Source organism: Lacticaseibacillus camelliae DSM 22697 = JCM 13995, assembly GCF_001436615.1.
Classification (GTDB): Bacteria; Bacillota; Bacilli; order Lactobacillales; family Lactobacillaceae; genus Lacticaseibacillus; species Lacticaseibacillus camelliae.
Genome location: NZ_AYZJ01000029.1, coordinates 1 through 55565 on the forward strand (window position 1 = coordinate 1; position 55565 = coordinate 55565).

Annotated in this window: 59 protein-coding genes and 1 pseudogene (1 of these 60 running past the window's edge); 40 read left to right on the plus strand and 20 right to left on the minus strand. The window is 56.4% G+C overall.

Going from position 1 to position 55565, the window contains the following annotated elements:
• Positions 1-275 (minus strand): hypothetical protein (locus tag FC75_RS06010; protein ID WP_235808708.1); only part of this gene is annotated, 275 nt, incomplete at its 3' end.
• 214 nt (positions 276-489) lie between these two features.
• Between FC75_RS06010 and rpsI the strand changes: the two are divergent.
• A pseudogene (rpsI, locus tag FC75_RS12650) lies at positions 490-573 on the plus strand (30S ribosomal protein S9); the annotation flags it as partial.
• A 125-nt stretch (positions 574-698) separates the two neighbouring features.
• On the opposite strand, the gene FC75_RS06015 reads toward rpsI, so the two are convergent.
• A complete protein-coding gene (locus FC75_RS06015; RefSeq protein WP_056989398.1) occupies positions 699-1421 on the minus strand; it encodes a GntR family transcriptional regulator in 723 nt (240 codons plus the stop codon).
• 130 nt (positions 1422-1551) lie between these two features.
• On the opposite strand from FC75_RS06015, the gene FC75_RS06020 reads away from it, so the two are divergent.
• The 3 genes from FC75_RS06020 (at position 1552) to FC75_RS06030 (ending at position 5437) form a co-directional block, all read left to right on the plus strand.
• Positions 1552-2928 (plus strand): glycoside hydrolase family 1 protein, encoded by a 1377-nt coding sequence (locus tag FC75_RS06020; RefSeq protein ID WP_054664672.1) that lies wholly within the window; start codon positions 1552-1554, stop codon positions 2926-2928.
• A gap of 29 nt (positions 2929-2957) precedes the next feature.
• Positions 2958-4289 carry a PTS sugar transporter subunit IIC gene (locus tag FC75_RS06025; protein WP_054664675.1) on the plus strand — a complete coding sequence of 444 codons (1332 nt, stop codon included), beginning with the start codon at positions 2958-2960 and terminating at the stop codon, positions 4287-4289.
• A gap of 98 nt (positions 4290-4387) precedes the next feature.
• Complete coding sequence (locus FC75_RS06030) at positions 4388-5437, plus strand: glycosyltransferase family 2 protein (RefSeq protein ID WP_056989399.1); 1050 nt, start codon at positions 4388-4390, stop codon at positions 5435-5437.
• Between the two features lie 63 nt (positions 5438-5500).
• Here the strand turns inward: FC75_RS06030 and FC75_RS06035 are convergent, their stop codons facing one another.
• Both FC75_RS06035 and FC75_RS06040 read right to left on the minus strand, forming a co-directional pair.
• Positions 5501-6229 (minus strand): M57 family metalloprotease, encoded by a 729-nt coding sequence (locus FC75_RS06035; protein ID WP_054664679.1) that lies wholly within the window; start codon positions 6227-6229, stop codon positions 5501-5503.
• Positions 6230-6382: 153 nt separating this feature from the next.
• Positions 6383-6994 carry a sugar O-acetyltransferase gene (locus FC75_RS06040; protein ID WP_054664682.1) on the minus strand — a complete coding sequence of 204 codons (612 nt, stop codon included), beginning with the start codon at positions 6992-6994 and terminating at the stop codon, positions 6383-6385.
• Between the two features lie 307 nt (positions 6995-7301).
• On the opposite strand from FC75_RS06040, the gene spxB reads away from it, so the two are divergent.
• Complete coding sequence (gene spxB, locus FC75_RS06045; RefSeq protein WP_082623117.1) at positions 7302-9101, plus strand: pyruvate oxidase; 1800 nt, start codon at positions 7302-7304, stop codon at positions 9099-9101.
• 144 nt (positions 9102-9245) lie between these two features.
• Here the strand turns inward: spxB and FC75_RS06050 are convergent, their stop codons facing one another.
• Positions 9246-10091, minus strand: coding sequence for a helix-turn-helix transcriptional regulator (locus FC75_RS06050; protein ID WP_056989400.1), 846 nt, complete (start codon positions 10089-10091; stop codon positions 9246-9248).
• Between the two features lie 64 nt (positions 10092-10155).
• Between FC75_RS06050 and FC75_RS06055 the strand changes: the two genes are divergently transcribed.
• Both FC75_RS06055 and FC75_RS06060 read left to right on the plus strand, forming a co-directional pair.
• Positions 10156-10875 (plus strand): PAS domain-containing protein, encoded by a 720-nt coding sequence (locus FC75_RS06055; RefSeq protein ID WP_056989401.1) that lies wholly within the window; start codon positions 10156-10158, stop codon positions 10873-10875.
• A 1-nt stretch (position 10876) separates the two neighbouring features.
• Entirely contained in the window at positions 10877-11791 is a 915-nt protein-coding gene (locus FC75_RS06060) for an FAD:protein FMN transferase (protein ID WP_056989402.1), read from the plus strand.
• A gap of 37 nt (positions 11792-11828) precedes the next feature.
• Here FC75_RS06060 and FC75_RS06065 read toward each other — a convergent pair whose 3' ends face one another.
• Positions 11829-12287, minus strand: coding sequence for a GNAT family N-acetyltransferase (locus FC75_RS06065; RefSeq protein WP_054664701.1), 459 nt, complete (start codon positions 12285-12287; stop codon positions 11829-11831).
• A 200-nt stretch (positions 12288-12487) separates the two neighbouring features.
• On the opposite strand from FC75_RS06065, the gene FC75_RS06070 reads away from it, so the two are divergent.
• The 3 genes from FC75_RS06070 to FC75_RS06080 all read left to right on the plus strand — a co-directional run bounded on the left by FC75_RS06070 (position 12488) and on the right by FC75_RS06080 (position 15557).
• Positions 12488-13240 carry a hypothetical protein gene (locus FC75_RS06070; protein ID WP_156314392.1) on the plus strand — a complete coding sequence of 251 codons (753 nt, stop codon included), beginning with the start codon at positions 12488-12490 and terminating at the stop codon, positions 13238-13240.
• Positions 13241-13429: 189 nt separating this feature from the next.
• The gene (locus tag FC75_RS06075) at positions 13430-14329 is read left to right on the plus strand and encodes an ABC transporter ATP-binding protein (RefSeq protein WP_054664707.1); all 900 of its coding nucleotides are present in this window, start codon (positions 13430-13432) and stop codon (positions 14327-14329) included.
• Entirely contained in the window at positions 14322-15557 is a 1236-nt protein-coding gene (locus FC75_RS06080) for an ABC transporter permease (RefSeq protein ID WP_156314393.1), read from the plus strand. The genes FC75_RS06075 and FC75_RS06080 overlap by 8 nt, the downstream gene beginning before the upstream one ends.
• Before the next feature lie 18 nt (positions 15558-15575).
• Here FC75_RS06080 and FC75_RS12925 read toward each other — a convergent pair whose 3' ends face one another.
• Positions 15576-15809, minus strand: coding sequence for a hypothetical protein (locus tag FC75_RS12925; protein WP_156314394.1), 234 nt, complete (start codon positions 15807-15809; stop codon positions 15576-15578).
• Positions 15810-15892: 83 nt separating this feature from the next.
• On the opposite strand from FC75_RS12925, the gene FC75_RS06085 reads away from it, so the two are divergent.
• On the plus strand, positions 15893-16417 hold the full coding sequence (locus tag FC75_RS06085; RefSeq protein ID WP_156314395.1) for a GNAT family N-acetyltransferase: 525 nt from the start codon (positions 15893-15895) through the stop codon (positions 16415-16417).
• 38 nt (positions 16418-16455) lie between these two features.
• On the opposite strand, the gene FC75_RS06090 is transcribed toward FC75_RS06085, so the two are convergent.
• Positions 16456-17547 carry a glycosyltransferase gene (locus FC75_RS06090; RefSeq protein ID WP_054664720.1) on the minus strand — a complete coding sequence of 364 codons (1092 nt, stop codon included), beginning with the start codon at positions 17545-17547 and terminating at the stop codon, positions 16456-16458.
• A 436-nt stretch (positions 17548-17983) separates the two neighbouring features.
• On the opposite strand from FC75_RS06090, the gene proB reads away from it, so the two are divergent.
• The 6 genes from proB (at position 17984) to FC75_RS06120 (ending at position 22401) form a co-directional block, all read left to right on the plus strand.
• Positions 17984-18796 (plus strand): glutamate 5-kinase, encoded by an 813-nt coding sequence (proB, locus tag FC75_RS06095; protein WP_056989405.1) that lies wholly within the window; start codon positions 17984-17986, stop codon positions 18794-18796.
• Positions 18793-20034: a glutamate-5-semialdehyde dehydrogenase gene (locus FC75_RS06100; RefSeq protein ID WP_056989406.1), complete on the plus strand. Its 1242-nt coding sequence runs from the start codon at positions 18793-18795 to the stop codon at positions 20032-20034. The genes proB and FC75_RS06100 overlap by 4 nt, the downstream gene beginning before the upstream one ends.
• Positions 20035-20315: 281 nt before the next feature.
• Positions 20316-21278 (plus strand): serine hydrolase, encoded by a 963-nt coding sequence (locus FC75_RS06105; RefSeq protein WP_156314503.1) that lies wholly within the window; start codon positions 20316-20318, stop codon positions 21276-21278.
• A 187-nt stretch (positions 21279-21465) separates the two neighbouring features.
• A complete protein-coding gene (locus FC75_RS06110) occupies positions 21466-21717 on the plus strand; it encodes a hypothetical protein (protein ID WP_056989407.1) in 252 nt (83 codons plus the stop codon).
• 74 nt (positions 21718-21791) lie between these two features.
• Positions 21792-22070 carry a hypothetical protein gene (locus tag FC75_RS06115; RefSeq protein ID WP_054666403.1) on the plus strand — a complete coding sequence of 93 codons (279 nt, stop codon included), beginning with the start codon at positions 21792-21794 and terminating at the stop codon, positions 22068-22070.
• A 94-nt stretch (positions 22071-22164) separates the two neighbouring features.
• A complete protein-coding gene (locus FC75_RS06120) occupies positions 22165-22401 on the plus strand; it encodes a CsbD family protein (protein WP_054666408.1) in 237 nt (78 codons plus the stop codon).
• Positions 22402-22438: 37 nt separating this feature from the next.
• Here the strand turns inward: FC75_RS06120 and FC75_RS06125 are convergent, their stop codons facing one another.
• Complete coding sequence (locus FC75_RS06125) at positions 22439-23242, minus strand: homoserine kinase (RefSeq protein ID WP_056989408.1); 804 nt, start codon at positions 23240-23242, stop codon at positions 22439-22441.
• 113 nt (positions 23243-23355) lie between these two features.
• Between FC75_RS06125 and FC75_RS06130 the strand changes: the two genes are divergently transcribed.
• Entirely contained in the window at positions 23356-24036 is a 681-nt protein-coding gene (locus FC75_RS06130) for a 2,3-bisphosphoglycerate-dependent phosphoglycerate mutase (RefSeq protein ID WP_056989409.1), read from the plus strand.
• Positions 24037-24097: 61 nt separating this feature from the next.
• Here the strand turns inward: FC75_RS06130 and FC75_RS06135 are convergent, their stop codons facing one another.
• Both FC75_RS06135 and FC75_RS06140 read right to left on the minus strand, forming a co-directional pair.
• Positions 24098-25444, minus strand: coding sequence for a C1 family peptidase (locus FC75_RS06135; protein WP_056989410.1), 1347 nt, complete (start codon positions 25442-25444; stop codon positions 24098-24100).
• 128 nt (positions 25445-25572) lie between these two features.
• Positions 25573-25863, minus strand: coding sequence for a GNAT family N-acetyltransferase (locus FC75_RS06140; protein WP_054662431.1), 291 nt, complete (start codon positions 25861-25863; stop codon positions 25573-25575).
• Between the two features lie 130 nt (positions 25864-25993).
• Between FC75_RS06140 and FC75_RS06145 the strand changes: the two genes are divergently transcribed.
• The 9 genes from FC75_RS06145 (at position 25994) to FC75_RS06185 (ending at position 35881) form a co-directional block, all read left to right on the plus strand.
• Positions 25994-26533, plus strand: a complete 540-nt coding sequence (locus tag FC75_RS06145; protein WP_054662428.1) for a dCTP deaminase/dUTPase family protein — start codon at positions 25994-25996, stop codon at positions 26531-26533.
• 32 nt (positions 26534-26565) lie between these two features.
• Positions 26566-27945 (plus strand): DNA repair protein RadA, encoded by a 1380-nt coding sequence (gene radA / locus FC75_RS06150; protein ID WP_056989411.1) that lies wholly within the window; start codon positions 26566-26568, stop codon positions 27943-27945.
• 18 nt (positions 27946-27963) lie between these two features.
• On the plus strand, positions 27964-29127 hold the full coding sequence (locus FC75_RS06155) for a PIN/TRAM domain-containing protein (protein WP_056989412.1): 1164 nt from the start codon (positions 27964-27966) through the stop codon (positions 29125-29127).
• 137 nt (positions 29128-29264) lie between these two features.
• On the plus strand, positions 29265-30755 hold the full coding sequence (gene gltX, locus FC75_RS06160) for a glutamate--tRNA ligase (RefSeq protein WP_056989413.1): 1491 nt from the start codon (positions 29265-29267) through the stop codon (positions 30753-30755).
• Positions 30756-30875: 120 nt separating this feature from the next.
• Positions 30876-32639 carry a DNA helicase RecQ gene (gene recQ, locus FC75_RS06165; protein ID WP_056989414.1) on the plus strand — a complete coding sequence of 588 codons (1764 nt, stop codon included), beginning with the start codon at positions 30876-30878 and terminating at the stop codon, positions 32637-32639.
• An 89-nt stretch (positions 32640-32728) separates the two neighbouring features.
• Positions 32729-34132: a cysteine--tRNA ligase gene (cysS, locus tag FC75_RS06170; protein ID WP_056989415.1), complete on the plus strand. Its 1404-nt coding sequence runs from the start codon at positions 32729-32731 to the stop codon at positions 34130-34132.
• A complete protein-coding gene (locus FC75_RS06175) occupies positions 34129-34557 on the plus strand; it encodes a Mini-ribonuclease 3 (protein ID WP_054662422.1) in 429 nt (142 codons plus the stop codon). The genes cysS and FC75_RS06175 overlap by 4 nt, the downstream gene beginning before the upstream one ends.
• Positions 34529-35326 carry a 23S rRNA (guanosine(2251)-2'-O)-methyltransferase RlmB gene (gene rlmB, locus FC75_RS06180; RefSeq protein ID WP_082623118.1) on the plus strand — a complete coding sequence of 266 codons (798 nt, stop codon included), beginning with the start codon at positions 34529-34531 and terminating at the stop codon, positions 35324-35326. Before FC75_RS06175 ends, rlmB begins: the two co-directional genes overlap by 29 nt.
• Positions 35327-35881, plus strand: a complete 555-nt coding sequence (locus tag FC75_RS06185; RefSeq protein ID WP_056989416.1) for an NYN domain-containing protein — start codon at positions 35327-35329, stop codon at positions 35879-35881.
• 57 nt (positions 35882-35938) lie between these two features.
• Here the strand turns inward: FC75_RS06185 and FC75_RS06190 are convergent, their stop codons facing one another.
• From FC75_RS06190 to FC75_RS06210, 5 genes are read right to left on the minus strand one after another with little or no spacing between them, the layout of a single operon-like run.
• A complete protein-coding gene (locus FC75_RS06190) occupies positions 35939-36907 on the minus strand; it encodes an aliphatic sulfonate ABC transporter substrate-binding protein (protein WP_054662416.1) in 969 nt (322 codons plus the stop codon).
• Positions 36897-38426: an AMP-binding protein gene (locus tag FC75_RS06195; RefSeq protein WP_056989417.1), complete on the minus strand. Its 1530-nt coding sequence runs from the start codon at positions 38424-38426 to the stop codon at positions 36897-36899. The genes FC75_RS06190 and FC75_RS06195 overlap by 11 nt, the downstream gene beginning before the upstream one ends.
• A complete protein-coding gene (locus tag FC75_RS06200; RefSeq protein ID WP_225350687.1) occupies positions 38423-39607 on the minus strand; it encodes an acyltransferase in 1185 nt (394 codons plus the stop codon). The genes FC75_RS06195 and FC75_RS06200 overlap by 4 nt, the downstream gene beginning before the upstream one ends.
• Positions 39600-40325 carry an ABC transporter ATP-binding protein gene (locus tag FC75_RS06205; protein ID WP_054662410.1) on the minus strand — a complete coding sequence of 242 codons (726 nt, stop codon included), beginning with the start codon at positions 40323-40325 and terminating at the stop codon, positions 39600-39602. Before FC75_RS06205 ends, FC75_RS06200 begins: the two co-directional genes overlap by 8 nt.
• Positions 40318-41133, minus strand: coding sequence for an ABC transporter permease subunit (locus FC75_RS06210; RefSeq protein WP_056989418.1), 816 nt, complete (start codon positions 41131-41133; stop codon positions 40318-40320). Before FC75_RS06210 ends, FC75_RS06205 begins: the two co-directional genes overlap by 8 nt.
• A 493-nt stretch (positions 41134-41626) precedes the next feature.
• On the opposite strand from FC75_RS06210, the gene FC75_RS06215 reads away from it, so the two are divergent.
• The gene (locus FC75_RS06215) at positions 41627-42169 is read left to right on the plus strand and encodes a sigma-70 family RNA polymerase sigma factor (protein WP_082397691.1); all 543 of its coding nucleotides are present in this window, start codon (positions 41627-41629) and stop codon (positions 42167-42169) included.
• Positions 42170-42218: 49 nt separating this feature from the next.
• Here the strand turns inward: FC75_RS06215 and FC75_RS06220 are convergent, their stop codons facing one another.
• The 4 genes from FC75_RS06220 to FC75_RS06235 all read right to left on the minus strand — a co-directional run bounded on the left by FC75_RS06220 (position 42219) and on the right by FC75_RS06235 (position 46204).
• The gene (locus FC75_RS06220) at positions 42219-43196 is read right to left on the minus strand and encodes a polyprenyl synthetase family protein (protein ID WP_054662401.1); all 978 of its coding nucleotides are present in this window, start codon (positions 43194-43196) and stop codon (positions 42219-42221) included.
• Positions 43193-43756: a Gx transporter family protein gene (locus FC75_RS06225; protein WP_054662397.1), complete on the minus strand. Its 564-nt coding sequence runs from the start codon at positions 43754-43756 to the stop codon at positions 43193-43195. Before FC75_RS06225 ends, FC75_RS06220 begins: the two co-directional genes overlap by 4 nt.
• On the minus strand, positions 43753-44163 hold the full coding sequence (locus FC75_RS06230) for a NusG domain II-containing protein (protein ID WP_056989476.1): 411 nt from the start codon (positions 44161-44163) through the stop codon (positions 43753-43755). The genes FC75_RS06225 and FC75_RS06230 overlap by 4 nt, the downstream gene beginning before the upstream one ends.
• 142 nt (positions 44164-44305) lie before the next feature.
• Positions 44306-46204, minus strand: coding sequence for an NAD(P)/FAD-dependent oxidoreductase (locus tag FC75_RS06235; RefSeq protein WP_056989419.1), 1899 nt, complete (start codon positions 46202-46204; stop codon positions 44306-44308).
• Positions 46205-46522: 318 nt separating this feature from the next.
• On the opposite strand from FC75_RS06235, the gene pplA reads away from it, so the two are divergent.
• From pplA to FC75_RS06295, 12 genes are all read left to right on the plus strand, one after another.
• Positions 46523-47446 (plus strand): extracellular electron transfer flavoprotein PplA, encoded by a 924-nt coding sequence (gene pplA, locus FC75_RS06240; RefSeq protein ID WP_054662394.1) that lies wholly within the window; start codon positions 46523-46525, stop codon positions 47444-47446.
• Between the two features lie 105 nt (positions 47447-47551).
• On the plus strand, positions 47552-48625 hold the full coding sequence (locus FC75_RS06245; RefSeq protein WP_056989420.1) for an FAD:protein FMN transferase: 1074 nt from the start codon (positions 47552-47554) through the stop codon (positions 48623-48625).
• Between the two features lie 15 nt (positions 48626-48640).
• Positions 48641-49585 carry a 1,4-dihydroxy-2-naphthoate polyprenyltransferase gene (locus tag FC75_RS06250; RefSeq protein WP_056989421.1) on the plus strand — a complete coding sequence of 315 codons (945 nt, stop codon included), beginning with the start codon at positions 48641-48643 and terminating at the stop codon, positions 49583-49585.
• Complete coding sequence (locus FC75_RS06255; protein ID WP_056989422.1) at positions 49582-50574, plus strand: UbiA family prenyltransferase; 993 nt, start codon at positions 49582-49584, stop codon at positions 50572-50574. The genes FC75_RS06250 and FC75_RS06255 overlap by 4 nt, the downstream gene beginning before the upstream one ends.
• Positions 50575-50605: 31 nt before the next feature.
• On the plus strand, positions 50606-50755 hold the full coding sequence (gene rpmG / locus FC75_RS06260) for a 50S ribosomal protein L33 (RefSeq protein WP_056989423.1): 150 nt from the start codon (positions 50606-50608) through the stop codon (positions 50753-50755).
• Between the two features lie 12 nt (positions 50756-50767).
• Positions 50768-50938: a preprotein translocase subunit SecE gene (gene secE / locus FC75_RS06265; protein ID WP_056989424.1), complete on the plus strand. Its 171-nt coding sequence runs from the start codon at positions 50768-50770 to the stop codon at positions 50936-50938.
• Between the two features lie 100 nt (positions 50939-51038).
• Entirely contained in the window at positions 51039-51584 is a 546-nt protein-coding gene (gene nusG, locus FC75_RS06270; RefSeq protein ID WP_056989425.1) for a transcription termination/antitermination protein NusG, read from the plus strand.
• A gap of 1 nt (position 51585) precedes the next feature.
• Positions 51586-52410 (plus strand): alpha/beta hydrolase, encoded by an 825-nt coding sequence (locus FC75_RS06275; protein ID WP_054662388.1) that lies wholly within the window; start codon positions 51586-51588, stop codon positions 52408-52410.
• 128 nt (positions 52411-52538) lie between these two features.
• On the plus strand, positions 52539-52964 hold the full coding sequence (gene rplK / locus FC75_RS06280; RefSeq protein WP_054662385.1) for a 50S ribosomal protein L11: 426 nt from the start codon (positions 52539-52541) through the stop codon (positions 52962-52964).
• 89 nt (positions 52965-53053) lie between these two features.
• Positions 53054-53743, plus strand: a complete 690-nt coding sequence (gene rplA, locus FC75_RS06285; protein ID WP_056989426.1) for a 50S ribosomal protein L1 — start codon at positions 53054-53056, stop codon at positions 53741-53743.
• 179 nt (positions 53744-53922) lie between these two features.
• Entirely contained in the window at positions 53923-55131 is a 1209-nt protein-coding gene (locus tag FC75_RS06290; RefSeq protein WP_056989427.1) for a betaine/proline/choline family ABC transporter ATP-binding protein, read from the plus strand.
• Positions 55124-55565, plus strand: partial view of an ABC transporter permease gene (locus FC75_RS06295; RefSeq protein ID WP_056989428.1) — the 5' portion only. Its footprint extends 200 nt past the window's final position; the window shows 442 of its 642 coding nt (coding positions 1-442); it begins with the start codon at positions 55124-55126; its stop codon lies off the right edge, out of view. Before FC75_RS06290 ends, FC75_RS06295 begins: the two co-directional genes overlap by 8 nt.

Sequence of the window (55565 nt, forward strand, 5' to 3'; positions counted from 1 at the left end):
TTGTAGCCGGAGCCACTCATATCGAGATCGACCCCGTGCTCCACACAGAAGGCAACCTTGCCGTCCACTTTCTTCATATGCATACCGTTATCTGTCCAATGTAGACCGTTCAACAAATGTAGATGCCAAGTGTTATGCCAGTCAGCAACCTTGATGTTGGTCATACTGGCGGCGAAGGCGATTGAGGCGGGGACAAAGAGTTGGGCGAATAGCATAATCAATGCGGCGAAAATGGGGGTTCGCCGGGCTGCTTTCATCAATGTAATTTCCTCCATATTTATTGATTTGTTCTTGAATAAAGCGAACTTTGAGGGACGAAAAAAGCAGGTCTGGGAGCAACCTGCTTTACGTTCATTTGTACGTTTGCTTTGCGTTAATCGTAGCTTTACGAAATGCCCATTTTGTACCAAATTAGGGCGTCACGCTCAAAACTCGTTGAAATTCCATAAAAGTGAGTGAATAGAAACGTTGATATAAAGGGATTTTGAAACTCGGTTAAACCGTATAAAACCGAGGAACGTAAAGTACGGTTTGAAGAAAGCCCGCAAGGCGAGCCAGTTCTCAAAGCGTTAATCTTTCGTTCAATTTACGCGAATACAACGAAGCGACTCTCATCCGAGAGCCGCTTTTTTGTATTTATCTGCTAGAAATGGTGGGCCAGGACAGCAGTCCAAGTCTCTGAACTGGTAGGTTGATTGTCACAGCATTGGCCGCTCGGGGTGGTAGACCACGATTGATCCCTTGTCGTACCGGTTGCGGGTGAACGAATACTCAAACGGGGTCCCGTCCGCGAGCGAGACGATCTGTTCCACTTCAAGCATTGGGGTGTCCGATACTGCGTCGAGGTAGCGGCGGTCGTAAGCATTGGGTTGCGCCGCGCGAATGATACGGTACGCGGCGCCAATGGTCTCGCCGAGTTCCTCGTGCATGTAGTGATAAATTGAGTGGTGCAGCACGCCCTTGTTGAGGCCTGGGACGACCTTGACCGGCATGATGGAGTGTTCAATTTTCCATGGCGTGCCGTCCACGATGCGCAGCCGGACGAAGTCATACACGGCATCTGCAATGGCCAGGTTCAGATTTTCCTGCTCCTTGGCCTCAGGTAGGCGTACATCATAGTCAATGACCTCGCTGGTCACCGTGTGACCGCGCATCAACTCGGTCGTGCCAACATATTGGTCCACTGTTGCATCGAATTTCGACAACAGGTTAATATTTTGCTTCACGTACGTCCCCGAACCCTGCTTGCTGTAGATCAAGCCCTCGTTGATCAAAAGATCCAAGGCTTTTTGAATGGTCACGCGACTGGTTTTGAACATCTTCGCCAGGGACACCTGATCCGGCAAGGGAACGTCGCTGGTGTATTCGCCACGCATGATTTGAGCCTTGATTTGTTTTCCAATCTCAATATATTTTGCCATTTGTCTACCCTCCAAAAAAGCGCTGTCATCGAGACTATAACACCTTTCTGAAAATTTGGATAGTCAAGTGTACTAATTCGTCTTTGCTAAAAGTCCCCACGGCGCTTATATTGCACGGTGGAGGTAGGACATGACAACACTAAGTAAAGATTTCCTGTGGGGCAATTCGACCTCAAGCATGCAAACTGAAGGCGCTTGGAATCTCGATGGCAAAGGACCGTCTGTTTATGACATCAAGAAAGCTGGTCCCGATAGCTCCGACTGGAAAGATGCCATTGACGAGTACCACCGCTACCCGGAAGACGTTGACTGGATGGCGAAGATGAACATGAACTGCTACCGGTTCCAGATCTCCTGGAGCCGGGTCTGCCCGGAAGGCGACGGGCCGTTCAACGAGGCCGGCATCGCGTTTTACGACCGGCTGATCGACGAGCTGCTGGCCCACCACATCCAGCCGATGATCTGCCTGTACCACTTCGACATGCCGCTGAGCCTGGCGAAGCGGTACAACGGGTTTGTTTCCCGCGAGGTCACCGATGCCTTTGTCCGCTACGGCGAGGAAATGGTCAAACGCTTTGCCGGCAAGGTCAAGTACTGGATCACGTTCAACGAGCACAACTGCTTCACCTATGACCCGGGCCTGGACAGCGGCGGCAATCTCACCGCGCCGCGCGACATTCGCACGCTGTACGCGATGAGCCACCACACCCTGCTGGCGCACGCGAAGATCACGGCCTTCATCCGGCAGAACTACCCGGACCTGAAGATCGGCGGCATGCTGGCGTACGCAGAGGTGTACCCGAGCACTTCTGATCCCGAGGATGTCGAGGCCACGCGGCGGATCGATGAGTTCGTGAACAACAATTATCTGGATGTGTTCACGAGCGGTCACTACTCGCCTGAGGTCCTGCACTTCATGAAGGGAAACGGGCTGATGGATTTGATCCAGCCCGGCGACCTTGAGACGCTGGCGCAAACGACCAGCGACTTCATCGCGTTCAGTTATTATGCGTCCTCCGCCATCGACCACACGAAGATCGACATTGATTCGCCGGTCAACTGGTGGTTCACGCAAGGCACCGTCCCGAACCCGCACCTTGAGGCCAGCGAGTGGGGCTGGCAGATCGATCCGACCGGGTTCAAGAACGTTCTCGCTAAGATCTGGACCCGCACCGGGTTGCCGGTGTTCCCCATTGAAAACGGTCTTGGCGTTCGTGAGCACTGGGACGGTGAGCACCCGATCGATGACGACTATCGCATCCAGTATCACCGCGCGCACATTCAGGCGCTCAAGGATGCGGTGAGCGATTACGGCGTGAAAGTTTTAGGCTACTTAGGCTGGGGCCTCATCGATATCCCCAGCTCGAAAGGAGATGTCGCCAAGCGGTACGGTGCGGTTTACGTGAACCGCACGAATCACGAGCTCTTAGATCTGCGCCGCGTACCGAAGCGCAGTTTTGCCTGGTTCCAAAAAGCTTATGGTTCCAACGGTGAGGATTTGGATTAAGCAATTTATTGAGAATTGGAGGAAAGAACATGGAAGCATCTAAGAGTCACAAGTTCTTAGATAAATTCTCCGAGGTCGCCGGGCGCATTGGCAACCAGGTCCACCTCAGATCATTACGTGATGCCTTTGCCACAATCATGCCCTTATTCATCTTGGCAGGCCTTGGCACCTTGATCAACAACGTCGTCTTTCCCTGGATCGCGACAGGGAAGACCCTGGCGAACCTGCAAACATGGGGTACGCTCATCGCCAACGGGACGTTGAACATTGCCGGGTTGATGCTGGCGCCGGTCGTCGGCTACATCCTGGCGAAGAATAAGGGGTACCGCAGTCCGTTGACGGCGGCGGTCATTTCACTGGCCAGTCTGGTCATCATGATGCCGATTACCACGCAGATGACGCCGGTTGGCAAGACCACCGCGGTTAACGTGACCGGCGGGTTGAGTTTTGCCAACCTGGGGACCACCGGCATGTTCGCCGGCATCATCATTGGGCTGGTCGCAACGGAGATTTTCATTCGGTTCAGCAACATCAAGCGCCTGCAGATCCACCTGGGTGATCAGATCCCGCCGGCCGTTGGGGATTCGTTCAACTCCCTGATTCCGGCGCTGATCACGCTGAGTATCTTCGCTTTGATCGGGGCGCTGCTCATTGTGCTTTGGAACAGTAACCTGATTGCCTTGATTGCGATGATCATCCAAGAGCCGCTGCGCCGGCTAAACACCAGCCTGCCTGGCATGCTGGTCATCTACTCTTGCGGTAACTTCCTGTACACCTTGGGGATTCACCAGGCGGTCATCAATGGGACTTTGCTTGATCCCGTGCTGCTGGTCAACATGGCGAAAAACACCGCGGCTTACGCGGCGCACAAGCCGATTCCTTACATCATGACGAACACGTTCCGGGATACCTTCGGTATGATGGGCGGCACTGGTTCGACCATTGCGTTGTTGATCGCGGTCTTCATGTTCTCGAAGATCAAGGCCAACCGTGATGTTGCGGCGCTGTCGTTTGTTCCTGGGCTGTTCAACATCAACGAGCCCGTCATCTTCGGCTTCCCGATCGTCTTTAACATTCCGATGATGATTCCGTTTGTGCTGAACCCGGTCATCGGCATTCTGATTGCGTACGCGGCCACTGCCATGGGCTTCATGAGCCGCGTCGTGGTGATGGTGCCATGGACGACACCGCCACTGATTTCAGGATTTCTCGCCACTGCGGGGGATTGGCGAGCCGTGGTCGTTCAGATCCTCATCTTGGTCGTCAACATCGTCGTTTACATTCCGTTCCTGAAGGTCAGTGAGAAAGTCACGGCCACGCAGGCGGCGCAAGCCAAAGCGGCAGAAACTGCGAAAGCGTAGAATTGGTATTATCGAAGGGTCCGTTTGCCCAATCGGTGGTTGACCACCGGGGCAGGCGCCCTTTTTTGATTATGGTAAAATACAGCCGGAGGTAGTTTATGGCCCAACCCTTAATTTCGGTGATCATGCCGGTTTACAATGCAGAAAAATACTTAGCCGCCGCGCTGGATAGCTTGTTGGCGCAGGACTATCACAACTTCGAGGCGCTGCTCATCGATGACGGTGCGGTGGATACCAGTCCGGTCATTTTGGCCGATTACGCCAGGCGGGATCCGCGTATTCACGTTACTCGCGTTAAAAATGGTGGGCAGGCACAGGCGCGCGCCGTGGGCCTGAAGCAGGCCCGAGGCCAGTACATCACCTTTATGGACAGTGATGATATGGCGCTGCCCGCCTGGCTGAGCACGATGGTCAAGACAATCGGGGATGCCGATTTAGCGGTGGTCAATTTTTACACCTACCTGGGCCCGACCAAGTCGCGCTTCTGTAAGCCCTTTGCGGCCAAGACCTTTTCGGCGCGCGGTGATGAGTGCTACCGGCTGTGGCTAGAGGACAAGGACATGCGCGGTTATCTGTGGAACAAGCTGTTTCGGGCGACGCTGTTCACACCAGCGCTGCCGGTGGCCGATTTTAACTTGATGGAGGACGCCTATCTCATCGGTCAGCTGCTCCCACGCATCACGCAAATCAATTTTGCGGATAAGCCGCTGTATTGCTACCGCCTCAATCCGGCCAGCACGGTCCACGATAAATTTCATCAAACCGACTTGATCGCGATCCATCAGCTCGGGGCGCTTTACCTGCAGGTGGCAGAGGAAAAGCCTTCGCTGACGCCGGTCGCCGTGCGCAAGTACGCCTCGCTCAGCTTGTTTGTGCTCAGTAAAATGAATCCCGCCGAACTCATTCAAAACTGGGGCTATGTTCAGCAGCTGGGCAGCGTGCTGAGCGATTACTCGCGCGTCTTTGCCAAGGAAGTCGATGCCAAGGAGGCCGCTCGCCTGACCGATGCTAAGCCCGTCAAACTGGGCGGCAGTCTCCACGGCCGGCTGGCGGCGTGGTCTGAGTTGATCGGTTTGCCCAGCACGCGCGAGGCGGATAGTTCTGCGCTGGCCGAGCTCGCCCAGGATGATTCCCCTCGGGACGACTGAGCCTCCGGCACGGATACAAACAGAATAAAGGAAAAAAAGCGGCTGCCGTGTGGCAGTCGCTTTTTAGGCGTGCGCGTAAATCTGTTTCAACGTCTGAATGTCGGCGGGGGACAGCGCGATGCGCCCTTGGTCCATTGGGTACATGACTGAGGCGCGGTCGCTGCTGTGGGCCAGCCCCAAGGCGTGGCCAATTTCGTGTAAGGCGACGGATTCCTTGACCGCTAGCTGATAGGCGGTGTTGAACTCTGCCTTAGCGTGATTCACCCCGTGGTGGGTCAGACGACTGTACACGACTGACGGACCGCCTTCGCCCAGCTCAATCGTGCTGCTGGTATCAGGCGTCGGTTTGGCGTAGGTGCCAAAGGTGATGTGATTGGAAAAAACGTTGCTGGTGCCTGGCTTCAAGCTCACGACGCCGGTCTGGTTGTAAACGGCAACGGCTTTCGCAAACGCTGCCCGGACACTCGCCGGGGTCCCAGTTTCGAAACTGTACGTGTAATGTGGTGATAGCGTGACGTGCTTCACGGCGGTTTCAATTGGCGTTGTCGCCGTAGGTTTAGTCGTTGACGATGCGACGACGGACTTTTCAGTGGCTTGTTGCGTGCATAGGCCCAGTTTGGTAGCGGCGGAGTTGGCCGTGTGTAAGGCGGCGCTGACAGTCCAGACGGTCGCATCGTGCAGTGTGGCTTGTGCAGCAGCCTGAGTCGTGGCAGGAAGCGGACTGCGCTGACTGTAAATGCCAAAGCCTGCCAAGGCAATCACGACTAAGCTGATGAGACGTTTATGACGCATGTCGCTTCCCTCCTTCGATAGACCCTTATCATATCAGAAAATGGAAGCGACAAATGTCAGCTGGATGGAAATTTAAGATTGAAGGCGCTGTCAATTTAAGCTTGGTGGTTTTGAAAAAAGGCGTCTCTTTGGCGGCAGGGCGCGAGGCAATGTTTAAAGGAGCCGCGGATCGATTTTCCGCTGGTTAAAATAGTACTCGCGGTCACGCTCGCCAATCGGCCGCGCGACCTTGCAGGGATCGCCGTACGCGACGACGTTTGCCGGTAGGTCGCGGGTAACCAGGCTGCCGGCACCGATGACGGTGTTATCGCCAACGGTGACGCCAGGCAGGATAGTCACGCCGGCGCCAACCCAGCAGTTCTCGCCGATGTGCACTGGGGCGCTGAACTGGTAGCCCTGCGCGCGCAACTTCGGTAGCACAGGGTGGCCGGTCGTGGCGATTGTCACGTTGGGCCCGAACATTGTGTGTGAACCGACGTAAATATGGGTATCATCGACCAGGGTCAAATTGAAGTTGGCGTATACCGCATCGCCGAAATGAACGAAGCGGCCGCCCCAGTTGGCGTGCAAGGGGGGCTCGACATAGCAGTCCGCGCCCAGCGCCGCGAACATATGCGCCAGCAGCTGCTGCCGCTTAGCTTTTTCCGCCGGTCTTGTCTGGTTGAAGTCGTATAACCACTCAAGGCACTGCTGTTGCTGGTACACTAGGTCTGGGTCGACTGGTAGGTACAGCGACTCATCATGCAATTCTGGATGTTCTTTCATTGTGCAAGGCTCCTTGTCCTAGGTGTTTCCGGTGACGACTGGTTTCATTGTACGCCTCTCGAACCTTACGCAGCAGGCCAGATCCGCACGAGTATTTTTTGGCTTATAATACAGTCCGTTATTTTGAAATGTTACAGAAAGGGCGAGAAAAACAAACAATCAGGATAGAAATGGGTATGTTCAAACCCAACGTAAGTGGTTACAATAAGTATGTACAGCGCTTACACGGGCGTTGCAAAGAAAGCTGCTTTTTTCCGTCAGTACAGATTATTGACGTAAGGAATACAGACAAAGTGGAGGGATACAAATGGTTCAAACCATAAGCGGTTCAGATGCTGTCCTCAAGGTCATTGAGTCTTGGGGTGTTGATCACATTTACGGTTATCCTGGTGGTTCCTACGATTCAGGGATGAATGCGCTGTATAACCAGAAGGACAAGATTAAGTTCATCCAAGTGCGTCACGAGGAAGCCGGTGCCCTGGCGGCTTCGGCTGACGCCAAGCACTCTGGCAAGATTGGTGTGTGCTTCGGTTCCGCCGGCCCTGGTGCGATTCACCTGCTGAACGGACTTTACGATGCCAAAATCGACCGGGTCCCAGTACTGGCCATGGTTGCCCAGGTCCCGTCAACCAACATGAACATTGATTTCTTCCAAGCGATGAACGAGGAACCTGCCTTTAACGACGTTGCGATATTCAATCGCACGGTCATGACCGCTAAGAGCCTGCCAAAGGTCATCGACGAGGCCATTCAGCAAGCTTACGAGAAGCGCGGCGTGGCTGTGGTCACGATTCCTAAGGACTTTGGCTGGGCGCAGATCCCTGATACCTACGTCTCAAACGCGAACACGCAGATCGAGCCTTACGCGATCGAACCAGATCCGGTCAAGATCGACCAGGCCGTCAAGATGATTCAGGCCGCCAAAGGGCCAGTGGTTTACTTTGGCCTCGGCGCAAAGCATGCTCGCAAGCAGTTGATGAAGGTCTCCGAGAAGTTCAAGATGCCTTTGATTTCGTCTGTGCTGGCCAAAGGGGTGCTGGATGAAGACTATCCGGCTTACATGGGCTCCACTGGCCGGGTCGCGCCCAAGCCCGGCGTTGAGGCCGCAATGGCCGCTGACTTGATCCTTTGGGTCGGCAATGATGTGCCATTTGCCAGCATGCTGTTTAACCCTAAGGCAAAAGTCATTCAAATCGACATTGAAAGCACCAAGCTGGGCAAGCGTCACCACGATGACATTGCCATTCTTGCCGACGCGAAGGAAGCCCTTAAGGCGCTTTACAAGGCCGGCAAGGAGCGTGCGAACACCCCGCTGTACGATGCCTGCTTAGCCAACAAGAAGAACTGGACGGATTGGCAGGATTCCTTCAAGGATTCAACCGAAAGTCCGGTTCGCCCGGAGCCGATTTTTGACGTGTTGAACAAAGAGGCGTCAGACAAAGCGGTCTTTGCGGTCGATGTCGGCAACACGAACATCAACTTTGAGCGGCTGATCAACATCAAGCACACCCAAAAGTGGACGACTTCCGGGAAGTACGCCACGATGGGTTGGAGCTTGCCGGCGGCCATTTCAGCCAAGGTGCTTTATCCTGACCGCGATGTCTACAGCCTGTCCGGCGATGGTGCGTTTGCGATGCTGAGTGAGGAAATTCTGACCCAGTACAAGTACAAGTTGCACATCGTCAACATTGTTTTCTCCAACGAAACACTGGGCTTCATTGAGGCCGAGCAGACTGATGACAGTCATCAGCCGCTGTCCGGGGTCGATCTGCCCGCCACAGATTGGGCCAAGGTCGCCGAAGGCATGGGCGCTAAGGGCTTCACCGTGCGCACTAAGGCAGAGTTCCAGGCGGCCATTGAAGCCGCTAAGGACACGGACCTGCCGGTTGTGATCGACGTTAAACTCACACACAAGATGCCGTTCACGACGCAGCACATGACCCTAGATCCGGCGTATCAAGATCAGAAGCAAATCGATGCCTTCGTCAAGAAGTACGATGCTCAGGCCCTGCGGCCGCTGCGTGACTTTTTGAAGGAAGCCAAGGCTGCCCAAACGGCTAAAAAACAGGCTGCCAAGGATGTAAAAGCCGGCAAAAGCGGTAAGTAGCCGTTCGCCGATTACCACCAATGGGCTGTCGGCCCGGCATGCGCTGCGCGCGTTCTTGCAACGCGAGTGGCGCGCGCTGCTGCGCCGGCCGCACCCAAAGTCAGACGGCTGATCGTCAAAAAAGCCTCGCAGTTGCGAGACTTTTCATGGCTTGAAGGCGTGACGGTAGGCAGTCGGTGACTGGCCGAAAAAGGCTTTGAAGTGCCGGTCGAAATTGGCCGGGTTCTTGTAACCGACGGCCAGGGCGATGTCTGCAATGCTTTGGGTCGTCAGCTCCAGCAGCTTTTTGGCCTGATTCATCCGGATGAAGCGCAGCTCCTCGGTGAACGACTTGTGGTAAAGCTGCCGCGCCAGGCGCGAAAAGTAGTTGGGTTCGTAGCCGAAATGCGCGGCGGTCTTTGCCAGCGTGACTTTCGCTAGGTTCGTGGTCATGTAGTTTAGAATGACCGCCGCCTGGCGCGTCTTTGGCGCGTGCCGTAGGGCCTCTTCGGGAAAGTCGGACTCGATGATCATCATCGCGTTGAAATCGGCCCGTGACAATTCCGTGAGCAGCAGGTGGCAAAGTGTGCTTTTCTCATAGGCCAGGACCGCATCCTGTGGTGTCGTTTTTTCAAGGTTGACCAGCTGAGCACAGTAACCATCGCACAGTTCATGGTTGATGCGGCGAAAGACGATGTGCGCGTCCTCTGAAGTGGCCAGCATCGAGGCAATCAGCTCGTTGGGTCCAAAGTCGGAATCCTTGGCCAGTGCCAGCTGAAAGACTCGCACGGCCAAGGATTGGCCTGCAATCGGCAGCAACTCAGCGCCTTGGCTGGCCCGCAGCAGGACGATGTCACCTTGCCTCAGATCCAGTGTGCGCGCCGGCAATTTCAGCGCGCAGGCGCTTTGGCACTGCAGGATCGCAAAGGGGATCCGAGTGGTCGCACTGACCGGCGTGGATCTGATCAGCGTCAAATGTTGGGGCTCATACCCCTGAAAAGTTTCTAACATGGCGTCCCTCCAATCTTCAGAATAATGGAGTGGTGAAGAAGACGCAACTAAGGAGAAGATATCAATGGCAAAACCAGAATATGACGGTGCCTACATTAACATGGCAACAGGGCGGCTGTCCCTGCTTGAGGTGCAGCAGATCTTCAGCACGATTCCGTTTGAAATTGACTTGATCGATCACGACGATAAGTTCAGCTGGTATTCCAACAAACCTAACCGCGAACATGTCCGCCACACGACTGAACTTGGTGAAAACGTGCAAGACTGCCATCCTGCAAAAGTTTGGCCCATCGTCAAGGGCATCATTGACAGCTTTAAGGACGGGTCTCGCGACTCGGTTGCGCGGCCACTGGTCATGCATGGCCACCGCGTGTTGATCCGCTACTACGCACTGCGCGATGAGGACGGCAACTACCTGGGGACCATCGAGTTCACCGGCAGCGTCGAGTCGATCCTGCAGGCCTACGAAAACGGCGGCTGGGCTGATGCGTCCACTGGTGCCTCCAAGGCCGATGGCAAGACAGGGCAAGATGCGGATGCCTCAACCGGTGCTTCAGAGGAGACGCCTGCGCAGTCAGACGCCTCAACGGGTGCTTCAGAGGAGACAGCCACAGCGGACGCGTCCACCGGCGCTTCCGAGGAAACGAGTGCCCCAAAGGCGGACGCCTCGACCGGGGCCTCCGAGGAAACGAGCACCCCAAAGGCCGACGCTTCGACCGGCGCTTCCGAAAGCGGCCCTGTCGGCACGGATCCTAAGGCTGGCCCGTTCAGTTACGATCTGTAACATGACAAAGCGAGTAAAAACGCTGCATGCGCTGGGGACCCGGATCAACCTCACCGTTTTTGGTGAGGCGGACGACGCCCCACTGGATGCGGCAGCCGCGCTGATTCAACAAGAGGAAGACCGGCTGACGGTCAACCGCGCAGTGTCTGAAGTCATGGCCGTGAACCATGCTGCCGGCCAATCGGCGGTGCCCGTGTCATCGGGAACCTTTAGCTTGATTGCCCAGGCCGTGGCCGCCAGCCGGGAAAACTTTGGGTTCAACGCGCTGATTGGGCCGCTGGTGAAGTTGTGGAAGATTGGCTTCCCCGGCGCCAACGTGCCGGCAGATGCCGACATTCAGGCGCGAATGAAGTTAATCGACCCCAGCGCCGTGACGCTGGCGCCAGGGGAGCGCACGGTGATGCTCAACCAGGCCGGTATGGAGCTGGATCTTGGCGGCATTGCGAAGGGCTACATCGCCGATCAAATCAAGACGCTGTGGCAGGCCTACGGGGTCACCGCTGGCATTATCGATCTTGGCGGCAACTTGCTGACAGTGGGCGAGTCGCCGCGCCGCGCAGACGGGCAGTGGGTCATTGGCGTCCAGGATCCAGCCAAGCGGCGAAATGTCGACCTTGGAGTCACTGTGGTGCCGGCGTGCTCTGCCGTCACCTCCGGGATTTACGAGCGCTTCTTGATCAAAAACGGCAAGCAGTACCACCACTTGCTCGATCCGCGCACGGGCTACCCACTGCAAACCGCGCTTGCCGGGGTGACGGTTTTCACCAGTACCTCACTGCAAGGCGAGGTGGAGGCCAAACGGCTGTTTTTCCACGGCAGTGTACCGGCTGGCTGGCTGGATGATCCGGCTCACCTGGGGGCGGTGTTCGCCTACCAGGACGGGCATCATGAAACGTGCGGCGTGACGCTGACCTAAATTGACGTGAGCACCCAAAAAAACCAGGACAACTTTTTCAGTTGGCCTGGTTTTTTGGCTGTCGAAGCATGTCCACATGGGGGATGCCGTCCTCCAAATAGACAGAGGAGATTGGGGTGAAGCCAAAGTCAGCGTAAAAGTGGCGGAGGTAATTTTGAGCCTGAATCTTGATCGGTTTGGCAGGGGCGATTTGGTTGATTCGCGCGAGCGTTGCTAAGATCAGCTGTCGGGCCAGGCCCTGCCCGCGGCACGTTTTTACGACCAGCACACGCCCAAAACTGACCGCGTTCTTGTCATCGCTGGGGATGATCCGGGCATAGGCAGCAAGTCGGCCGTTCTGCCGAAGGATAACGTGTTCGGCGCGTCGGTCTTTAATATCGACTTCTTGATACGCGCAGTGTTGCTCAACCACAAAAACGCGTACTCGCGCTTCAAGAATCTCAAGCAGTTCGGCAGCTGGCAGTTGATCAGTCCGTTTGATTTCAGTAGTGAGCATGACGGTTCCTCTTTTTGTTGTGTTCAGTTCGTCTCGTTCTTCTGCCCCTTAGTTTACGCTTGCCAGCTGCAAGTGGCGACAGGGGAAAAGACTTTGAGAAAACAGATAAAAACTTCGTGACAGCGTTTTCACTCCCGCGTATGATGGAATTAGAGAGGGGTGGGAAAATGAGGAGAGTTGGCTTATTTTTGCCGGTAATTTTGTTATTGACAGTCGCAGGCTGCGGTCAGCGGCAAAGTCAGTCTACCGACAAGACGACCACCGTCAAATTTGCTGCCGTTGACACTCACGCAAAGACTGGGAAACAGGCCTCCAAAGATAATTCGCTCGGCGATACGGACACCGCCCGCGTCACGAAGCGGCTGGACGTGTTGGCGCGGTATGCCGAAGACCAGATCCCCGGGGTCAAGTTCCCGACCTTTAGTCCCTTCAGTGCTCGGGCCGGCATCAACGCGGTCGCTCAGGGGGATGCCAGTGACTACACGGTGTACTTCAGCACCAGCTCGCAGGATGTGACACCACGAGCAGCACCGTTGACGCTGCACAAGCAGACGCCGACCAGCAAGGCGGCCGCGGATAATTCGTATGCCAAGCTGGGCTATCAGGCGCTCAGTGGTGGGCAAGCCGGCGCGAAACTGACCGGCGGGGTCACGGCGGTGGTCAAAAATGATGCGAAGGCGACGGCTGTGATCTGGCACCAGGGCCGATATTCGATCACGGTGCAGTCCTTTAAGCATGATGCAGCGGCCGCAAAGGCACTGGCGCAAAAGGCAGAGGCCATCATCGCCCAGAACCCGCTGCCGAAAACCGAGACGCACGGGGCAATCGTGCTCAACGTTGAAACCAAGGCCGGCCATGCCAACACGGTCGGCTGGCGGGAAACCAGCGGCTATTATACGATCAGCGGGCATGATGCTATGGCCGTACTTAGGCTGGCGATTGGTGTGAGCTGAGCCGATTTTGCTCGTGGGTGAAACAAAATCAATTTTCAAGGCTGACCGTTTTGGACAAGGTTGCGAGCGTGTCCGAAACGGTTTTTAGTTTGCCGCAGGTGGCTGCCGAAGGGTCAAGTTATTGATTGACAGCGTTTACTTTATTCGGTAGTGTCAAAGTAGCGACTAATTTAAGCAGGGGGGTGCGAAATGCTGGAATTAAAAGGCATTACGAAACGATTTGGCCAGCAGCTGGCAGTTGCAGATGAATCATTCACGGTGCGACCGGGAGAAATTTTGGGCCTGATCGGGCAAAGTGGGGCGGGTAAGACGACCACGTTCCGAATGATTTTGGGCTTTATCCGCCCAGACCTGGGCGAGGTGCGATGGGCCGGGGAGCCCATCGCGCAGATCAACCGCGACATCATCGGTTACCTGCCGGAAGAGCGGGGACTCTATCCGAAGATGACTGTGGAGAACCAAGTCCAGTTCTTCGGCCAGCTGCACGGGATGAGCAAGGCCGCGGTCAACGCGGCACTACCCGATTGGATGGCTCGCTTTGAAGTCAAGGGTAAGCGAACAGACAAGGTCAAGGATCTGTCTAAAGGCAATCAGCAGAAGATCCAGCTGATTTGCGCACTGATCTTTCAGCCGCGGCTGCTGATCTTAGATGAGCCGTTTTCTGGGCTGGATCCGGTCAACGCGGGACTGTTGGAAGACGGGATTCGCGCCTTACAGGAAAGCGGAGCGGCCATTATTTTTTCCAGTCACGACATGAGCAACGTCGAGGCACTTTCGGACCACCTAGTGATGCTGAAAAACGGGCGGACCGTACTGGCCGGCACGGTCGAGGAGATTCGCGATTCATACGGGCGCACACGCATCAGCTTGGAGCGGCCGAGTCTTGACGAAGCCGCGCTCAGAGCACTGCCGGGGGTGGCTTCAGTGGTTAGGCACGGCGAGCACTACCTGCTTCACCTGACCGATCCAGCGGCGGGCCGAGACATTTTTCAGGCGGTCAGCCAAGGGGGGTACATCGCGGAATTTTCTCAGCAGGCGCCGGATCTGGACGAGATTTTCCGGATGAAAGTTGGTGAAGCCGATGCGTAAGATGAACTTGATCGCCGGCCAGGTGCTGCGCAAAAACCTGCGGGGCGTCTCCTGGTGGCTGATGGTCCTGATGCCGCTGCTGGCCGTGGGTGTGATTGCAGGCATCGTGTGGTACATGACCACGACGACGCAGGCGGCGAAGGTGGTGGTGATCGCCCCGGCGCCAGTCGCCGCGGCGTTGCAAAAGCAAAGCGATGACAACCAGCGCTACGTGCCGGTCGCGACCGAAGCGGCCGGCCGGCGGCAGCTGAAAAAGGAAGACGCGGACGGCATGTTAGTGGTCAAAACGACGGCGAGCGCTAAGCTGTACCGCCGCGATGATGGGCAGAGCATTTCGACGGGTCAAATCACCCAGACGCTGGCGGGGCTAAACACGCTGGCAGTGGCGCAGTCGCTGGGGTTGTCACAGGCGCAGCTTGACCGGCTGCTGGCTGCACCGAAGTTGGCGACCCGCTCTGTCGCATTTACTGACAGCGGCAAGATGACCAGTACCGCCGGCAAAAGCGACGCGATGAAGCAGGGGCTGTCCACGGCAGTCGGGTTCCTCATGTACATGTTCTTGATGAGCTACGGCAGTATCATCGCCGGGGAAATTGCGACGGAAAAAGGCTCGCGCATTGAGGAGTCAATCTTGGTCGCGATTCGGCCGCAGACGCAGTTTTACGGTAAGATTCTTGGCGTTTCCGCACTGTTGGGCCTGCAAATTGGGCTTTACGCCCTCCTGGCGGCCGGGGTCTGGCTCCTTCGAGACGCCATCCCGATGGTCAAGGACCTGCTGGCAACCGTTGATTTAGCGCAAATCGGCTGGGGCTTTGTGCTGATCTCTGTCGTCTTTTTCCTTGTCGGGATTTTGAGCTACACCGTGCTGGCCGCTATGTGTGGCTCACTGGTCGCCAATCAGGAGCAAGCCGGCCAGGCTTTGCAGCCGGTGCTTCTCTTAGCGATGGTGGGCTACTTTGCCTCACTGATGACGGCCAACGCCAATGGCCCGGTGATTGGGTTCTTGAGCTATGTGCCATTTCTGAGCCCCATGATCATGCCGGCACGCTTTGGCATTGGCCAGGCGGCATTGGGCCCGGCGCTGATCAGTTTGGCCATCAGCGTCGTTTTTCTGGGCGGCTTCACGGTGCTGGCAGAGCGGATCTACGCTGGTAATGTCTTGACCTACAGCGAAGGGGGAATCTTCAAGGCCTTGCGCAAGAGCCTGACACTGCTGCGCGCCAAGTGAATCGCGCCTGCCAGCCGGTCACGCTGCTTTTACAATGGCAACGTGACCGGCTGTTTTTTTACCCAAATGATGCACGACGCTAATCATTTCGTTACGTTGCCAGCGGATACTGAAGGCGTTGGTGAAGGCGTAAGTCCTGGAAAGTGGTTGGTGAGGATGGGGGTAATCAGTGGCGGAATAGCCGCGGCAGGGGTGGCGCTCGTGAGCTTTTTGGCGATGAGTGATCGTGCGGCGCGGTTGATCGCGCAGCATGAAGTGGTGCAATTATTTGCGGATGAAGTGCCGGAGTGAAAATGGTAGGATAGGGACAATCTGAACTCAAGGGAGTTTTCGTATTGTCTTCTAGCATGATTCGGCCCGCGACCCAGGCAGACTTTGCGGCCATTATGGCCATCATCGGGGATGCCAAGGCGTTGCTCAAGCGGCAAGGCATTCCACAGTGGCAGGCCGCGTATCCCGCCTCGGCGGACATTCAGCAGGATCTTCAGGCAGGGACTGGCCGGGTGTTGGTCGTTGCCGGCACGGCGGTTGCCTATGCCAGTTTGGAAACTGCGCCGGAGCCGGTGTATGAGCAGATTCAACAAGGTCACTGGCATTGCGGCGGGCCTTACAGCACGATTCACCGTGTGGCCATGGCGGCTGCTTTTCAGGGCCGGCACCTTAGTGTGCCCTTCATGCAAGGACTCATTGCTGAGGCCGAACGGACTTATCCGAATGTGCGCGTGGATACGCAGACCGAAAATCGCACCATGCAACACATTCTGGCACAATTGGGATTTAAACAGCGCGGGCTGGTGCGCTGGACGTTTGAGGTGCCGGTCGTCACGTGTTTCGCCTACGAGCTTAACTTGGCCGAGTAAAAAAAGCCGTTCGCGACAGGCGAACGGTTAGGTCATGGTTAGGCGGAATAAGCCGAACTTTTGGCAAGAAGCGGCGTTCCACTTGCCCCCATTTGGACAAACCGGGCAAGCACTTGGTTGTACCGCGCAATGTACGCCGGGTACGAGAACTTGGCGACACTTTGGACGATTTGCTGCTGATCCAGCTGGGCAAAGAGTTCTGGCTGATTGAGCAGTCGGGCGAGGGCGTCAGGGTCGTCTAGAGAATATAGTTGACCGTTGCGCCCGGGTTCGACAATGTCGTCTGCGCCGGAAGCAAGGTACGGACAGAGTACTGGCAGCCCGCGCGTCAGGGCCTCCAGCAGCGCCATCGGGAAGCCTTCAAACTTTGAAGTCAGCACGAGCGCGTTGGCCCTTTTGATGTGGGTCCAAACGTCGGTGGTCCAACCGTGGAACGTGACCTGCGCCGCAATGCCCAGCTGGCGCGTCAGCCGTTTGGCCGCCGGGAGATCGCGGCCGCCGCCGTACACGTCAAGGTGAATCGGCCTTGCGACCTTGGCCAAGCTGCTGAACAGGTAGTGCAGATTTTTCTGCCCGCGCAACTGAATGCGGCCCACGTAAACGAGTTTAAACACCGATGACTGGTCAAGGGTCACCCGCTGCTTGGTTTGGTCGGTGGGGTTGTATGTGAGGCCGATGCGGGCTGCCGGCACGCCTAAGCGCAGGTATTCGCGTTGAATACCACTGGAAATGGCGATGTGCGCATCCGCCTTGAGGAGCTCCTGTTCGTGAACGGCCGGTGCGTCCGGTAGTGAAAAGTGGATCCACGATACGACGCAGTAGTGCTTTTGCAGCATGGTGCGCAGATGGGTGGCCAGTTTAATGGTAAATGAGTCGACTGCGATCACGACATCGGCGTTGCAGTGGGCGAGGCGCCAGGTGTAAAGGGGCAGCCACGGCGTCCCGCCCCGGACGCCGCGCAAGACTTTGACGCGCGGATCGATGCGCGCCAACCAGGACTGGTCTGCCGACGCAATGCCCTGCACAAACGTGATGTCGTTTTCGTCTGCAAGCCCGGCGAAGGTCTTGGCCATCACCGTTTCGGTGCCGCCGGTGCCCGATTGATATTTCGTGATGAATAGAAGCTTCATAGATGAATCCCATCCTTTCGATGCGATGGGCGCGGCTATGCAGCTGGGAAAAACAAGACGCTCAGAGTCCGGGCGTCCATCGTGTGTGGCTTAACGTATTATGTTAACCTACTGTCAATTCTAACACCTGCGCTTATTTTCAGCAAATGTGCCAACGCCCCCCGACTTGCTTTCAGTCTTGCCGTTTTTCCTGTGGGTCGGATTGACAAGGGCTAGGGCAGTTGCTAAACTGTCCTCATCACTTGCGATGCAAGTAGCGGCGCACAGGAAGGCGACCCTTGACTGAAAGGTCGGCCCAGTCCGCGAATCCGACTCGCAGTTTACAATTCTTTTTAATGTTCAGTCAAAAGTGTGAAGCGCTGCTTCGAACGAGGATGGTACCGCCCAGCGATGGGTGCCTCGGCGAAGCGACGCTTTTTGTTCAGGAGGGATTCGAATGCGAGAAGCACTGACGCAATGCGACCGGGTGGTGGTAAAAGTTGGGACTAGCAGCCTGATCCATGAAAGCGGACGGGTGAATTTGCAGACCATCGATCGGCTGGCCTACGCCTTGACCGCAATGAATAATGCGGGCCGCGAGGTGGTTTTGGTCACGTCTGGTGCAATCGGGGTGGGGCTTGCGGCCCAGCACCTGACCGAGCGGCCGCAAGCCATTGCCGAGCAGCAAGCCCTGGCGGCGATTGGTCAAAGCAGCCTGATGCGGTTGTACGGTGAGCGGTTCTCGGATTATGGGGCCGCGATCGCCCAGCTCTTGCTCACGCACGATGTGTTCGATTTTCCCGAGTCGCGGCAGCACGTGCTGGACACGATCACCCAATTGTTGGCCCAGCACGTGATTCCGATCATCAACGAAAATGATTCCGTGGCCACCGATGAGCTGGACCATAAAACGACCTTTGGGGATAATGATCAGCTCTCCGCGCTGGTGGCGACCTCAATCGACGCCGATCTGCTGATCGTGTTATCGGACATTGCCGGCCTTTACGATCAAAACCCCAGGCGGCATCCAGATGCTGCGTTGATTCCCGTGGTGGCTGGCCCAGCTGCGCTTGGTCAGGTCCATGCCAGCGGTGCGGGTTCGCGGTTTGGCACCGGGGGGATGGTTACGAAACTAAACGCCGCGCGCACCATGATGGCAGCTGGCAAGCAAATGGTGCTGTGTTCGGGTGCAGACCCCAAGATCCTGCTGCAGGTGCTCGCGGGTCAGCCTGTTGGAACCTGGTTTGAGGCAAAGGAGGGGCAGTCATGACAGATTTAGTGAAAATGGGCGAAGCGGCCAAGGCGGCTGCCCAGCAGCTGGCCCAGTTGTCCAGTGCTGAGAAAAACGCCGCCTTGCTGACCATGGCGGAGGCCTTGGTGTCTGCCACGCCAATGATTCTTGAGGCCAATGCAGCTGATTTGGCGGCGGCCAGCGCCTTGCCGACTAAATTTACCGACCGGCTGAGGCTGACTGCAGTGCGCGTGGCTGACATGGCCGCCGGGCTGCGGGCCGTCGCCGCGCTTGATGACCCGACGGCCAAGGCGGACAAAGGCTGGCGCACTGAGGCGGGACTGTTCATCGTGCAACAGCGGGTCCCGCTTGGCGTGGTCGGCATGATTTACGAGGCGCGGCCCAATGTGACCGTCGATGCCGCCGGGTTGACCTTAAAAAGCGGCAACGCCGTGATCCTGCGTGGCGGCAAGGAAGCCCTGCGGTCAAACATCGCGCTGGCCGGCGTGCTGCGTTCGGCGCTGACACAGGCCGGACTGCCTGCGGCTGCGGTGCAACTGATCGAAGACCCGGGTCGTGAACTGGCAACACAAATGATGCATCTGACCGATTACATTGACGTTTTGATCCCACGGGGCGGTGCCGGGTTGATCCGCGCGGTGGTGCAGCAGGCGACGGTGCCGGTGATTGAAACTGGGGCCGGCAATTGTCACATTTATGTCGATCAGGCAGCCAATCTCACCATGGCCACCGCCATTGTGGTCAACGCCAAGGTGCAGCGGCCCAGCGTTTGCAACGCGGCCGAGAAGCTGCTGATCCACCGCGGGGTGGCGGCTGCTTACCTGCCAGCCTTGGCCCGGGCACTTCAGGCGCACGGTGTGACGCTGCGCGGCGATGCGGCCGCGCGGACGATTGTGCCCAGCATGCAGCCTGCCACGGCCGCAGACTGGGACACCGAATACAATGATTTAATCATGGCGGTCAAGGTGGTGGATTCAGAGGACGCAGCGATTGGTCACATTAACGCGCACAACACGAAGCATTCCGAAACTATCGTGACAGACGATTACGCTGCCGGTGAGCAGTTTCTTAGTCAGGTCGACGCCGCATGCGTGTACGTGAACGCGTCAACGCGGTTCACGGATGGGCAGGAGTTCGGCTTTGGCGCCGAGATCGGGATCAGCACCCAGAAGCTGCACGCCCGCGGCCCGATGGGCCTGACCGCGCTGACCACGACCAAGTACCAGATTCGTGGCAACGGGCAAGTGCGCAAGTGAAGCGCTCAGAGTAAAAAAACGTCTTTGCGGCAGGCACGGTCTGCGGACCGGCGCGATGCGGCAGAGACGTTTTTTTGTTAAACATGGCCCCATTGGCGCGAGTGTTCAAAGGCGCGTGGCCACCATGGTCAGCGCCTGGGTGCCGTTCAGCCAGTGAATCACTGCAGCCGAGGTGGCGATGCGCACCACGTTTTCTGTGAAAAATATTTATTTTAATCTAACATTGCTCACAGATAAGCTGTATTATTTGATTTATATATACGAAGAGAGTAGTTGAGTTAATGCGAAAATCTAATCACCGCAAGCCGCGTTGGGGCCGCATTATTCCTTTTGCGCTGGCCTGCATGCTGGCGCTTGGGCTGGTGATCGGCCTGACCGTCAACGCCCTGAACGATGACGGGGCCGATGCGGCTGGCTCGACCAGCCCCCAGGCCTCAAGCGCCAGTCAGGCGGCCTCTAAGGCAACGGCCAAATTGTCCTCGGCCAGCACTAGGAATCAGACCGCTAAAATTAAGCGCACGCTGACCCAGTACCTAAAGGGCGTGACTCAAAGCGGGCACGTTGCCGTCAGTTTTTACAATCTGGCGCCAGTTTCTGGCAGTGCCGCGGCTAAAGCGGCTGACGCGGCGGTTTACCAGGCAGGCAGCCTGGCCGTTGCCGAAAACGGAGATCAGCGCATGGTCGCCGCGTCAACGTTCAAGCTTTACATTACCGCCTGGCTGTTTCATGAGCTGGAGACCGGCGTGAAGACCTGGACGGCAGCCGACGAGGACGGGTTCCAGCGGATGATCGTGAACTCCGAGAATGACTATGCCGAAAGTCTGCTGCAGCAAAGTGGTGCGGCAGCGCTGAATCATTACTTTGCGACGCTTGGGACGGGGTACGTCTTTAAAACCGTGGGCACTGCGACCACGACGAGCAATGACTTGCTCACCATGCTGAAGGCCATCGAACGAGGCACCGGGCCGTTTGCCGATGCCGCACTGCGCCAAAAGCTGCTGACCGCGATGTGCAAGCAGGTATACCGCAGCGGCATTCCGGCTGCGGCCAGTGCAGTGGCCAACGGCAGCGTTGTTCAGGACAAGGTGGGGTGGCTGGGCAGTACGGATAACGATGCCGGTATTGTGACCACCCCGCACGGCGATCGGTACCTGCTCGTGATCATGACGGATAATGGCAGCTATCAGGATTTCTCGCAGGTCAAAGCCATTGCCAAGCAAGTGCAAACAATCGTTTACGGCTGACACCGAATTTTCCTGTCATCGAGGAGATTTCCCCGGTGGCTTTTTATTTGTCTCAAGCGCCGGCAATTGCGCTCGTTGTTCCCAGCCATGAATAACGGCAGTTTTAAAAAATAATATATTGTTTATGTTGACGATAAGAAAATAAATGGGATATACTCACTGTATCAAAACGGATGGAGGCGGTTACATGACAACGACTGTGACGAAAGGGGCAGTGGTTCGCTGCCAGGCTAACGGCAATATGGAATATCCATTTATCGGTACCGTGGTCAAACGCTACGAGAACTCCGCATGGGTCACGATCGATGAATTTGATCCGCGCGATCAAATGAATGCGCGCGATCTGTTATTTCAAAGCGTGATTGCCTTGAAAAAAATGACGATTCTCAAGGCCGGTGAGCCGGAGCCGGAGCCGGCAGCTGAAGAGGCGGCGGGCTGACCAACCGCAGGCGGGCCAACTATGCTATAATAAGTAACGTTACCTAACGTTGCACGGCAGAAGGGGGAACTTTTTTGGCCCAAGTGATCACGGTCGGCGAGACGGTCGACGTTAAAAAAAGCAAACAAGTGCCACTGAGTTTCACAGGCACCGTGGAAAAGTTGTATGCCAATGCGGCTTTGCTGACAATCGACTCGTTCAACAAGGCAGACAAGGAAGTCGTTGACGACCTGAAGAACCGCACAGTCGTTAACTACAAAGACATTAAAAAAGACGGCCAGGCGGTTGAGCCGCCAGCTCCCGAGGAGCCGACAGGCCGCAACAACCGGTCGGCGAAGACCACAAAGAAGTAGGCTGAGGCCTATTTTTTTTGGCTTGAGGCGTCTGATTGGCCGTGCACAACTCATCCTTGGTACACTTAAGTTATACCAAGAAGGAGGGATAGCTATGGCAGATCTTGATGCAATGAAGGACAAGGTCGTTGGCAAAGTGAAAGAAACTACCGGTAAGGCAACGGGCAATGAAAAGCTTGAAGCCAAGGGCAAAGCCCAAGGACTGAAGGGCGAGGCGAAGGATAAAGTGGCCGACGCCAAGCGGAAGGCGAAAGATTCCACCGACGATCTCACCGAGAAGGCGGCAGACAAGTTCAACGACACAGTTGACAGCTACAAGGATCACCACTGAGACAAGAAAGCCGGGCAGCTGCCCGGCTTTTGTTGCGTCAAATGCGCGAAACCCCCTTGCGTGATAGGTGGAAGGGGGCAACGGTCCCGGCAGTCAGGCGCCGCTTCAACTGCGGGAAAAAATCTGCCTTGCGCGTTTCGGCGAGACAAACCAGCGCCGGGCCGTTGGCGGAGACAAACGTGGTAAAACCGCCCGCAGCCCGCACGGCGCGGGCGACCATTTCGGCGTGCGGAAAGTAATCATCCGTGACCTGCTCTTTGAGCGGGAAGTGCCGGCTCAACCAGTCGCCGTCTGCGCTCATCATGGCGTTCATCACGGCCTGCGCCGACGCCGCGCTTTTCGTTGGCTCAGGCGGTACCGGAGTATCCACGACCTTGTCAGGCAGGTAGATGGCCCCTTGTACCAGTTCGGTGCCGAAGTTCAGGACGTTTTTCGGGCCGTTGAACACCAGACAGCCGCCGTACAGCGTGGCCTCAATGGCGGCGCGGTTGGGCTCAAAAAAGTCGGCGACTGAGAGCTTTTTACTCAGGGGGACAGGCTGGTCGCCGATGGTTGCCGCCAATTCGATGCCCAGCATCGTGGCGGCCAGGGAGGCGCCTAAGCCGACTCCGGTCTTGACCGTGGTGTGTAAGGTCAGGTCATGTGGGACTAGCAAGGGGTCCACCGTTTCAGCGACGCTGACGATCAGATTGGTTTGATCAGTAGGAAGGCTGGCGTCGTTGCTGGTCACGCGCCATTCAAAACTCTCTTCGCCAATGTCCAGCGCCACGCCACGGTCAATTGCCAGCGCCAGATCCGGCTGAATGCGTGATGTGATTGTTCCTGGTACCCAGATTGCCATGGCCAAGCCCCCACCTAATTAGATATAAATAAGTATATCTAATTGTATTCTCATATACCAGCGTTTTGAGTGATTTTCCGAAAATGGTATACTGGAAAAATATGGAGGCCGTGATGGTTAAATTAGTGTTGATCCGGCACGGCGAAAGCGCCGCGAACTTTTCGAATACTTACACCGGCTGGTCGGATGTGCCGCTGACGCCACTTGGTGTTCACCAGGCCCATGATGCCGGGCAGGCGCTGGCAAAATTGGCCCTACCGTTCAGCCACGTTCACACTTCGGTACTGAAGCGGGCGATTCAAACCGCCTACGTGGTTCAGGATGAGATCGGCCAAAACTGGCTGCCGATCACCAAATCCTGGCGTCTGAACGAGCGCCATTACGGGGCCTTGCGCGGGTTGAACAAGGACAAGACACGTGAGCTGTTCGGCAAGGCGCAGGTGGCTCGCTGGCGACGCGGCTTTTGCGCCCGCCCGCCGCTGCTGGCGCAGCCGCGGCGCAGCCGGGCCTACCAGAGCTTTCCGGTGACCATCATTCCCCGGGGTGAAAGCCTCAAGGACGCGGAGCGGCGGCTCATTCCGTACTGGCTGGATGAAATCGCCCCGCGGCTGCTTGCTGGAGAAAATCAACTGGTGGTCGCCCACGGGTCCACCCTGCGGGCACTCATCAAGTACCTGGAGCAAATCTCCGACACTGGGATCGACCGCGTCGAGGTCGCAAACGCCCAGCCCATTATTTACACGCTGGACGCTCAGCTGAACATCTTGGCCAAAGACATTCTGACCGTCTCATGATTTTAGGCAAAGAAAAACTGCGAACACATTTAAAGTGTTCGCAGTTTTTTGGTGGGTTGGCTTACTTGGAAGCCAAAGCGCCCATCGGATCCCAAGGCTTCAGGACGGTTGGGTGATCGTATTCAGCCTTGATTGTGGCCTGTTCGTCAGCGGACAAATACTTCTTGTTGACGACGACTTGGTAAACGAATTCGGAGAACCATTCGTCGGAAGCAACGAAGTAGCCGTTTTGGCCGGCTTTTTCGCCCCAAGAGTTTTCGACCTTCCACTTTGTCGGCTTGCCGTCAACGATGTCGACACCAGTCAGGACCATCGCGTGGGTCATCAGGCTTTCGCCGTAATCCAGACGCTCAGCCTTGGTCATGTCAAAGCTGGTGTTGAAGAGGGCGTTCTTGTCGTACAGCTTTGGATCCATGATGCCAAGCTTGCTATCAGAAGACTTGCCGACATCAGAGCCGAACCAGACCGTTTCGCCGGCTTCAAGCTGCTTGATGGCCAGTCGCTTCATTTCTTCGGAAGTAACGTTGAAGTGACGGACTTCGCGGCCGCCGACAACGTTGCCGAGCATTTCGACCGTGTACAGGTGGTTAAATGGCTTGTCGGCGGTTGGGCCGTTGATCAGTGACTGGTAGGAATCAGTGTCCCAGCCCACGTACTTGGCGAAGAACGCCTTGGGAGTCAGGTCGCGGTCGATGTGGTAATTCTTGTCATCGTCGCGGTACTCGAAGTCGAACTTGGTCGGTGGCACACCCAGCGTGTAGGCCAGGATCCGGTAGTCTTCGGACAACATCTTGTCCTTGGCTGATTCGATGTCGGCGTCGGAAGCCTTGTCTTTCACCAACTTGCGCAGGGTGACAGCGTCTTTGCGCAGCTTCAGGTTCAAGACCGAATTCATTTCGTTGGACTTGCTGGAGGAGTATGTTTCAGGCATCACAGACTTCGGCACGATCCCGTATTTGTCGATGAGGGCCGTCAGCATATCCCACTGACCGCCATCGCCCTGAGGGTTGGCCATCAGCCAAGCCACCTTGCGTGAATCGATGTCCTGGTCGGCCGTCTTGATGACATTTTCATAGAAGTAGTTCGACTTTTCAAACTTGTCCCAGAAGAATGTGTAGTTCTGGGAAAGCTCGAAGTCCTTAATCTTGAACTGCTTTTGAATGCTGTGGCGCATGGTGTTCAGCGCGGCAAACATCCAGCAGCGCCCAGACTGTTTCTGGTCCGCAACCTTGCCAGTACTCAAATCAATGGAGAAGGTCTGAGTCATCGTGGTTTGACTTGCAGTGTTCTCGGCACTTTTCAACACCCCATTGTTCATGACCGCTTTTTGAATCGCGGCAGAAGCGGGGGTCTTTTCAAGATCCTGTTGGTACTTTGCGAGGTCTTCAGCAGTAACTGCCTTTGACATATGCACTTCACTCCTTTTTCATTAGAAAATGATGAAATATTAACAGACTTCCACATTTTAGCATAACGCCCTCACAGTTTGAAGAGGGGCACTCAAGAAAAGGCCGACCACCGCAGCGGTCGACCTGATCAATCTGTCGGGGTGGGGCGCAGGACGTCAGCGTACGCCTCTTTGGTGGCGAACTCGTGGCGGGCAAAGGTGCACAGGGGTTCAATTTTCTTGCCTGTGGCCCGCGCCTCGTCGACGACCGCCCGCACGAGCTTACCGGCGATGCCTTGGCCGCGCAGCACCGGATCCACAAAGGTGTGGTCGATCACGAAGTTCTGGCCATCGTCAATCTCCTGGTAAGTGACTTCAGCAATCAGTTTGCCGTTTTCGTCGTTCATGAAATACCGGCCTGGTTCATGTTGAAACGCCATTTTGCCACTCCTCTCTTAATGACAATAATTATATCAATTCCTTAGGATTAAGCCAAGAAACCGCTTCAAAAAGCCGCCGAGGCGACGTAAGGTGGTATGATAGATTCACACTGAAAAAATGGAGGGGACTATGCGCACTCGAGGATTTGAGATTGTTTCAGCCTACCAAAATGCCGGGGTCAAGTTGCCCGCACGGCAGACAAAAAACGCGGCGGGGTACGACTTTTTCGCGCGTGAAGACTTTGTGCTGAAAAGCATTTGGCGCTACGACTTTATTCGACTGTTTCGGCTGATCAAAAACGAGCATCCGCTGACGGATAGTGACTTGCAGCGGGCAGGCAAGATTCTGAAGCCCCTGCTCGTGCCGACTGGCGTTAAGGCTTACATGCAGCCCAATGAGGTGTTGATCCTGGCCAATCGCTCCAGCAATCCGCTGAAGCGCGGACTGGTGATTCCCAACGGGATCGGCGTGATTGATGCGGACTATTACGGGAATCCCGACAACGAGGGCGAAATTTTTATCCAGATGGTGAATTTTTCTCCGCGCGACGTCGTGATCGAGCAAGGAGAGCGCATCGGCCAAGGCATATTCATGCCGTATTTGCTTGCCGATGGGGACACCGGCACCGGCGCTAAGCGAATTGCCGGGTTTGGGTCGACTGGGCGATAAGCGGCTCACAAAGAATAGGAAGAAGGCGGCCCATGGCCAAAGTTAAAACTCAGTACGTGTGCCAGAACTGCGGTTACATTTCAGCCACCTTTCTTGGCCGTTGCCCTAATTGCGGGGCCTGGAACTCTTTAGTGGAAGAAACCCAAAGTCAGACACCGGCGAAGGCCGCCGCGACGCCGCGCCGGACCAGTGCGGGTGACAAGGTCAAGCCGATGCTGATGAGCGCAGTGTCGATGCAGAAAGAGCCGCGAGTCAAAACAGATCTCGGGGAACTCGACCGCGTGCTGGGCGGTGGCATCGTGCCTGGGTCATTGATTCTGATCGGCGGCGATCCTGGCATTGGCAAGTCGACGCTGCTGACTCAGGTCTCTGGTCATCTTGCCAGCAAAGGCGCCAAGGTGTTATACGTTTCCGGGGAGGAAAGTGCCGCCCAGATCAAGCTGCGCGCGACGCGGCTGGGCGTGGGTAATTCAGGCATGTACCTGTATCCGGAAACGGACATGCCAAGTATTTCCCAGGCAATAGACGACATGCAGCCGGATTACGTCATCATTGATTCCGTGCAAACCATGAACGTTCCCGAGATGAATTCGGCAGTCGGCTCAGTCAGCCAGATCCGCGAGGTGACGGCAGAGCTGATGAAGATTGCAAAGACCGAGCAGATTACCATTTTCATCGTCGGCCATGTCACTAAGGAAGGCGCGATCGCCGGGCCCAAGATCCTTGAGCACATGGTAGACACGGTGCTGTACTTTGAAGGCGACATGCATCACACTTACCGGATGATCCGCTCGGTGAAAAACCGTTACGGGTCCACCAACGAGATCGGCATTTTCGAGATGCACCAAGACGGGCTGGAGGAAGTTGCCAACCCTTCGGAGCTGTTCTTGGACGAACGGCTGCCCAACGCAACGGGCTCGGCCGTGGTGGTGTCGATGGAAGGCACCCGGCCGATCTTGGTAGAGATTCAGGCACTGATGACGCCAACCATGTATGGCAACGCCAAGCGGACGAGCAGCGGCCTGGATCACAACCGGGTGTCGCTGATCATTGCAGTGCTGGAAAAGCGGGCCAATTTAATGCTCCAGAATCAGGACGCCTACCTGAAGGCGACCGGCGGGGTGCGGCTGGACGAGCCGGCCATCGATTTGGCCATGGCCATGGCAATCGCCAGCTCGTACCGGGACAGCGAGATTTTACCCACTGATTGTTTCGTCGGGGAGATTGGGCTGACTGGCGAGGTGCGGCGCGTGAACCGCATCGAGGATCGCATTAAGGAGGCTGCCAAACTCGGGTTCAAACGGATTTTTATCCCGAAGAATAACCTGCAGGGGCTGCCGACGCGTGATAAAATCAAAGTAATCGGTGTGGCGAGCGTTGCTGACGCGCTGGACCGCGTGTTTATAAAATAAAAAGAAAGGAGGAACGATATGAAAAAACGTGTAATCAACATTCTGTTCGCGTTGATCGGGATCGGCGTTGGGGCCAGCGTAATGCCACTGCTGTGGGGGCTGGTCAAGCTCGATCAGATCGCGTGGTTGAATAATGTCATTGTTGACAGTTTGATTGGCATTGTTGTGTTCTTGATGCTCTCTGAGCTGCTTTCCGGCTGGATTCTGCGCAAGCTTGACCAAGCCGAGAAAGCCATGAACGCAAAGTCACCATCGTTCCTGTTGTTTGGCAGTTTAGGTACCATCATTGGCCTCGTGTTTGCAGCCATTATTTCGCTTTTCTTTTCCAGACTTCCTGCGCCTCTGGGCACCATCCTGCCGCTGATTTTGATGCTGATTTTCGGCTACTTCGGGTTTCGCATCGGCACGACGCGTCGTGAGGAATGGCGCCGGTTGTTCGGTGTGCGCAACCGGGACAGAAAGCCGGATGACAACAGTCAGTCCGTACTGGATCGCAAGGCCGGGGAAAACTTTCACAAGTATAAGCTCCTTGACACCTCGGTCATCATCGACGGTCGGGTGCAGGCCATTGCCAAGACGGGCTTTTTGGAAGGCACGTTGCTGGTGCCGACCTTCGTTGTGCACGAGCTGCAGCTGATCTCCGACTCCGCCGACGCGTTAAAGCGCGGCCGCGGCCGGCGCGGCCTGGACATCATTAACTCGATGAAGGAAGATCCTGAGATCAACGTCGAGATGTACGACGGGGATTTTGAGGACATGACCGAAGTCGATTCGAAGCTGTTGAAGCTGGCCAAAATGCTGGACGGGGTGGTCGTCACCAACGACTTCAACCTGAACAAGGTTGCCCAGTTCCAGAATGTGCCAGTGTTCAATATTAACGAGCTGGCTAACGCCTTGAAACCCGACTTAATTCCTGGTGAAGGCATGACCGTCACTGTCATCAAGTCAGGCACTGAGCGTCAGCAAGGGGTCGCCTATCTAGAGGACGGCACGATGGTCGTCGTTGAGGACGGCCAGTACTTCATGAATAAGCCGCTGGAGGTCATCGTGACCTCGGCCATTCAGACCGCTGCCGGCCGGATGATTTTTGCTAAACCTGCCCATCAGCAGCAGTCGCTGAAAGCTGAGGATGAAAAGCACGAGGCGAAGTCTGGCTCTAAGAATGGTAAGGGCAAAAAGTAAACTGAAAGTCCGCCTGGCGCGGGCTTTTTAAGTTGGTGCACTGAAAGGCCCTGCGCCTTGTGGTACACTAGCAATGCATGTTCTGGGCGCAAACTCGGGACGGTTACAAGACACACAAAAAATGGAGGCATCATATTTTGTCAGATCGACCAATTCGGGTGCGTTACGCACCAAGTCCAACCGGCCACTTGCACATCGGCAACGCCCGCACGGCGCTTTTCAACTACTTGTTCGCCCGTCACTACAACGGGACAATGGTGCTGCGGATCGAAGACACCGACACCAAGCGCAACATTGCGGATGGTGAAAAAAGTCAGATCGATAACCTGCACTGGCTTGGCATTGATTGGGACGAAGGCCCTGACAAGGGCGGCGACTTCGGCCCGTACCGGCAGTCTGAACGCAAGGACATTTACCACAAGTACATCCAAGAGCTTGTGGCCAAGGGTGACGCCTACGAGTCCTACAAGACTGAGGAAGAGCTGCAGGCCGACCGCGACGCCCAAAAGGCCGCTCACGAGGCTCCGCATTACGTTTACGAATACGAAGGGCTGACTGAGGCCGAAAAGCAGGCCAAAATCGCCGAGGCGAAAGCCAAGGGCTTGAAGCCAGTGATTCGCTTCCACATTCCAGCGGATCACACGTACGAGTGGAACGACATCGTTAAGGGTGACATTTCGATCGATGGCAACACTATTGGCGGCGATTTTGTCATCGAAAAGGCTGACGGGATGCCGACCTACAACTTTGCCGTGGTCATCGATGATCATTTGATGCAGATTTCCCATGTGCTGCGCGGCGACGACCACATCGCCAACACGCCAAAGCAAATGGCGATTTACGAAGCTTTTGGCTGGCAGCCACCAGTCTTTGGTCACATGACGTTGATCATCAACGGGGCCACGGGCAAGAAGCTCTCCAAACGCGACGAGTCTGTGCTGCAGTTCATTGAGCAGTACAAAGAACTCGGTTACCTGCCAGACGCGATGTTCAACTTCATCACCCTGCTTGGCTGGTCGCCAAAAGGTGAAGATGAGATCTTTACGCGCAAGGAGTTCATCAAACTGTTTGACGAAACTCGCCTGAGCAAGTCGCCTGCCCGCTTCGACCAAAAGAAGCTGGAATGGGTCAACAACCAGTACATCAAGAAGACCGATCCCAACGAGCTGACGGCGCTGGCCGTGGATAACTTAATCGAGTCCGGCCGCCTGGCTAAGGACCCGGATCCTTCGACCATTGAGTGGGCACGTCAGCTGATTTCCTTGTACATCCCGCAAATGAGTTACACCGGGCAGATCAGTGACCTAGCGACTATTTTCTTCGAACAGCCGAAGGAACTGGATGAGAAAGACATGAAGGAGCTTGCTGACGACAATGCTCTTCAGGTGCTCAAGCTGACACAGGAGAAGTTGCGTGCTTTGCCGACGTTCTCCGCTTACTACATTAACCAGGCCGTCTACCACGTGCGGCTTGAAACCGGCGTGAAGGGCCGCAAGCTTTACATGCCCGTCCGCATCGCCACCACGCGCGAAATGCACGGGCCGCAGCTCGCCGAGACCATCGAACTGATGGGCCGCGAGAAAGTGCTTGCCAACATGGATTACGTCATCAACGCCCTGGAAAAATAAGTTTTGGCTTTGCCGCTTGCCCACGGGTGAGCGGTTTTTGCGTGCAATGACGGAATCTGTCAGGTGTACAGGGCCACTTTTCACGGGTAAAATGGTGAGATACGAACAGGGGGATGGACCATGGCAGCGGCAACTCCGCAAAGCATTTTAAAAGAAAAATTCGGGTATGACGACTTTCGCCCGGGCCAAGGCCGCGCGATCAAGCGGGTGCTCAACCATGAAAACACGCTCGTGATTATGCCGACAGGTGGGGGCAAGTCGCTGTGTTACCAGATCCCGGCGCTGCTGCAAGACGGCCTCACGGTGGTGGTGTCGCCGCTGATTGCGCTGATGAAGGACCAGGTCGACGCGCTGAACGCAAACGGGATCCCGGCCACTTACATCAACTCGACTGTCGATCCGCGCGAGGCGGATTACCGGTTAGACCTTGCGGGGCGCGGGGAGTACAAGCTGCTCTACGTGGCACCGGAACGGCTCGAGCTCAGCGGCTTTTTGCAGGAGCTGGGCGGGCTGCGGATCGACCTGCTGGCGGTGGACGAGGCGCACTGCATTTCGCAATGGGGTCACGCTTTCCGCCCCAGCTACCTGGAACTGACGCGTATCGCGCAGGAGCTGCCGTCACACCCCACGGTGATCGCGCTGACGGCCACAGCCACGACCCGCGTCGCAGAAGATATTGGCCAGCGACTGAGCATTCCACCGGCCGGGTTCATCAACACCGGGTTTGCGCGGCCCAATCTCAGTTTTCAGGTGGTCAAGGGGCAGGATAAGGACGCTTACCTGCTCGATTATCTGAAACTGAATAAGGACCAAAGCGGCATTGTTTACTGCGCCACGCGCAAGGAGGTCGAGCGGCTGTACCTGCTATTGGACCGCCACGGCATCAGCGTGGCCAAGTACCATGCGGGCATGCCGGAAACTGAGCGCAACGACAATCAGGAGGATTTTCTGTTTGACCGCAAGCTGGTGATGGTCGCAACGAACGCGTTTGGGATGGGCATCGACAAGAGCAACGTGCGTTTTGTGATCCACGCGCAGGTGCCTGGCGACTTGGAATCCTACTATCAGGAGGCCGGGCGAGCCGGTCGTGACGGCCTGGACTCTGAGGCCATTCTGCTATACGCGCCCAACGACTTGGGCATTCGCCGATTTTTCATCGATCAAAGTGACGGCGACGAAGACTATAAGCAAAATGAGTACCGCAAACTCCAGGTGATGAACCAGTATGCCAACACCGGTGATTGCCTGCAGCAGTTCATCCTCCGCTACTTCGGTCAGGCCTCTGAGCCGTGCGGGCGCTGTTCGAACTGTTTGGACACGCGCGAGGCGGTGGACGTCACCGAGTCCGCACAAAAAGTCCTGTCCTGTGTCGTGCGGCTGCACGGCCGTTTTGGTAAGGGCATGGTCACCGACGTTCTGGCTGGCTCGAACAATCAGCGCATCCGGCAGTTTGGCTTTGCCGAGTTGTCCACGTACGGGCTGATGGCCAGCATGCGCAAAAAGGACATTGCCAGTTTTATCGACTTTCTGACCGCAGGCGGGTACCTGGAAGCGCAAGGCGGCCAGTATCCGACGCTCGGGGTCACCCAGCTCGGTGCCGATGTGCTGCGCGGCGGCGCCAAAGTCTCGCGCAAGCAGGCAGTGAAGGCGCGGGCGAGCGTCGCCGTGGATGACGACCTGTTCCAGAAACTGCGGGCACTGCGTTACGAGTTGGCGCAGAAGCAAGGCGTACCGCCTTACGTCATTTTTTCCGATGACACACTGCGGCAGTTGGCTCTGCTTCAGCCGCAGGACGAGGCCCAAATGCTCAACGTGAAAGGGGTCGGCGAGGCTAAGCTGAAAAAATACGGCAAAGTCTTTCTCCAGGCGCTGGCGGCAAGCTAGTCACACCAAGGTTTATCGCGTAGAATAAAGAAGGCTGCTCAAGCGAGCGCAGCGCTGGCTTGAGCGCGACTAAAGGAAGGGGCCATTTTATGCTTCAGCTCTACAACACATTAACGCGGCACAAAGAGCCGTTTAAACCGCTGGTGCCAGGGGAGATCAAAATGTACGTCTGTGGCCCCACGGTATACAACTACATCCACATTGGGAACGCCAGAAGTGCGATCGCGTTTGATACGATCCGCCGCTACTTTGAGTACCGCGGCTACAAGGTAGATTACGTCTCAAATTTCACCGATGTGGATGATAAGATCATCAATGCCGCGCACGAGACCGGCGAGGCGCCGCTGGCTTTGGCGCAGCGCTTCATTGACGCGTACATGGCAGACACGGCCAAGCTGAACATCGAGCCGGCGACGGCACACCCGCGCGCCAGTGAGATGATTCCTGAGATCATCACGTTTGTCGCAGACCTGATCAAAAAAGGGTACGCGTACGAAGCCGATGGTGACGTCTACTATCGTGCGCGGAAATTTGCCCGTTATGGGGAGCTCTCAAACAAGAAAGTCGATGAGCTGGAGCAGGGCGCCTCGCAGCACGTGGCCGATGAGGAAACCGCACGCAAGGAGGATCCCATCGACTTTGCCCTGTGGAAGGCGGCCAAGCCTGGTGAGATCTCCTGGGATTCTCCCTGGGGGGCTGGGCGGCCGGGCTGGCACATCGAATGCTCGGTGATGTCCACGACGCTGCTCGGCAAGACCATTGACATTCACGGCGGCGGTCAGGACCTGGAATTTCCCCACCACGAAAACGAGATCGCCCAAAGCGAGGCCGAAACCGGTCAGAAGTTCGTTAATTACTGGATGCACAACGGGTTTGTGACCATTGGCGAAGACGACGAGAAAATGAGCAAGTCGCTGGGCAACTTCATCACGGTGCATGACATTGTGAAGACAGTCGACCCCCAGGTCCTACGCTTTTTGATGGCATCAACGCAGTACCGGCGGCCGATTCGTTACTCCGAGGCCGGGCTGAAAGAGGCCGAGCGCAACTTGGAGCGGCTGAAAATCGCGCGCGATGCGGTCAGCTACCGGCTCAAAAATGCCGCGGCTGGCACCGATGCCGCGCTGGAGGCCAAGCTGAACGGGCTGGAAAATGATTTTGTCGCGGCAATGGATGACGACATCAACGTGCAAAATGGGCTGGCCGTGGTTTACGAGCTAGCCAAGTTGATGAATGAAACAGCGGCTGCCAATACGGTCGCCCAAACGACGCTTCAGCACATGTTGGCCAAGCAGGCCGCGTGGCTGGCCATTTTCGGGATCGCGTTCAAGCAAGACCTCCTGGATGCCGACGTCGAAGCGCTGATCAAAGCCCGCAATGACGCGCGCGCGGCCAAGGACTTTGCCAAGAGTGACGAAATTCGCGATGAGTTGCAAGCGCAGGGCATTTTACTAGAAGATACCGCACAAGGAACGAGGTGGCGCCGCAAATGAGCGCAGATGCAAAACAATTGAACGGGATCGCCCTGGCTTACCTGGGGGATGCCGTGTGGGAAGTTTATGTGCGCCAGCACTTGCTGGACCGCGGTTTGGTGCGGCCCAATCAGTTGCAAAAGGCGGCGAAGTCCTTCGTGTCGGCCAAGGCCCAGGCTAAGCTGATCGATGGCATGGAAGCGCAGTCGCTGCTGTCGGAGACGGAATGGGACTATTACAAGCGTGGGCGCAACGCCAAAAGCTATACGCACGCCAAGCACACTGACGTGGTGACTTACCGTATTTCGACCGGCTTTGAGGCGCTGTTCGGCTACCTGAAGCTAACCGGGCAGGCCGACCGCATTGAGCAGCTGGCGGTTTGGTGCATTGATTACGTTGAAGAAGGAGGCACTGGCCATGGTCAAATCAAACCCGCGGAAAAATGATCCGCGCCGCGATCAGCCGACCGATGAGGCGCACCAGGACGAGTTCGTGTTCGGCCGCCACGCGGTCGAAGAGGCACTGCGCGAGGGGTCGAACAAGACCATCAACAAGTTGTTTGTGCAAAAGGATCTCAATTCTGATCCCGTGCGCGTGATCGTCGAAAAGGCCAAAAAGCAAAAGATTCTGGTCTCGCAGGTGCCTAAAGTTAAGCTGGACCTGCTGACGGATGGCGGTAATCACCAGGGCGTGATGGTGGCCATGGCCCCGTATGCGTATGCGACCATTGATGAGCTGTTCGCGCACGCCGAAGGCCACGACCCGTTTTTCTTGATTCTCGACAATCTCGAGGACCCGCAGAACCTGGGGTCGATCCTGCGCACCGCCGATGCGGTGGGCGTGGATGGTATCATTATCCCCAAGCACCGCGCGGTCGGGTTGACCAGCACAGTCGCCAAGGTCTCTACCGGCGCAATCGAGCACGTCCCGGTGGCTCGGGTCACAAACTTGGCGCAAACCATCAAAACGCTCAAGGAGCGCGGCCTGTGGATCTTTGGCACCGCAATGGACGGCCAGGACTTTCGGCAGTGGAACGCCAAGGGAAAGGTCGCCTTGGTGATTGGCAACGAGGGCAAGGGCATCAGCCCGGGCCTGGCCAAGCTGATGGATGCGACACTGACCATTCCGATGGTGGGCCATGTGCAGAGTCTCAACGCTTCAGTGGCGGCGGGGATCCTGATGTATCAGGGCTTTACCAGCCGCGGAGGCAAGTAGATGCGCCGGCACCTGCTGCTCGTGGACGGGTACAACGTGATCGGCAACTGGCCTGAGCTCGCCAAGCTCAAGGCTACCGGTCACTTTGACGCCGCGCGCGACCGGCTGCTGGACATTCTGGCGGAGTACCGCGCCCATGAAAATGCGGACATGATCGTGGTGTTTGACGCCATGTACGTACCAGGCATCGGTGAGAACTACTCGAAGTGGAACCTCAAAGTGGTGTTCACCCAGCAGGACGAAACTGCCGATTCCTACATCGAGCGGCTGGCCAACGACCTGAATGGCCCGCTGGTGCAGTTGTCGGTGGTGACCTCGGATCAGGCGGAGCAGTGGACCGTGTTTTCTCGCGGGGCGCTGCGGATCTCCTCGCGCGAATTTTACCAGGAGATTCGCCGCTCGGAGCGCGAGTTTAATCACTCCACTGACCCGTTCATCATGCGTGAGCCTAAGCGTAACCAAATCTGGAGCAAGGACCAGCTGAAAAAACTCGACCACGCCCGGCGCAAACTGACGCGCCGTGAAGCCGAAGACAAAAAGAATGGCCATAAATAACAATGGCGGCGCCTCGCAATCGCGAGGCGCCGCCATTTTGCATCAGTTGGGCGAGCGTTATTTCAGCAGCGCGTCCTTGACCTGGATCTTCTTTTTGATCAGGCCTTGTTCATAAAAGACGTCGGCAATCTTTTGCTGTTCCTTGACGATGTCGTCGGTGACCGGTGTCATGGAGTAGGTGCGCCGCTCGACGTCCATCTTGATGATGGGTTTCGAGAGCTTGAGCGTCTTGCTCAGCATGTTGATCAGTTGAGTGTGATGGGTGCGGGCCCATTTCATGTCCTGGCTCATGTACTTGATCAGCGCCTTGGAAATCGCCGTGTGTTTGGTGGCGTAGCTGCGGGTGGAAACCACAAAGTCGCGGTTTTTCGCCAGGCCCTTGGCATTGGTCAACAGCTTGGCGTTTTGCTGCACCTGCGCGGTGGCGGTGTAAGGATCCCAGGTGACCCAAGCGTCGACGCTACCCTTGGCAAACGCGACTGAGGCCGCGCCCTGGTCCATGTTGACGAGTTTGACATCGTTCAGGGATAGCCCGGCCTTGGCCAACGTTTGGATGATGGCGAACTGTGCCGCGGTCCCCTTGGCGTAGGCGATGCGCTTGCCTTTCAGGTCGGCCAGGGTGTTGATGCCGCTATTTTTCTTGACCAGCACGCCGGTCCCGTACTCTTTCGAGGCGCCGGCGCCGATGTAGACGAGGTCGAGTCCGTTGGCCTGGTTGACGACCGGTGGGGTGTCACCAAGCCGTGCGTAGTTGATGTTGCCGGACTTTAAGGCGGTCATGAGCGCGGCCCCGTCCTGGAACTCCTTGAAGACGACCTGGTAGCCGTCAGCCTTCATCTTCTTCGCTAACTCACCGTGCTGACGGGAAATGTCAGCGGGATCGGCTTTCTGGTAGCCGATGACGACCCGGGTGAGCTGGGTCTTGCTGCTGCTGGGGCGGGTTTGGGTGTAGCCGTAGCCGGCCACGCCCAGCCAGGCCGCGAGCAGCACCAGCAGAATACTGACTTTGACACGTTTAGATTTCATGCTTACCCTCCGCGATCCATTGCTTCAGCTGCGGCCGCAAGACCTTGCCAGTTTGATTGCGCGGAAAATCATCCAGGAAAATGACCCGGGTCGGCGTTTCAAATTTAGCCAGGTGGTTGCGGCCATAGTCGAGCAGGGCTTTGCGCTGGGCGTCCTCATTGGCCCCAGGCGTGGTGGACACGATGACTGCGGTCACTTCTTCACCGTAGAGCTTGTCCGGCGTGCCGATGACGCAGAGCTGGGCGATAAAGTCGAGTTCGTCGAGCACGTTTTCCACGTGCGCAGGGGCCACTTTTTCACCGCCGTGGGAAATGATTTCCTTGGTGCGGCCCTTCACGAACAGGTAACCGTCTGCGTCGAACTCGCCCAAATCGCCCGTCAGGAACCAGCCATCCTTAAAAGAATCCGGATGCGGGTCAAGGTAGGCATCAATGACGTGATCGCCGCGGATCGCGATTTCACCCACTGTGCCGGGAGCGGCGGAAAAGCTGCCATCGGCGTGGTGAATGGCAACGTCGGTGCCGACTGGCTTGCCGGCCGAGCCGATTTTTGGCGCGTCAAACGGGTTGATGGTGCACTGACTGGAAGCTTCGGTCATGCCGTAGCCTTCGATAATGCGCGTGTTAAACCGATTCTGGAACTCGACCAGCTGATCTTCCGGCAAGGCAAATGAGGAACAGCGGACAAACTCGAGTTTCACCTGGTCCTTCAGCTCCTGGTAGGCCGCGTTGGCCTTGTCGTTCAGCAGCAGGATCGAGATCATGGTCGGCACCACAGCCGTCCAGGTCACGCCGTCTTGCGCCATCCAGCCCCAGTAACGCGAGGCGGAGAACTTCGGTGCGACCACGATCTTGGCGTCTGCGTACCGCATTGACAGACCGACCATGACCTGGGAGTTGATGTGAAACAGCGGCATGGTGATGAGCGCGACGGACTTTTCGCTCATGCGATTGCTTGGGGCATCGTGGCTGGCCGCGTTGTACACGATGCGCTGCGACAGGCCAACGCGCTTCGGCTTGCCGGTGGTGCCAGAGGTCGACATGATCAGCGCAACGTCCTCTTCAGTCGGCGCACTTTGATCCGGTTTGTCCTGCAGCTCGGCCGGCAGGGTGATCAGCACGAGGCTTGGGAAAGTGAGCAGAGACAGGGCTGTTTTGCGGTAGCGAGCGCCGTGCAGCTGCTCAGCCATGGCCGGCTCGACCAGCATGGCCTGGTAGTCGTGGCTGGTTTGGTCGGCAACCAGTTCGGATACTGGGGTGGTCGGGGATAACGGGTGGACGGCAATGCCTTTTTGCCAGGCGGCCTGGTCGATCGTGAAGTAGGCTGCCGAGTTAGCCAGCGACACCGTCAGCACGTCGCCGCGGCCCAGGCCGGCTGCAGCGAAGGCCTGCTGAAGGGTTTCAATATCCTGATCTAAATCGGCACCGGTGAACCACCGGTCCAAAGTCAGATCTTTCAGAATGGGGTCTGCGCTGTGGCGCTGATTCTGTTGTGCAAGTAAGTCATTGACACGAGTCATTTTGCGATTGCTCCTTTAGGTTTACGATTCTTTTTCAAAATGTGCCACTGCGGCCGGCCAATCAGGATGCCAAACGGCGGCACCTTGTAGAAGAACCAGGCCAAGGCAAACGAAATGCCTAACACCAGTGCGTAGCCCACCGGGATCAGGACCAGGTAGCCCCAATCGGGCAGGTGAAGAAACGGCATCAGGTAGCCCAGAATCGTCAAGCCAATGGTCTGATCCAGGTATATCCCAAAGGAGACTTTTGAGCCGTTTTTGACGAAGGTCTCGACGCCCTTGGGGATGCCGTGTTTGCGCCAGTCCGCGTACTTCAGGCCGATGAAGAACACCGTCAGGATCATGAAGGTGTCGTAAACGAACATGTACGGCTGATGCGGCGAAACGGCATAACTGTGGGCATAGCCGAGTACGTCGCGGTTCCAGAAGTAGTACGGCACCGTGCCAAAGGACATGGCAATGGTGATGCCGATGACCCAGCGGTGCCACTTGCGCAGCCATGCTAGCACGGCATTGTAGTGCAGCGAGACGTAGGTGCCGAAAATGAAGTAGAACTGGTAGGTGAACACATTAATGCCGTAGGAAGCCACCCACCACGGCAAGTTTGAGCGGTCCATAAACTGGTAGCGGTACTTGATGAAAGTCACAATGGCCAGTTGAAGCAGCGCCGAGACGGCCAGGATCGCATTATGGTTCTTGACCTTTTTAAACAGCAGCACTATGAACGGAAACAAGACGTAAAGCTGCAGAGTCACCACGATATAGTACAGATAGAACTGGTCGCCGTGGAGAATCGCTGAGGTCAGCGTCGGCCAGAAGGTCTTCCAGGTAAACGGCGGCAAACCGAGCAGACAGCTACCGACCAGCAGGATGATGTTCCAAAGCAGGTACGGCCAGCCGGAGCCGGCAAAGCGCTTCTTGAAAAACGTCGGCCAATCGTCACGGTGGTAGTAATTTAGGGTCAGCACCAGCCCGGTGATGAACATGAACCCCATCCGGGTAAAGTGGATCAGCAAATGGGTGGCCAGCAGTGACGTGTGCGCCCAGCCGGTGGCGTCGGTCATCGCGTGGGTGAAGGCGGTCGTCGTGTGGTTGAGTAAGACCCCGAAGATGAAAATGATGCGCATGATATCAACTTCGTACAGGTATTTACGTTTCTTCTTGGGGGCCGTTTCAGCCAAGCCGTTCACCTTCCTTTGCTTCTTCGTCTGGGGCCAGGATCACTTTCAGGACCTGGTCGGCCACGCGGGCCACTGTTTCGGGAGTTTGACCTTTGGCGCCAGCCGTTTCGTAAACTGCACGGCCATTTTTGACCACGATCACGCGGTTGGCCATGCGGGCGGCCTCGTCAACATCATGGGTGATCAGCAGCGTGGTCAGGTGACTGTCATCGCAGATTTTTGTGATAAAGGACTGCATGTTGCGCCTTGTCAGGGCGTCCAAAGCGCCCAGCGGTTCGTCAAGCAGCAGTAGCTCTGGGTCCGCCATCAGCGCGCGGGCCAGCGCCAGCCGTTGCTTTTGACCGCCTGACAGTTCTGTCGGGTAGGTCTGTTCAAAGCCTGCCAGGCCCACGGCGGCCAGCGTCTTTTGGGCGCGGGCCTGGACCTTGGCGTCGTGGGACGCAAAGGAGACGTTGTTGAGGGTCGTCATCCACGGGAGCAGCCGGCCGTCCTGGAACATGACCCTGGTCACAAGGTTTTCGTCGGCGTACTCGATCGTTCCGGCAGTGGGCAGCTCGAGCTGGGCAATCAGCCGCAGCAGGGTGCTTTTGCCGCCGCCGGACATGCCGACCAGCGCGACAAATTCACCGGGCTGCAGGTCAAAGGAAACGTCGCGCAGTGCATGATTGTCACCGTATTGCTTGTAAATGTGGGAGAGTTTTACCACTGGCTTAGTCATTGACGGCACCGCCCTTCTTTTGCCAGTCGAGGCAGATGTCTTCAAGCGCCTTGGCAATCAAATCAGAGACCTTACCCAGTAGCGCGTAAATCACAATGCACAGCAGGACGGTTTCCATGTCCATGAATTCCTGGGCGTTGCTGGCCATGTAGCCGATTCCGGAGTTTGAGGAAATAGTCTCGGCCACGATCAAAGTCGTCCACATGACCCCGAGGGCGTAGCGGACGCCGACCAGAATCGTTGGCAGGGCGCCGGGAAAGATGATCTTGGTGAACAGCTGACGCTTGCTTAGGCCGTAAGACTTACCCATTTCGATTAGATTCGGGTCGACGGTGGAAATGCCGTGAAACGTGTTGATATAGATAGGGAACATCACGCCAATGGTCACCAGCGAAATCTTGGCCGTTTCCCCGATGCCCAGCAGGATGATCACCAGCGGAATCAGGGAGAGGTGAGGGATGTTGCGCAGCATCTGAATGGTGGAATCAAACAGGAGCCGACTGATTTTGGATAAGCCGTTGGCCAGGCCCAGAATGAAGCCGGCCAGGCCACCGATCACAAAGCCGGTCGTGGCGCGGTAAAGTGAAATACTGATGTTCTTCGGCAGCTCACCCGTCTGCCACAAGTGCACGCCGTCTTGGACCACGGCTAGCGGTGAGGGCAACAGCTTCGAGTTGACCCAGCCGGCGGATACGGCCAGCTGCCAGAACAAGATCAGAATCACCGGAATCAACCACGGCAGCAGGTTCCGCCATTTAACAGTAAAAGACCGCGGGTTTCCCGCGGACGAGTCGGACGTTTGGTCCATGAATACATCCCCCTTAAGACTGATGAAGCAATCTTACCGATGAAAATTGAATATTATGTGAAAATATTAAGAGTTAGCTAAGTTAGCACTGATAAAAATCATTTTAGGCCTTCTAAAAATGATTGTAAATGCTTTGGAGCCGGCGTTTTCAGGTCAGCCAAGGGCTCATACTTAAAATGTGTTGGCCTGCTCAAAATCACTCAAAGAATGAAAACGCTAAATTGTGCGGCCTCATCAGGGTGTGTGTCCTCCCAACGGCTTTCCTGAAGTCCAATCATTTCGTGCTTATCTCTGCAATCATGTAAAAATTGAAAATGTTTTTGTGAAATGGTTAGCCCAAGCGGATCGACCGTTCCCTAAAAGGCCGCCGCACGAAGATTTTTGCTTGCACAGCATTTGCTCACAAGCAATGGCAAACTCCCGTTTCGTAGGCAATCAGTTAACCCCTTGATATAATGAAAGCGCTTTTAAAAAGTGAGGGGGAGTGCAGATCATGACACCAGAGGAGATACTGATGATCCACCAGGCAGCCACCGATTCGGATTTGTTTGCACAATTGTTTGCGCAGTACAAGCCGCTGGTGCTGACTGTGTTGAAGTCTTATTACATTCGGGATTACACGCGGGATGACTGGCTCCAGGAGGCGAGAATCGCGATGCTCAAGGCCATCGCACGGTATGATGGGACCGCAGGCTCCAAGTTCGGCCCGTTTTATCGGTTGGTCTTGCTGTCCCACATTCGCTCGTTGCTGCGCAAACACCTGGCGCAAAAGCGGGCCGCGGATACGACTGCGATGGTCATGGCCAATCCTGGCGCCATCCTGCCGCCCAGCTTTGCGTCTGGGCAGCGGATCGAGGATAACCTCGTGCTGCGTTCAGAACTGGCGGGCTATGTTGACGGGTTGAGCCCGTTGGAGCGGCGAGGGCTACTGGTGGTCCTGGAGAACTCAGACCAGGCCACCAGGCAAGCCTACCGGCGGGCCATTGAACGCAGCAAGGTGAAACTGACCCGGTACTTTGATGAGCAGCTGAACTAGCAAACGCCCCTGCGATTTTAAAAAGTCGCAGGGGCGTTCGTTTAGCCGCTCAGTTTTGACGGGTCAGCAGTTGCTTGGTCAGACGAATCAAGGTGGCGCGGGCGGGCATGGCAGGCAGGGTGCTCAGGCCAGCCACTGCCTTTTTTGTGTACTGCTGGGCCAGGGCTTGCGCCTGAGGCACACCGTGGTAACGGTCGATCAGGCCCAGCACGGTTTGAACGTCCGCGTGGGTCATGGCTGCCTGTTTGGCTAGCAGTGGCGCAAACTCGGCGCGGTGATCTGCCATTGCCAGGATCAGCGGTGCTGAGTACACGCCTTGGCGGATATCCTCGTGGACGGGTTTGCCCATCGCACTGTTAGTGCTGGTGTAATCCAGAATGTCATCCATCAGCTGAAAGGCGATGCCGATATTCAGCCCGATGGTCTCGCATTTCTTGGCGAAGTGCAGCGGCTGTCCGCTTTCGTATGCCCCGATAAAGGCTGCTAAGGCGAACAGCTGGCCGGTTTTACCGGTGACCTGTTCGGTGTAGTCGCTGATTGTCATGTCAAGGTTGTAGCGGCGCGCCATCTGCGCCATTTCGCCGTTAAGAATCCGTTCCATGGAGGCCGAGTCCTGCTGGACTGAGCGCAGGTCCGAGGCGTAATGCGCGATCAGCTGGAAGCAGACCACAAACAGGTAATCGCCGGCGTACACCGCGACATCGTTGCCGAACTGAGCGGCGATAGTGGCATCGCCGCGCCGCACCGGGGACTTGTCGATCACATCATCGTGAATCAGCGTGGCCGTGTGCAGGGTTTCCACCGCGGCAGCCAGCGCGATGATTTTCTGGTGATCAACCGCATGAAACTGGCTGAAAAGCAGGCAGTAGGCGGGCCGCAGCAGCTTGCCGCCGGCGTTGATCATCTGGACCAGCGCCTTAGCCACTTTCGGGTTGTCGGGATGGATGTTTTGATCAATCAAATCAAGCGTGGCAGTCAGGTCGGGGGCAAGCTCCGGGTAGTCCTGCCACATGGCGTGGATCTTCATGTGTGACTCCTTTTTTTGGCGTGGTCAAAGCGTAATCGTCTCAGCGTGTCGATGTGTTCGAACAGAAAGTTGGCGGCGATACCAACTGCCAGCCCGGCGAGGATCCCCATGAACGACAGCACAGGCAGGTACAGCATGACCGTCCAGCTTTGGGCAATCAGGCTGGCGACGAGCAGCTGGCCGACGTTGTGCAGGATGCCGCCGGCCGCGGAGATTCCGATCATCGACACGCGCTTTTCGCCAAGTTGCTTGAGCAGCAGCATGCCCAGCCAGGACAGCAGCGCGCCCGCCCCGCTGTACATGAAAGTCGAAAGGGTGCCGCCAAGCAGCGTCGTCAGCAGCAGCCGCAGCACCATCAGTAAAAAGCTGTCCGACACGCTCATGGTGTACAGCGACACAATGGTGATGAGGTTGGCCAGGCCCAGCTTGGCGCCAGGCGCAAAGGCAAACGGAAACGGGATCATGCGCTCCAGCAGCCCAATGATAACGCCTTGCGCGCAAAGGAGCGCGATGTAAATGACTTGGCGGGTGCGCTCTGGACGGTACTCGCGCCGCCTCATTCCGTCACCATCCCGCCGCCGTTAGTGCCGCTGCCGGTGCTGGACTTGATTTCGACCAGCAGCTTGTGCGGCAGGCACACGATGGTTTGACCGGGCTTCGAGATCCTGCCTTTTTTCACGCAGACCTGGTCCGGACAGTTGGCGTCAATGATCTGAATCTGGTCGCCGGTCGTCACAATGTCGTTATACTCGCTGCCGGCCTGATAGTGGTAGCGGCTGGTGCCGCGGTGGCCGGTGAGGCGAATTTTGTACACTTGCTTGCCGTCATGAGTGACATAGGCGGTCAGAACGCGGGTGCCGGCGGAAGGCCCCTGCGCTTTTGCCTGCTGGCGCGCAAAGACCAGGTAGGGAATGAACGAGGCGGCCAGCAGAAGCACGATGATGATGATGTCGCCTGGGCGGATCATTTTTAAATACTTGTTGTGCTTCACGCTGACTGCCTCCTTTCTGCATCTTCAAAAAGCAACGGAGCCGGCCGCAGTCGACTCCGCCAAATAAAAAGGTTCCGAGGCTAGTCTACCCCAGAACCTTCAGCCCTGGCAACGTCACCTATTTCGGTGTATCGCTGCCGTACAAGGCCTTTGGTGTGCCGTACCACCACTTGCCGAAGGTCTTCTGCAGGTAAGGCACGACCCACTTGTCCAACCCGAAGGCCCGACCGGAGCCGTTCATAACGGCGATGGCCATTGGGATCATCCAAATGTTGACCCAGTAGAACATGCCGCTCAGGCAGAAGATGACGGTGAACGCGACGGATACCGCACCGCTCAGCCAAGTGAAGAGGCCGGCGACCAGTGCCAAGCCGATCAGGATCTCAATGATCGTCATCGACTTTTGCATGAAGAAGGCCACGTTTTGGTTTGGAATCATGGCTTTGGTGATCGTGTACATCCAGTTTGGCATCTTGTCAAAGACCATCATCGGTTCCTTGCCGTACTGATAAGAAAGGGAGAAGACGGTTTTGGCTGCCGGTGCCGCAGCTTTGGCAGCACCACTGGCAGCGGAAGTCGCGTCGGCACCGGCGGCTGAAGCGCCACTGGTCGTGGCCGGCTGCAGCCAGTCAAACGGCAGGCGCAGCTTGTCGAGGAACCAGGACTCTTTGCCTGAGACCTTACCGGCACAATCGACCAGCCACATGAGGCCCAGGAAGATGCGGGCGGGCACTGCCCACAGCACGTTGCCTTGACGAGACGTGTGACCGCGCATCAGGTTGCGGTCGTTCTTGGTGCGGAAGAATTCGTGCATCAGGTACTGGAAGAAGTAGTACCCACTATAGTTCTGCAGGAAGTACAGCATGTTGACGAGGTGTTTCATCAGCATGGCGAAGAAACCGGACAGATGGAAAATGTTCATCAGGTTGGCAACGCCGTAACGAGAACCCAGCGAAACCATGAAGCCGGAGTAAGAGGCTTTGTAATCCACATCGCCGGGCTTGCCAGCCATTTTGTTTTCAATGTTGGTCAGCGCAGTTTTAGCGCTGGCTTCGGCGCCTTGGACGATTTGTGGCTCGCCGCGGTCGGAGTTGCCCCCGAAGAAGGAAACATCGCCGACAACGTAAACGTCCGGATCGTCCTGGCTTTCCATGTGCGAGTTGACGACAATGCGGCCGGCGCGCGCCTGGGTCAGGCCAAACTTGGCAGCTTCGTCGGTGGCCTTGACGCCGGCGGTCCAAATCAGCGTTGAGGTCGGGTAGGTCGAGCCGTCTTTCAGGTCGACATGGTCTTCGTGAACGCCGACCACGCCGGTGTTCTTCATGACCTTGACGCCTTTTTTAAGCAAATAGCGCTCCGCTTTGTTGGCATCCGAGCGGTCGAGCATGTTCATGATCGTCGGGGCCATTTCCATCAGCGTGAACGTGATCTCACTCGGGTCAAGCTTGTTTTCCTTGGCCAAACTGTCACGCCAGTCGCGCAGTTCACCGATCGTTTCAGTGCCGGTGAAGCCGGAGCCGACGACCACGATGGACAGTAGCGCCTTGCGCTTGGCCGGGTCGTGTTCTTCGGCACCGCGCCGGACCACGTCTTGAATGTGCTTTTTCAGCGCGATGGCGTGTTCCCAGGAGCCCAGGGTAAAGCCGTAATCCTTGACGCCAGGGGTCCCGAAGTCATTCGGCTGAGAGCCGATGCCCAGCATCACATAGTCGTACGGGTATGCGCCGTGCTTGGTTTTGACCAGCTTTTTTTCTCGGTCGATGGTCGTCGCGGTATCGGTGACCAACTTGACGTTCTTACGCCGCGCGAACAGCCGCTGCAGGTCATACTGAATCGCGTCTTCCGGCACCCGGTCGGCGGCGACCTCGTGGAGTTCGGTCATGTAGGTGAAATAGGAGTGACGGTCGATCAGGGTGATCGTCACGTCCTTATCCTTCTTAAAATGTTTGGCTAATCGCTTCGTCGCGTAAACACCGGCAAATCCGGCACCCACGATGACGATATTTTTTTGCGCCATGAGTAACACTCCTTAGATGTGAATAATTCCGCAAAACAATTAAATTGCAACACCGATTATACATTTAAAACCCGGTTGTTGTCTATGCATTCGCGTCCGACTGGTTATCAGTTTTGAACGGTGTCACGACATTAAAAAGGCGGGAAAATAGCACTTCCATCACTGATAGTCAAGCAATGCAAACGGATTCCTAAAAATATGAGAAAGCGCTCATAAATGTTCGGCTTTTGTTGCATTTTACGACTCGGGTGTTTACACTTGGTTTGTGTGAAATGTAACACAAAGTTCGCCAATTTTATTCAAAAGGGGTATCGGAAAATGAAATTATCTAAGACTTTGGCAAGCATCTCCATCATCGCGCTTTCTGCCTTGACGTTGGCCGCTTGCGGCAGCAGCTCCAGCAGCAAGGACTCCTCGTCTAGCAAGACGACGTCGTCCAAGACTGCCAAGAAGTCTTCATCCAGTGCCAAGGCCCAAAAGCAAACCGCTGGCGCACCGCTTAAAGACGGGGATTACACGCTTGATGAAACCGGCTACGACCACGGCTACAAGGTTGAAATGGGCATGACCGTTGCCAATGGTAAGATCACCAAGACCACCTATGATTACGTGGACAAGAATGGTAAGTCCAAGACCAAGGACACTGAATACGAAAAGACCATGAAGAAGCAGGCCGGCGTTGGCCCTAAGGAATACATTCCGGCACTGAACAATTCCTTTAAGAAGAACGGGACCAACACGAACGCCATCGACGTGGTTTCCGGTGCCACTGATTCCAGTTTGACCTTCAAGAACTACGCGCAGCAGCTGGTTCAGGCGGCCCAGGCTGGCAACACCAAGAAGATCGAAGTTCAAAACACTGCAAAGATGAAGGATGGCACTTACACGCTGGAACAGGAAAACTACTCCCACGGCTACCGCACCGTTTTCTCCATCGTCGTTTCTGGCGGCAAGATTACGCAAAGCAAGTACGACAACGTGGACAAGAACGGCAAGTCCAAGACCCAAGATGCTGAGTACGAAAAGAGCATGAAGAAGGTCAACGGCGTTGGGCCTAAGGAGTACACCAAGAAGCTCAACGACGCGCTGGTCAAGACGCAAAAGCCTGCCGAAGTCGATGTGGTTTCCGGTGCGACTGACAGTTCCGATACCTTCATCCTCTACGCTGAACAGCTGATCAACGCGGCTCAGGCCGGCAATAAGACCCCAATCAAGGTTTCGAACATCGTGTACGCTGAATAAGTTCACTCAACCGAGTGCGAAAGCAGTGTCCTCGCGGATGCTGCTTTTTTATTGGCTGGTTTCTGTATCTCTGTATAATAGAAGAAAACGTGAAGGGGGCGCATCATGAAAAAAAGTGTTAAGGCGCTGCTTGTACTGCTGGCGCTGGCCTTGCCGCTTGCGGCGTGCGGTCAAAAGACCACGCCCAAGCCAAAACTGGCAGCAGTGATCCAAACACCGCACCAGTCGACTGAGTTCCTGATGGGGACTGTGGTGACGCTCAGTGTTTACAATAAGGGCAAAGCCGGCGCGGTGGCCGACGGCTTCGCGCGGGTCAGGAGCCTGGCGAAGAAGATTACCGTCAACCAAAAAGGCTCTGAGGTCGACGCCGTGAACAAGGCGGCCGGGGAGCGCCCGGTGAAGGTCTCCAAGGACGTTTTCCGGCTGATTCAATACGCCAAGTCGTACAGCCAGCGCTCGCAAGGTTCGTTTGATCTAGCGATTGGGCCGGTCACCAGCCTGTGGCACATTGGCTTCCCCGATGCGCGCAAGCCAAGCCAGGCCGAGATCGACCGCGTCCTGCCGCTGGTGCACTACGCTGACGTGACCCTAGATCCCAGCAAGCAGACCGTGTACCTGAAAAAGAAGGGGATGCAGTTGGACCTGGGCGGCATCGCCAAGGGCTTCATCACCGACGAGGTCGTGAAGGTCTTCAAAAAAGACGGGGTCAATACGGCTATCATCGACCTGGGCGGCAACATTTTTGTGATGGGGCACAGTCCCAAGGCGGAGAACCGCCCGTGGACCGTGGGCATTCAGGACCCCAAGAAGCCGCGCGGCACCTCAATCGGCACGGTGCCAGGGGCGAATCTGACGGTGGTGACCTCGGGAATCTACGAGCGGCACCTAGTGGTGGACGGTCACAACTACTCGCACCTGATGAACCCGCGCACCGGCTACCCGTTTGAAAATAATCTGATGGGCGTGTCGATCGTCACTAAAAAGTCAGTCGACGGGGACGCGCTGTCCACCGCGACCTTCGACAAAGGGCTGCGTGATGGCATGGCCTTCATCGAAAAGCAGAAGGACGCCGAGGCAATTTTCATCACTAAGGACAAGAAGGTTTACGTCTCCAGTGGCTTGAAGAACAGGTTCCAGCTGCTGAAGAATTCGGGCTATCAGCTCGCGACACTGAAATAACACTGGGGGAGTTTGATGTCTGTCCAAGAGTTTTTGACGCTGGTGGAAGCGCGCACCAAACTGGCGAGCATTCTGCCGTTCGGCGTTGGCACGCTGTTCGCGCTGGCATATTATCACCAGCTCAACTGGGTGAACACCGGGCTGTTTTTTGTGGCCATGCTGGCGTTTGACATGATGACAACGGCGCTGAATAACCTGATGGATTACCAGAAAGCCAAGGATGACCACTACCGCCGCACCGTGAATATCATCGGCAAGGCCCATTTGTCAGTCGGCCTAGTCCGCGGCATCGTGCTCGCGCTGTTGATCCTGGCCACTGGGCTGGGTCTGGTCCTGAGCGCCCGCACGGACTGGCTGCTCCTGCTGATCGGCGTGGTATGTTTTGCCATCGGGATCTTCTACACGTTTGGTCCGCTGCCGTTGTCGCGCCTGCCGCTTGGCGAAGTGTTTTCCGGCCTCACGATGGGACTGGGCATACCGCTGATTGCGACCTATGTGAACGTCGATGCCAGTCGGCTGCTAAACCTGCAGCTGGCGTGGCCGACGCTGAGTCTGAGCGGCAACTGGCTGGCGCTGCTTTCGCTGGGGCTGGTGTGCATCACGCCGATGGCTACAATTGCGAACGTGATGCTGGCCAACAACATGTCTGATATCGAGGAGGACAAGCGCAACCACCGGGTGACGCTGCCCATGTACCTGGGGCCAAAATATGCGGCTTGGCTGTACTTGGTTCTGGCGCTGGTGGGGTTTGCGGCGGTGCTGGTGGCAGCTGTGCTGCGGCTGCTGCCGTGGCCGATCCTGCTGGCGCTCTTGCCACTGCCGCTGGTGTGGCGCGATGCGCGGCGCTTCACTGCACACCCTGATAAGGCCACCACGTTTAGTCTGGCGCTGCGGACGATGACGGTCGCCAATCTGGCGCTGATGCTTGGGCTGGCCGTCTGCTGGGGGGTGAGCCGATGAGTAAAGAGGTTCACGGTGCGTATCGGCCGCTGACCTGGCCGCTGTTTTTTGAGCTGATTCGGCTGCCGGCCAAGCTGTGCAGTTTTCTGCCTTACCTGTTTGGTGTGTTGTACGCGTGGTGGGGGTTCCACCAGTTCAACTGGGTGAATTCGCTGGTGTACTTTGTCGGCCAGATGAGCATCGCTTTGTTCGTCACCGGGTTTAACAATGTCCAGGACTTTTACAAGGCTAAAGACGAGCACTACCGGCAGACGCAAAACATCATCGGCCGCGAGCACCTGTCGCCGCGCCGGGTTTTGGCCCTGATGGGGCTTTTCCTGACCATCGCGGTTGCCGCGGGGCTGATCTTGGTGTGGCGCACGAACCTCAGCCTGCTGCTGATTGGCGGGCTAGGCATTTTCGTGGCAATTTTCTACACTTTCGGGCCGGTGCCGCTCTCGCGGATTCCTTCCGGCGAGGTGTTGTCAGGCACGGTGGAAGGATTTGGCGCCGTGTTCATCGCGGTGTTTGTCAATATCGTGCCCCAGCCGATCGTGCTGACGCTGACTGGGAATCGGTTTGTGTTGAGCGGCAATGTGCCGTTGGTTCTGGAACTCTTTTTCCTCGCGCTGCCGATCGTCATCCTCGATGGAACCATCATGTTTGCGGACAATATATGCGATCTGGCGCAGGACCAGCGCAACCAGCGCTTCACCCTGCCGTATTACTTGGGCAAGGCACGCGCACTGAAAATTTACCCGTGGCTGCCCGCAGCCGCTTACCTAGCCATTGTGCTGGCCGTGGGTCTGCGCTTGCTGCCGTGGCCGATCCTGCTGGTGGTGTTCATGTGGCCGCGAGTGCGGCAGAACATCAACGCTTTTTTAGCGGTGCAAGATAAGGGGAAAACATTCAACACGGCGGTGGCCAACCTGCTGCTGACGTTCGGCAGCGAAACCGTGCTGCTGCTCATTTGCATCGCGGTCGACCTTGCAGTGCCTGGCTTTTTCTGATAACATGGTTTGAAGCTAGGAGGGGTGCTTCATGTCCGTTAAAAAAGTCGCCTTGGCGTGTGCCGTTTGTGGCCACCGGAATTATTTTGTTCCGGAGAACCCGCGGCGGACCGAGCGCCTGGTGTTAAATAAGTATTGCAAGTACTGCGGGCGCCAGACAGAGCACCGCGAGACAAAGTAGGAGGTACCAGCGATGAAATTTATCAAAAGTGTGATTCATGAAATGACCCTGGTTACCTGGCCGACCGCCAAGGAAACCCGGCGCGACACCACCACCGTCATCATCACGTCGCTTCTGTTCGCTGCCTACTTTGCTCTGGCAGACTGGGTCATCCTGTTGATCCTGAAGGCGTTCATTTTTTAATCTTGATATCAAGGCTGGCTCTGGCGTATACTGGACTCAGCGCAAAAACCGAAGCCTTCTGGCGACGGTTTTTTATTTGTCATAAAAAAGGAGAAAAACAATGGCTGAATCAGCTGAAAAGCTCTGGTACGTGCTGCACACTTACTCTGGTTACGAAAATAAGGTCAAGGCGAACCTTGAGTCTCGGGTCACCTCGATGAACATGGAAGACTACATTTTCCAAGTGATCGTTCCTGAAGAGGAAGAGCACGAAAAAACGGACGGCAAGGACAAGGTCAAGATGGAAAAGATTTTCCCCGGCTACGTGCTGGTCGAAATGGTCATGACCGACGAATCCTGGTTCGTCGTGCGTAACACGCCAGGCGTCACCGGCTTTGTCGGCTCTCACGGCGGTGGCTCCAAGCCCAATCCGCTGATGCCGGACGAAGTGGCCAGCATTTTGCACTCACAGGGCATGGCCACCACGCATTCCACGCTATCCTTTGAAGTGGGCGAGACGATCACCATCATCGCTGGCGCGTTTGCTGGCATGAAGGGCAAAATCACGGCCAACGATCCGGACAAGCAGAAGCTGAAGGCGACCATTAACATGTTCGAACGTGAAGTGTCCGCCGACCTGGACTACGATCAGGTCGACAAACTTTAAGATGATTTGGCTCATTGTGATCGGGGGCGGGGCGTTGATCGCCTTCGCCCTTGATTTGTACTCGCTGGGGCACCCGGACAAGCAGCGCAAGGTGGCGGTGGCGGATCACATCCCCACGCTGTTTGTGCCCGGCTACTTCGGCACCCGTTACACCTTCGGGCACATGCTGCGACGTCTTCCAGTTGACAAGCAGGTCGTGGCAATCGTTCGGCGCAATGGCGCCGTGCATTTGCGGGGCCGGCTGGCGTTTGGTCCGCACGTGGCCGTGCAGGTGCTCTTTGTCGACAAGCAGATCCGCCCCCAGCAGCAGTTCGCCGGTTTGACCAACGTGATCGCAGCGCTGCAGCAGCAGGCAGCTTTTCCGGCGATCAACCTGGTTTCACACTCAATGGGCGGGATCACGGCGTTGCTGTACACGGTCAGCAGGCCGAAGGTGCCTGTGGCGACACTGATCTCGCTGGCGGCGCCGTACAACGACCGGGAAGTGGCCAAGAATGGCAAGATCTTCAATTGGCCGCTGGGCCCGGCTGGGCCGACTCAGACGGCGCCGATTTACGACTTTTTCCAGGCGCATGCACAGGACCTGCCAAAGACGCTGCGCTGGCTGAACGTGGCCGGCGATTTATTTAACGGGTCGCAGCACGACGGGGCGGTCGGCGTGAATTCCGCGCTGGCGATCCGCTACCTGGCGCAGAACCGGGTGGCGCGGTACGCCGAAGTCGTGATTCGCGGCCCCCGGGCGGCGCACAGTTTATTGCACGAGAACCGACTGGTCGATGCAGACGTGGCCACGTTCCTGTGGCCGCTGCACGAGACAGCAGGTTAGGCGCGATTCATCTTGCTTTTAGGGCTGAATCATGGTAACTTAGTCGAGTATGTTCTGGCATACGCGTGGGAGGGCAAAATTACCTTGCCCATCATGACCACATCACGGACTTAAGGAGGTTATGTTTCGTGGCTAAAAAAGTAGCAAACATCGTTAAACTCCAGATCCCTGGGGGCAAAGCAACTCCAGCTCCGCCTGTTGGCCCTGCTTTGGGTCAAGCTGGGATCAATATCATGGGCTTCACCAAGGATTTCAACGCGCGGACCGCAGACCAAAATGGGATGCTGATTCCAGTTGTCATCACCGTGTACGAAGATCGTTCCTTTGACTTCGTCACCAAGACCCCGCCGGCAGCGGTTCTTCTGAAGAAGGCCGCTGGCGTAGAGCACGGCTCTGGCGAACCGAACACCAAGAAGGTTGCGAAGGTCACCAAGGACCAAGTGAAGCAGATCGCGGAAACGAAGATGCAAGACCTTAACGCCGCAGATGTAGAAGCTGCGATGCGCATGGTTGAAGGGACAGCACGTTCCATGGGCTTCGAAGTCGAAGACTAATGCATGTCCGGATCTTCAGCGAAAGCTGAATGAATCAAGTGGAAGGGCTTCGGCCCGCTGACCACATTTGCAAGGAGGAAAATTCCAGTATGGCTAAGAAAGCAAAGAAGTACCAAGACGCTGCCAAGCAGGTAGATGCCACCAAGGCATACACCCCTGAAGACGCAGTTGCTTTGGTCAAGAAGATCGATTTTGCCAAGTTCGACGCAACCGTTGAAGTGGCATACAACCTGAACATTGACGTTAAGCAGGCTGACCAGCAGATCCGTGGCGCACTTGTGCTGCCTAATGGGACTGGTAAGACGCAGCGCGTTATCGTCTTCGCCGAAGGCCCGCAAGCGCAGGCTGCCAAAGATGCCGGTGCCGATGAAGTCGGTTCCGACGACTTGGTTAAAAAGGTCCAGGACGGCTGGCTCGACTTTGACGTTGCCGTTGCGACACCGCCAATGATGGCTAAGGTTGGTCGTTTGGGCCGGGTCCTCGGGCCAAAAGGCTTGATGCCTAACCCGAAGACCGGCACTGTGACGATGGACACTGCTAAGGCGGTCAACGACGTCAAGGCTGGGCAGGTCGCATACCGCGCCGACAAGGCCGGGATCGTGCACGCCCCGATCGGCAAGGTTTCCTTCGACGACGCGAAGCTCCTCGAGAACTTCAAGGCGCTCAACGAAACCATCGTGAAGGCTCGCCCTGCGTCAACTAAGGGTGTTTACATCCAAAGCTTGACGCTGACATCAACCTTCGGCCCTGGGGTCAAGGTTGACGTTTCGGCATTCTAAACAAGCACATCAAACTGCACTGACTTCTTCTTGAAGTTGGTGCTTTTTTTTCTGAAAATTTTGGCTGTCAAACTTGGTCAAAGTGGCGGTAGGGCCGCGGTTGCGCACAATGAAAACGGTCATTTGAAATGTTCATGATAAGGTGAGGGTGTATAAATCGGGAAAACGGGAGGTTCAACATGGCAACTGAGAAGACACCCATCGTCCAGTATCAGGACGTCAACAAAGTGTACCGCGGCGGCAACGTGGCGGTCGAACACATCAATTTAACCATCAATCAGGGCGAATTTGTCTGCCTCATCGGCACCTCCGGATCGGGCAAAACGACCACGATGCGGATGATCAACCGGATGCTGGAGCCGACCGGTGGCACCATTTTATTCAAGGGCCAGGACATCCACCAGCAGGACCCGGTCAATTTGCGGCGGCACATCGGTTATGTCATTCAAAACATCGGCTTAATGCCCCACATGACCCTGTACGAGAACATCACACTGGTGCCCAAGCTTCTGAAGTGGCCGGAGAAAAAGCGCCGGGCCAAGGCCGAGGAGCTGATTAAAATGGTCGACTTGCCGGTCGATTATCTTGATCGATACCCGGCCGAGCTCTCCGGGGGTCAGCAGCAGCGCATTGGGGTCATTCGAGCGCTGGCGGCGAATCAGGACTTGATCCTGATGGACGAGCCGTTCGGGGCCCTGGATCCAATCACCCGTGAAAGCCTGCAAGACCTGGTCAAGAACCTGCAGCAAACGCTTGGCAAAACGGTGGTGTTTGTTACCCATGACATGGACGAGGCGCTCAAGCTGGCCACCAAAATCGTGGTCATGGACGGTGGCCACATCATTCAAACCGCGACGCCAACGGCACTGTTGCAGCACCCGGCGACGCCATTTGTGCGGGAGTTGATTGGCGAGGAACGCCTGATCCAAGCCCGTGCGGATGTCACGACGGTGGGCGCGATCATGCTGAAGGATCCAGTGTCGATCACGCCTGGGAAGTCTTTGGTCGAGGCAATCAAGCTGATGCGTGACCGGCGCGTTGACACCCTGCTGGTGGTTGATGACAATGGTTACCTCAAGGGCTTTATCGACATTGAGTCCCTTACGCGCCAGTACGCGAAGTCGACTGCCGTGGCCGACATCATGCAAAAAAAGCTTTTTTACGTTCAGGAGTCTGCGCTCCTGCGTGATTCGGTCGACCGCATTCTCAAGCGCGGATTGAAGTACGTCCCGGTGGTCGACCAGGATAACAAGCTGAAGGGCATCGTTACCCGGGCGGCTTTGGTCGACATGGTATACGACACCATCTGGGGGGAGAGCGCCGATCACAGCGAGCAGGCGCCGAAAGCCGATGCCGAGCCGCAGGTGGGAGGCGACCAGAATGGTTAACTTTTTGGCGCAGCACGGTACCGAACTGCTTGTGAAAACCTGGGAACAGCTGTACATTTCTGGCATTTCGCTGGGCTTGGGTATTCTGGTCGCGGTGCCGCTGGGTGTGGTCCTCACGCGCTTTCCGCGCACGGCCAAAGTGGTCATCGCCATTGCCTCAATGCTGCAGACGGTGCCGAGTCTGGCACTGTTGGCGCTCATGATCCCGCTCTTTGGGATCGGCCGCTTGCCGGCGATTGTTGCGCTGTTTATTTACTCGTTGCTGCCGATTCTGCGCAACACGTACATCGGGATGGAAGACGTTTCCCCGGCACTGTTGGATTCGGCGAAAGGCATGGGAATGACCGCCGTGCAGTCGATCACCCAGGTCGAGCTGCCAATGGCGATGCCGGTGATCATGGCCGGCATTCGCCTGTCAGCCGTGTACGTGATCG

Excerpts from the sequence above, each read along its gene's own strand:
- FC75_RS06015 (WP_056989398.1), bottom strand. The coding sequence starts at position 1,421 with ATGGCAAAATATATTGAGATTGGAAAACAAATCAAGGCTCAAATCATG.
- FC75_RS06020 (WP_054664672.1), top strand. The coding sequence starts at position 1,552 with ATGACAACACTAAGTAAAGATTTCCTGTGGGGCAATTCGACCTCAAGC.
- FC75_RS06025 (WP_054664675.1), top strand. The coding sequence starts at position 2,958 with ATGGAAGCATCTAAGAGTCACAAGTTCTTAGATAAATTCTCCGAGGTC.
- FC75_RS06030 (WP_056989399.1), top strand. The coding sequence starts at position 4,388 with ATGGCCCAACCCTTAATTTCGGTGATCATGCCGGTTTACAATGCAGAA.
- FC75_RS06035 (WP_054664679.1), bottom strand. The coding sequence starts at position 6,229 with ATGCGTCATAAACGTCTCATCAGCTTAGTCGTGATTGCCTTGGCAGGC.
- FC75_RS06040 (WP_054664682.1), bottom strand. The coding sequence starts at position 6,994 with ATGAAAGAACATCCAGAATTGCATGATGAGTCGCTGTACCTACCAGTC.
- spxB (WP_082623117.1), top strand. The coding sequence starts at position 7,302 with ATGGTTCAAACCATAAGCGGTTCAGATGCTGTCCTCAAGGTCATTGAG.
- FC75_RS06050 (WP_056989400.1), bottom strand. The coding sequence starts at position 10,091 with ATGTTAGAAACTTTTCAGGGGTATGAGCCCCAACATTTGACGCTGATC.
- FC75_RS06055 (WP_056989401.1), top strand. The coding sequence starts at position 10,156 with ATGGCAAAACCAGAATATGACGGTGCCTACATTAACATGGCAACAGGG.
- FC75_RS06060 (WP_056989402.1), top strand. The coding sequence starts at position 10,877 with ATGACAAAGCGAGTAAAAACGCTGCATGCGCTGGGGACCCGGATCAAC.
- FC75_RS06065 (WP_054664701.1), bottom strand. The coding sequence starts at position 12,287 with ATGCTCACTACTGAAATCAAACGGACTGATCAACTGCCAGCTGCCGAA.
- FC75_RS06075 (WP_054664707.1), top strand. The coding sequence starts at position 13,430 with ATGCTGGAATTAAAAGGCATTACGAAACGATTTGGCCAGCAGCTGGCA.
- FC75_RS06080 (WP_156314393.1), top strand. The coding sequence starts at position 14,322 with ATGCGTAAGATGAACTTGATCGCCGGCCAGGTGCTGCGCAAAAACCTG.
- FC75_RS12925 (WP_156314394.1), bottom strand. The coding sequence starts at position 15,809 with ATGCTGCGCGATCAACCGCGCCGCACGATCACTCATCGCCAAAAAGCT.
- FC75_RS06090 (WP_054664720.1), bottom strand. The coding sequence starts at position 17,547 with ATGAAGCTTCTATTCATCACGAAATATCAATCGGGCACCGGCGGCACC.
- proB (WP_056989405.1), top strand. The coding sequence starts at position 17,984 with ATGCGAGAAGCACTGACGCAATGCGACCGGGTGGTGGTAAAAGTTGGG.
- FC75_RS06100 (WP_056989406.1), top strand. The coding sequence starts at position 18,793 with ATGACAGATTTAGTGAAAATGGGCGAAGCGGCCAAGGCGGCTGCCCAG.
- FC75_RS06105 (WP_156314503.1), top strand. The coding sequence starts at position 20,316 with ATGCGAAAATCTAATCACCGCAAGCCGCGTTGGGGCCGCATTATTCCT.
- FC75_RS06110 (WP_056989407.1), top strand. The coding sequence starts at position 21,466 with ATGACAACGACTGTGACGAAAGGGGCAGTGGTTCGCTGCCAGGCTAAC.
- FC75_RS06120 (WP_054666408.1), top strand. The coding sequence starts at position 22,165 with ATGGCAGATCTTGATGCAATGAAGGACAAGGTCGTTGGCAAAGTGAAA.
- FC75_RS06125 (WP_056989408.1), bottom strand. The coding sequence starts at position 23,242 with ATGGCAATCTGGGTACCAGGAACAATCACATCACGCATTCAGCCGGAT.
- FC75_RS06130 (WP_056989409.1), top strand. The coding sequence starts at position 23,356 with ATGGTTAAATTAGTGTTGATCCGGCACGGCGAAAGCGCCGCGAACTTT.
- FC75_RS06135 (WP_056989410.1), bottom strand. The coding sequence starts at position 25,444 with ATGTCAAAGGCAGTTACTGCTGAAGACCTCGCAAAGTACCAACAGGAT.
- FC75_RS06140 (WP_054662431.1), bottom strand. The coding sequence starts at position 25,863 with ATGGCGTTTCAACATGAACCAGGCCGGTATTTCATGAACGACGAAAAC.
- FC75_RS06145 (WP_054662428.1), top strand. The coding sequence starts at position 25,994 with ATGCGCACTCGAGGATTTGAGATTGTTTCAGCCTACCAAAATGCCGGG.
- radA (WP_056989411.1), top strand. The coding sequence starts at position 26,566 with ATGGCCAAAGTTAAAACTCAGTACGTGTGCCAGAACTGCGGTTACATT.
- FC75_RS06155 (WP_056989412.1), top strand. The coding sequence starts at position 27,964 with ATGAAAAAACGTGTAATCAACATTCTGTTCGCGTTGATCGGGATCGGC.
- recQ (WP_056989414.1), top strand. The coding sequence starts at position 30,876 with ATGGCAGCGGCAACTCCGCAAAGCATTTTAAAAGAAAAATTCGGGTAT.
- cysS (WP_056989415.1), top strand. The coding sequence starts at position 32,729 with ATGCTTCAGCTCTACAACACATTAACGCGGCACAAAGAGCCGTTTAAA.
- FC75_RS06175 (WP_054662422.1), top strand. The coding sequence starts at position 34,129 with ATGAGCGCAGATGCAAAACAATTGAACGGGATCGCCCTGGCTTACCTG.
- rlmB (WP_082623118.1), top strand. The coding sequence starts at position 34,529 with ATGGTCAAATCAAACCCGCGGAAAAATGATCCGCGCCGCGATCAGCCG.
- FC75_RS06185 (WP_056989416.1), top strand. The coding sequence starts at position 35,327 with ATGCGCCGGCACCTGCTGCTCGTGGACGGGTACAACGTGATCGGCAAC.
- FC75_RS06190 (WP_054662416.1), bottom strand. The coding sequence starts at position 36,907 with ATGAAATCTAAACGTGTCAAAGTCAGTATTCTGCTGGTGCTGCTCGCG.
- FC75_RS06195 (WP_056989417.1), bottom strand. The coding sequence starts at position 38,426 with ATGACTCGTGTCAATGACTTACTTGCACAACAGAATCAGCGCCACAGC.
- FC75_RS06205 (WP_054662410.1), bottom strand. The coding sequence starts at position 40,325 with ATGACTAAGCCAGTGGTAAAACTCTCCCACATTTACAAGCAATACGGT.
- FC75_RS06210 (WP_056989418.1), bottom strand. The coding sequence starts at position 41,133 with ATGGACCAAACGTCCGACTCGTCCGCGGGAAACCCGCGGTCTTTTACT.
- FC75_RS06215 (WP_082397691.1), top strand. The coding sequence starts at position 41,627 with ATGACACCAGAGGAGATACTGATGATCCACCAGGCAGCCACCGATTCG.
- FC75_RS06220 (WP_054662401.1), bottom strand. The coding sequence starts at position 43,196 with ATGAAGATCCACGCCATGTGGCAGGACTACCCGGAGCTTGCCCCCGAC.
- FC75_RS06225 (WP_054662397.1), bottom strand. The coding sequence starts at position 43,756 with ATGAGGCGGCGCGAGTACCGTCCAGAGCGCACCCGCCAAGTCATTTAC.
- FC75_RS06230 (WP_056989476.1), bottom strand. The coding sequence starts at position 44,163 with ATGATCCGCCCAGGCGACATCATCATCATCGTGCTTCTGCTGGCCGCC.
- FC75_RS06235 (WP_056989419.1), bottom strand. The coding sequence starts at position 46,204 with ATGGCGCAAAAAAATATCGTCATCGTGGGTGCCGGATTTGCCGGTGTT.
- pplA (WP_054662394.1), top strand. The coding sequence starts at position 46,523 with ATGAAATTATCTAAGACTTTGGCAAGCATCTCCATCATCGCGCTTTCT.
- FC75_RS06245 (WP_056989420.1), top strand. The coding sequence starts at position 47,552 with ATGAAAAAAAGTGTTAAGGCGCTGCTTGTACTGCTGGCGCTGGCCTTG.
- FC75_RS06250 (WP_056989421.1), top strand. The coding sequence starts at position 48,641 with ATGTCTGTCCAAGAGTTTTTGACGCTGGTGGAAGCGCGCACCAAACTG.
- FC75_RS06255 (WP_056989422.1), top strand. The coding sequence starts at position 49,582 with ATGAGTAAAGAGGTTCACGGTGCGTATCGGCCGCTGACCTGGCCGCTG.
- rpmG (WP_056989423.1), top strand. The coding sequence starts at position 50,606 with ATGTCCGTTAAAAAAGTCGCCTTGGCGTGTGCCGTTTGTGGCCACCGG.
- secE (WP_056989424.1), top strand. The coding sequence starts at position 50,768 with ATGAAATTTATCAAAAGTGTGATTCATGAAATGACCCTGGTTACCTGG.
- nusG (WP_056989425.1), top strand. The coding sequence starts at position 51,039 with ATGGCTGAATCAGCTGAAAAGCTCTGGTACGTGCTGCACACTTACTCT.
- FC75_RS06275 (WP_054662388.1), top strand. The coding sequence starts at position 51,586 with ATGATTTGGCTCATTGTGATCGGGGGCGGGGCGTTGATCGCCTTCGCC.
- rplA (WP_056989426.1), top strand. The coding sequence starts at position 53,054 with ATGGCTAAGAAAGCAAAGAAGTACCAAGACGCTGCCAAGCAGGTAGAT.
- FC75_RS06290 (WP_056989427.1), top strand. The coding sequence starts at position 53,923 with ATGGCAACTGAGAAGACACCCATCGTCCAGTATCAGGACGTCAACAAA.